The following is a 57,671-nucleotide window of genomic DNA, read 5'->3' as shown; positions in this document are numbered from 1 at the left end:
GATCGAGCTCTTGCCCGCGCCGTTGGCGCCCAGCAGCACCACCAGCTCGCCCTGCCGGGCATGCAGGCTCACGCCATTGAGCGCCTGGAAGCTGCCGTATTTGAGCGAGAGGTTGTCAAGCTGCAGCATGCTCGCTCCCCAGGTAGGCGTCGATGACGGCCGGGTTGGCGCGGATCTCGGCGGGGGTGCCCTCGGCGATCTTCTCGCCGTAGTTCAGCACCATGATCTTGTCGGCCAGGCTCATGATCATGTTCATCTTGTGTTCGATCAGGCACACGGTGAGGCCATGGGCCACCATCTTGCGGATGAGCTGGGCCAGGCCTTCGGTCTCGTCGGGGTTCACGCCGCCGGCGGGCTCGTCCAGCAGCACCAGGCGCGGCCCGGTGGACAGCGCCAGCGCGAAGGCCACGCGCTTGCGCTCCTCCTGCGAGATGTCGCCCGCCATGCGGTTTTCCAGGTGCGCGAGGCCCACGAAATCGAGCGCCTCGCGCGCCTTCTCGCGGCAGATGCGCTCTTCCTCGCGCAGGCGGCTGGAATTGCACAGCACGTCGAGCAGGCCCGAGCGCGTGCGCAGGCGGTGGCCCACGATGAGGTTGTCCAGCACCGAGGCCATGTCAAAGAGCGCCGTGGTCTGGAAGGTGCGCGCCACGCCCAGGCGCGCCACCTCGTCGGTGCGCAGCGAGGTCACGTCGCGCCCCTCCAGCGTGATGGTGCCCGAGCTGGGCCGGTGCATTCCGCTGATGAGGTTGAAGAACGTCGTCTTGCCGGCACCGTTGGGGCCGATGATCGCGTTGATCCTGCCGGCCTCGATGGTGGTGCTGACGTTGTTGACGGCGGCCAGGCCGCCGAAGCGCTTGGTGAGGTGTTCGATCTTAAGCACGGTCGCCTCCTGCGGGCGGTGTGGCGGACGGCCGGGTGGCGCGGCGTGCCTTCCAGCCCAGGTAGGTGCCCACGATGCCGTGCGGCACGAAGATCACCAGCAGCACGAGGATGGGACCGAAGACAAGGAAGCGGTACTCCTGCAGGAACTGCAGGTACTGCGTGAGCCAGGGCATGGCGAGCGCGCCCAGCAACGGGCCCAGCAGCGTCCCCAGCCCCCCGATGAGCATGTACATGGTCATGTCGAAGGTGTGCTCCACCCCCGCCACGCCGGGCCCGATGAAGCGCACATAGCCCGCATACAGCCCCCCCGCGATACCCGCGTAGAACACCGACAGCATGAACGCCAGCACCTTGTTGCGCATGAGGCTGATGCCCAGCGACTCGGCCAGCTCGTCGCTGTTGCGGATGGCCATGAAGGTGCGCCCGAGCAGCGAATTGACGATACGGCGCATGGCCCACATGCCCACCACCAGCCAGAAGAAGGCCAGGTAGTACAGCGCCAGCGGCGTGTCGAACCGCAGCCCCCCGATGGGCGACGGGGCGGGGATGCCGATGATGCCCACCGTGCCATGGGTGAGCCCTTCCCATTTCTCGATCACGAGGAACATGATGTAGCCCACGCACAGCGTGAAGATCGAGAAGTAGTGCCCCTTGAGCCGCAGCGACAGGACGCCGATGAAGAAGCCCAGCACGGTGGTGACCACGCCCGAGAGCGCGAACGCCACCCAGAACGGCACCTGGTGGTCCACCGTGAGGATGCCCACCGTGTAGGCGCCCACCGCCATGAAGCCGCTGTGCGCCAAGTTGAACTGCCCCGTGTAGCCCGTGATGAGGTTCAGGCCGATGGTGGCGATCGCAAAGATGTAGGCGGTGCCCATCACCGTGAGGTGGTAGTCATTGCCCACGAACAGGGGAAACGCCAGCCCGGCGGCCAGCAGCAGGGCCCAGCCCCATTTGCCTTCCAGGAATGCCATGTCAGCGCACCCCCTTGGTGAACAGGCCCTGCGGACGCACCGACAGGATGGCCACGAGCAGCACGAAGGCGATGATGTCCTTGTAGTCGGTGGAGATGTAGAACGCCCCGAAGCTCTCGGCAAAACCGATGATGAGCCCCCCGATGATGGCGCCGGGCACGCTGCCCATGCCCCCCAGGATGATGATCACGAAGGCCTTGGTGATCACGAGGTGCCCCATGGCCGGGTACACAAGGTTGATGGGCGCATACAGCGTGGCGGCCACCGCGGCCAGCGCGCCCGAGATGGCGAAGGTGAGCATGGCCACGCGGTTCGCGTCGATGCCCACCAGCGACGCGCCATCGCGGTTCTGCGCCATGGCGATGATGGTCGAGCCCGTCACCGTCTTCTTGAGGAACAGGTGCAGCACCACCATGAGCACGAAGGCCGCCGCGATGATCAGCAGGCGCTGCACCGGCGCCGTGACTCCGCCCAGGTCGATGATGCCGGTGTACGGCGTCTGCATGCGGTGGAAGTCCGCGCCCCACAGGGCCTGCGCGCCGGCCTCCAGGAACAGCAGCACCCCGATGGCCGCGATCATCGGATGCAGGCCCGAGGCATTGCGCAGCGGGTGGAACACCAGCCGCTCCGACACCACGCCGATCAGCGCCACGGCAAGGGCCGAGCCCGCCATCGCCACCCAGTAGTTGAAGCCCCAGGCCGCCATGAGGTGCCACGACACGAACGCCCCGGCCATGTAGAACGCGCCATGGGCGAAATTGGGCACGTGCAGGATGCCGTACACCAGCGTGAGGCCCAGGGCCACCAGGCTGTAGATGCCGCCCAGCGTGAGGCCGTTGAGCACTTGCTGCAGGAACAGGTCCATCAACCGCCCCTCCCTGCGAGCGGTGCGCGGCCGTGCTGCGCGGGCGGCATGGTCTCGGGGCGTGGGCTCGGGGCGTCCCCGCGGGGGCGTGTCTCCATCGTCGTGCTCCTGGTAGGTTTGCAGACAGGCTGCGGCCATCGGCCCAGCCGCCCCGCATGCCGCACGCGATGCGCCGAAGCGGCGCGATCCCCTTGCGGTCGAGGCCGGGCCAGCTTAATAACGAAGCCCCGGATGCCCAACCTCGTATTCCGCTGTGCAGAACATTTCAGGGTAATCACCCAGCGATTGGCGGGTGCGCCAGTCATCTGCGCGACTTGCCGCCGCGGGATGCCGCAACAGACTGAAACAATCCGTCCACCACCGGCGACGTTCCGACACGCGGAACGTGCGCGGGCCCCATTGCCACCACCGTCTCGAGGAACCCATGCACCCAGCCCCCCTGGCACGCCTGTGCCACGTACTTCAAGCCCATGTGGACCAGGGCGTGCTGCCCGGCGCGGTGGCGCTGGTGCACCACCAGGGCCGCACCGTGCTGCACCAGGCGGTGGGCGCACAGCGCCCCGGGGCGGGCGCCCCCGCCATGGCGCACGACACGCTTTTTCGCATCTACTCCATGACCAAGCCGATTGCCTCGCTGGTGGCACTGATGCTCATGGAGGAAGGCCGCCTGCTGCTGGCACACCCCGTGTCGCACTACCTGCCCGCGTTTGCCGGGCAGCAGGTGTACGACCCTGCCACCGGCCAGCGGGCACCCGCGCCGCGCGAGGCCACCGTGCACGACCTGCTGCGCCACACCGCCGGCCTCAGCTACGCGTGGGAGGCGGGCCCGGTGCCCGACCTGTACCGCGCTGCCCGCATTGGTTCGCGCCGCCACACCAATGCCGGTCTCGCGGCCGCGCTGGGCCCCCTGCCGCTGGTGCATGCGCCCGGCAGCCGCTGGGAGTACAGCCGCGCCACGGATGTGCTGGGCGCCGTGCTCGAGGTGGTGGAAGGCGCGCCCCTGGGCACCATCCTGCAGCGCCGCGTGTTCGGGCCCCTGGGCATGCACGACACGGGCTTTAGCGTCCCTCCCCGGAACCTGCACCGGCTGGCCGAGCCCTTCGCGCGCGACCCCCAGACGGGTACCGAGGTCGCGCTGATCGACGTGGCCGCCCCGCCCGCGTTTGAATCCGCCGGGGGCGGGCTGGTGTCCACCGCCGCGGACTACGCGCGTTTCCTGCAGCTCCTGCTGGGCCGGGGCACCCTGGAAGGCACGGACGGCCCCGTGCGGCTGGCCAGCCGCGCCACGGTGGATTTCATGACGGCGGACCACCTGGGCGGCATCCCCACGGCCGGCGACGTGCTGCCCCCCGGCTACGGATTCGGGCTGGGCGTGGCGGTGCGCACGGCCACCGGGCTGGCGACGCGCCCCGGCTCGGCGGGGCACTACAGCTGGAGCGGACTGGGCGGCACCTTCTTCCTCGTGGACCCGGCGCAGGACCTGTTCGCCATCCTGCTCACACAGGCCCCGGGACAACTGCGCTACCTGAGCGAGCTTTATCCGGCCCTGGTGTACGCCGCGCTCTGAGCGCCCGCCGCCTTACACTCTGCGTCCAGTTGGGCAGCCATAACAACAGGAAATTTATGCAGATTCGCTGTGCACTGGTCGGTATGCCCGGCTCGGGCAAATCCACCATCGGCCGGCAACTCGCCTACCGGGCGGGTGTTCCATTCGTCGACCTGGACCACCGGCTGGAGCAGACCCTCGGCACCACCATCCGCAGCTTTTTCGAAGCGGAAGGCGAAGCGCGCTTTCGCGATGTCGAGTCCCAGGTCCTGGCCGAGGTGGCGCAGGAGCCTGGCGGCATGGTGCTTTCCACCGGTGGCGGCGCCGTGCTGCGCCCGGCCAACCGGGAGGTGCTGCGCCGCTTCGGCAACGTGCTGTACCTGCGCGCCTCGCCCGAAGAGATCTACCGCCGCGTCAAGCACGACAAGACCCGGCCACTGCTGCAGGTGGGCAACCCCATGGACAAGCTGCGCGAGCTGTACGCGCACCGCGACGGCCTGTACCGCGAAACGGCCCACTTCGTGATCGAGACCGGCCGCCCCACGGTGCACACGCTGGTCAACATGATCATGATGCAGCTGGAGATGGCGGCGGGCGCGCAGGGGTAGGTTTCCTGGCGGTTGATGGCTGCGCGGCGGGCTTCAGCGGTTTGGGTTGCCCGGCCATCCTGAAGCTGAATGGGCCCCGGGCGCTTATCCATGAACCCTGAATGCTATATTTTCAATAGCTTTCATCGGCACGCCGCACCGCCACCGGTGCATGCAGCGCCATCAGCTCCACCACCCAGTCAATGAACACCCGGACCTTGGCGCTCACATGGCGGTTGGGCGGGTAGGCCACGTACAGGGGCATGGGGTCCATCGTCCAGCCTTCAAACAATGGCACCAGTTCGCCGCTGGCAGCGTGCGGCCGCGCCATGTAGCTGGGCAGCCACAGCACCCCCATGCCGGCCAGCCCTGCGGCCAGGTAGGCATTGCCGTCGTCCATCGCGCACACGTAGCGGCCCTGCACGTGGATGCTCTCGCCGCCGCGGCGCATGGCATAGGGAACCGGCTTGCCGGTGCGCGCCCACAGGAAACCCACGATGCGGTGGTGCGAGTCCTCCAGCTCCCCCGGATGCGCGGGCACGCCCGCGTGCCGCAGGTAGCTGGGAGCGGCAAACACGCGCAGTGCGAGCTCGCCCACCTGGCGGGCGATGAGGGACTGGTCGGTGAGGGTGCCGCCGCGCACCACGCAGTCCACGTTCTCGCCCAGCATGTCCACGCGGCGGTCGCTCACGCCCATGTCGAGCTGGATGTCGGGATACCGCGCGTGGAACGCGGGCAGCGCGGGGACGAGGACGAGCCGGGCCAGGGGGCTGGGCACATCCACCCGCAGGCGGCCCCGGGGCGCGGCGGCGGCGGTGGAGAGGCTGGTCTCGGCGTCGTCCAGGTCGGCCAGCAGGCGCACCACGCGCTCGTAGTAGGCGGCGCCATCGGCGGTGACATGGACCTTGCGCGTGGTGCGGTTGAACAGCCGGACCCGCAGGCGTGCCTCCAGTTGCTGCACCAGCTGGGTCACCGTGGTCTTGCTCATGTGCAGGGTTGCCGCCGCCTTGGTGAAGCTGCCGGTTTCCACCACCCGCGCGAAGGCCTGCATTGCGTCAAAACGGTCCATGGGGATGCTCCGGTACGGCCGCCTCAGGGGCCCGTGGGGGTGCACGGGTCGAGCCCGTGCCGCGCTGCAATGGGCCTGGTACGGCCCGCGATTGTTTGGATTCTAAGAACAGTGATGGACAGGCTTGCCTGTTTATCGGCCGGCCCCGCGCTTCTACAGTGCCTTCATCGTCAACACGGGGCGGCTTGCCGGCCCCACCGAAGGAGTTTTTTCATGGCCCAACGTGATGTGGTGTTTCCGGCCGGTCGCCAGGCGCTGTACGAGCGCAACCGCTATTCGCCGGCGGTGCGGTCCAACGGTTTTCTGTTCGTGTCGGGCCAGGTGGGCAGCCGCGAGGATGGCTCGCCCGAGCCCGACCTGAAGGCGCAGGTGCGGCGGGCGTTCACCAACCTGGACGCGGTGCTGCAGGCGGCGGGCTGCACCTTTGACGATGTGGTGGACGTGACGATGTTTGTCGTCAACCCCGAGGCGAACTTTGAAGCGGTGTGGAGCATCGTGCCCGAGTTCTGGGGCGAGGCGCCCCACCCCACGCTGACGGGCATTGGCGTGACCTGGCTGTATGGGTTTCAGTTCGAGATCAAGGTGATTGCCCGGCTGCCGCAAGGCCAGGGCGGCTGAATCTTGCAGGGAGCGGATGGCTGCAATCTTTGAATGAAATGGGGTCCCAGCGCTTATCTCGAAAGCGCTGGCAGCTATGATTTTCATATCAACCGCACATTACCCCGCGCCCCGGCGGCGCTGGCCTGCGGCCACGGCCAGCAGACCCAGGGCCAGCCACCAGATCAGCCCGTCGCCCAGCGGCACGGCCGTGGCGGCCAGCCCGAAGCCCGCGCCACCCGCGTCCACGATGGCGCCGTTGGCGGCCAGGTCATCATCCCCCAGGGCGCCGTCGGTGATGGAGAAGGTCGCCACCGCGCCCGCCACCCCGGCGGGCAGGGTGTACCAGCGTGGCGCCGCGTTGGGCGGGCTGGCCGGCGTGGGGCCGTACTTCCAGTACTGGGTGTGGGCCGGCAGCGCGCCGGGGTAGGTGATGGTGAACTGCAGCGTGCTGCCCGGCGTGCAGCCCGTGGTGGCGAAGTCAAACAGCCCGTGCGGAAACTGCACCCCCGCCGGGGCGCTGTGGGCGGGCGGGCTGGACGCGTGGCCCGACGGCGGGATGAACTGCGCGCTGGCGAACACGCACCCCGCACCGCCGCCGCCAAAGCTGGCCGTGATGGTGCCCGAGCCCGTGGGGGACGGGCCGCTGTAGGTCTGCGCCAGCGCCACCTGCAGCGTGTAGGCCTGGCTGCCTGTATAGGCCGCCCCGCTGGCGTCGGTGGCCGTGACGGTGAAATGGTAGGTGCCCGGTGCGCCCACGGTACCGGCCAGCACGCCAGCCGTGCTCAGCGCCAGGCCCGGGGGCAAGGCGCCGGTGCTCACGGCATAGCTGTGCGGGGCCAGCCCACCGGCCGCCGCGAGGGCCTGGCTGTAGGCGCTGTACGCGCCGGCAGCGGGCAGCGTGGCGGGCGCCAGGGTGACGGTGGGGGCTCCCACCGTGAGCGCCACGGCCAGCGCGCCGTTGAACGGGCCGGCGCCGGTGCTGCTGTCGGTGGCGGTGAGGTGGAGGTTGAACGCACCGGCCACCGAGGGCGTGCCCGACACCGTGGCGCTGTCGGCCGTGGTGGCCGTGACCGACAGGCCCGCGGGCAGGTTCTGCACCTGCAGGCCCGTGTAGGGCGCGGCGCCGCCGCTCCAGGTGAAGGTGCGGGTGTAGGCGCTGCCCACCATGGCGGTCTGCGCGCTGTTGGGGCTGACCACCAGGGTGGGCGGGCTCACGGTCAGCGTGACGGTGGCGGGCGACGATGTGCCGGAGGTGTTGGTGGCGGTATAGGCAAGACTGTCACTGCCCGCATAGCCCGGCGTGGGCGTGTACTGGAGGGTGGTGCCACTGACCATCGCCGTGCCGTGCGCGGCCGGCGTGGTGAGGGCCAGCGACGTGGCCGCCCCGCCGGAGAGGCTCAGCGGCACGGCGTTGCCGCTGGAGCCATAGGCCACCGTGTGCGCCGAGTGGCTGGCCACCGGCGCCGCATCGGCCACCACCAGCGTGTAGGCGCGCGTGGCGGTGTAGGGGCCGGTGCCGGTGCTGCTGTCGGTGGCGGTCACGCTGAAGTTGAAGGACCCCGTGGCCGTGGGCGTGCCCGACAGCACGCCACCCGCGCTGAGCAGCAGCCCGCCCGGCAACGCCCCGGCCGTGACGGCATGGGTGTACGGCGCCGTGCCGCCCGATGCCGCGAGCGGAGTGCTGTAGGCCACGGTGCGCGTGCCGCCCGGCACGGTGGCGGGGGCCAGCGACACCGTGGGGCTGGCAATGGCCAGGGTATAGGCCTGCGAGCCCGCATACGGCCCCGGAAAGGCGCTGCTGTCGGTGGCGGTGACCGTGAAATTGAACGCACCGCCCGCCGTGGGCATGCCGCCGAGCAGCCCGCCGGTGGACAAGGCCAGCCCCGTGGGCAGCGCGCCCGCCGTCACCGCGAAGGCATAAGGGCCTGCGCCACCGCTGCCCGCCAGGGTCTGGCTGTAGGCCGCCGCCACCGTGCCGCCCGGCAGGGTGCCGGGGCCGACGGCCACAGGCACATCGTCGTTGGTGATGGTGCCCAGGCCCTGGTTGTCGGCGATGGTGGCGTTGACGGCGCCGCTCAGGTGGACGAAGAAGGTCTCGTGGGCCTCGGGCGTGGTGTCGCCGACCACGGGCACCGTGACGGTGAGCAAGGTTTGCCCTGGCGTGAAAGTCAGCGTGCCGCTGGTGGCGGTGTAGTCGCCGGGCTGCGTGGCCGTGCCGTTGGCCGTGGCGTAGTTGACGCTGGTGGTGAAGCCACTCGGCGCGCTCAGGGACACGGTGAAGACGGCGCCGGTGGTACCGCCGTGGCCCTCCACCACGGTCGCATCGTTGATCGACAGGCTGGGGGCCGCGTCGTCGTTGACGATGGTGCCCTGGCCCTGCGCGTCGCCCGCCACGGCATTCACCAGATTGGTCACATTCACCCAAAACGTCCTGTCCGGCTGGAAGAGCGCATTGCCCGGCACCTGCACCACGAAGGGGTAGGTGCTGCTGCCTGCGGGTATGGCCTGGCCCGCGAGGCTGTGCGCCACGTAGTCGGCCCCCGCGGTGGCCGTGCCATTGGCCGTGGCGATGTCGAAGGTGACGCCGCCCGGCCCGGCGGGCGCGCTGAGACTGACCGTGAAACTGAAATGGGCCATGCCCGCATTGCCTTCGCTGGCCGCCACGTCGTTGATGGACAGCACGGGCTGCTGGCTGACCACCAGCGTGTAGTTCTCCAGCTCGAAATAGCTCCCAGGCCCCGTGCTGGCGTCCGTGACCCGCAAGGTCACCGGGTAGCTGCCCAGGGACGCCGCCGTGGTGCCGCTGACCACGCCCGCGCCGGAGATGCTGATGCCCGCCGGGAAGCTGCCCGTCTCCAGCAGATAGCTGTAGGGCGGCACACCGCCCGTGGTGGCCAGTGCTTGCGAGAAGGGCTGGCCCTGCACCGCCGTGCCCGTGGGGGTGGCCAGCGCCAGGCTCGGGTTGCCCACCGTGCCGGTGTAGCCCTTGTCCACGAACAGGCCGCCATGGTCGGTGGAGCGCACGCTGAAGGTGTAGCCCCCGCGCCGGGTGGGCGTGCCGGTGATTGCGCCCGAACCGGCCAGGCCGAGGCCCGGGGGCAGCGCGCCGCCTTGCAGCGTGTAGGTGTATGGCGCCGTGCCGCCGCTGGCGCTGAGGGCCTGCGAAAACGGCGTGCCCGCCGTCAGGGCGGGCAATGTTGCGGGTGCAACCGCAATGGGAGACGACGAGGGATGGATGGTGACCGTCACGCCCACGACGCTTTGCGCAGTGGCGTTGCCCGATGCGTCGGTGAACTCGAAGTAGTCGCTGGTGGCGCTGTTGCCATTGTGGCTGTAGTCCAGGACCCAGTTCGGTCCGGTGATGCGCAGGTTGGCACTGCCATGCAGCGGCAACGCCGGCCCGTCCACCGGACCGGTGCCCGCCCAGCCAATACCTGGCGTGCAGTCGGTCACGTCGATGGTGACCGTGCCGCCTTGCGTGACCCCACCACCCTTGGCCGGGCAGATGAGCGAGGTGTGCGCGGCGCTGGCCATGCCAGGCTGCAGCAAACCCGCCAGCAGCGCCGCGCAAGCCAGCAGGCGCAGGGCCGCATGACGGAGCCCCTCCGGAAATCCATGGAAACGCAGCATTGGCATCGCCCCTACACAGTTCTTTGTCTTGTGCTTGGGCGGGCCCTGCGCGGCCCACGGCGGGAGCCACTGTCCTGTGAAAAGTGCAGCGGCAGCGCCGCACCGAGCTTGTCCCAATCGTGGCTGATTACATGCTGCGCCCTGGCAAATAGCATCCCTCCTGAAGTAGGGTTCCCACTGCCAAAAACACGCGCCAGGCATGGTGCAGGCGCGCCGGTCTGGAGGCAGGCCCATGGCTTGCGAAGCGCTTTCCGGCAAGGCCGCCAACAGAAAGGCCCCGCGTGCGGGGCCTTTCTGTCCATTCGATCAAATCAGCACCTGGCGCTTATCCATCAAGCGCCAGAAGCTATAAAATCAATAGCATCACAGATTCGGCGCCAGCAACCGCTCCAGCACCTTCTCATCCATCCTGCGGCGCTGCGCCATGTCGTGCAACTGGTCTTCACCGATCTTGCCGACGTTGAAGTACACGGCATCCGGATGACCGATGTAGAAGCCGCTCACGCTGGCCGCCGGCATCATGGCCAGGCTTTCGGTGAGGGTCATGCCGATGTCTTCGCACTGCAGCACACGGAACAGCTCGCTCTTGGCGCTGTGGTCGGGGCAGGCGGGGTAGCCGGGCGCGGGGCGGATGCCGCGGTACTTCTCGGCGATCATGTCGTCGTTGCTCAGCGCCTCGCCGGCGGCATAGCCCCACAGGTCGGTGCGCACGCGGTGGTGCAGGGCTTCGGCAAAGGCTTCGGCCAGGCGGTCGGCCAGGCTCTTGAACAGGATGGCGGAGTAATCGTCCAGCGCGTCGATGAAGGCCTTTTCCTTCTTCTCGATCCCCAGGCCCGCCGTCACGGCGAACATGCCGGCGTAGTCGGCAATGCCGCTTTCCTTGGGCGCCACGAAGTCGGCCAGGCAGCGGCTGGGGCGGGTCACGCCGTCGATGGTGTGCTTTTCCGCTTGCTGGCGCAGGCCGTACCAGGTCATGGCGACCTCGGTGCGGGTGTCGTCGGTGTAGAACTCGATGTCGTCGTCGTTCACGCTGTTGGCGGGCAGCAGCGCCATCACGCCGCTGGCCGTGAGCCACCGGCCTTCGATGATCTTTTTCAGCATGGCCTGGCCATCGGCAAACACGCGCGTGGCCTCCACGCCCACCACCTCATCGGTGAGGATGGCGGGGTACGGGCCGGCCAGGTCCCAGGTCTGGAAGAACGGGCCCCAGTCGATGTACCTGGCCAGCTCGGCCAGGTCGAAGTTCTTGAACACGCGGCGGCCCAGCGCACGTGGCATGGCGGGCTGGTAGGCGGACCAGTCCACGGGTGTCTTGTTCGCGCGGATCTTGGCCAGGGGCCACAGGGGCGTGGCCTTCTTGTTGGCGTGCTGGATGCGCACCTTGTCGTAGTCGGCATTCAGCTCGTCCACGTAGTTCTGCACGCCGTCGCCCAGCAGGCTCTGCGCCACGCTGACGCTGCGCGAGGCATCGGGAACGTAGACCACGGGGCCTTCGTAGTGCGGCGCGATCTTCACGGCGGTGTGCACGCGGCTGGTGGTGGCGCCGCCGATGAGCAGCGGGATCTTCTTGATGCGGAAGTGCTCGTCCTTCTGCATCTCGCCCGCGACGTACTGCATTTCTTCCAGGCTGGGGGTGATCAGGCCCGACAGGCCCACGATGTCGGCGCCCTCGACCTTGGCGCGCGCCAGGATCTCGTGGCAGGGCACCATCACGCCCATGTTCACCACCTCGAAGTTGTTGCACTGGAGCACGACGGTGACGATGTTCTTGCCGATGTCGTGCACGTCGCCCTTGACGGTGGCGATGACGATCTTGCCCTTGCTGCGCACGTCGCGCCCTGCCAGTTCGTCCTGGCGCTTTTCTTCCTCGATGTACGGAATCAGGTGGGCCACGGCGGACTTCATCACGCGCGCGCTTTTCACCACCTGGGGCAGGAACATCTTGCCGGCGCCGAACAAATCGCCCACCACGTTCATGCCGTCCATGAGCGGGCCCTCAATCACGTGCAGCGGACGGCCGCCCCTGGCCAGGATCTCGCGGTAGGCCTCTTCGGTGTCCTCGGTGATGAAGTCGGTGATGCCGTGCACCAGCGCATGCGACAGGCGCTCGCCCACGGTCTTGGGGTGCTCGGGCGTGCCGCGCCATTCGAGTTTCTTGCTCTCGTCCTTGGCGCCGCTCTTGGCGGTTTCGGCGATCTCGACCAGGCGCTCGCCGGCGTCGGGGCGGCGGTTGAGCACCACGTCTTCCACGCGCTCGCGCAGCACGGGCTCCAGGTCGTCGTACACACCCACCATGCCGGCATTGACGATGCCCATGTCCATGCCCGCCTTGATGGCGTGGTACAGGAACACGGTGTGGATGGCCTCGCGCACGGGGTCGTTGCCCCGGAAGCTGAACGACACGTTCGACACGCCGCCCGAGACCTTGGCGCCCGGCAGGTTCTGCTTGATCCAGCGCACGGCCTCGATGAAATCGACGGCGTAGTTGTTGTGCTCTTCGATGCCGGTGGCCACGGCGAAGATGTTGGGGTCGAAGATGATGTCTTCGGGCGGGAAGCCCACTTCATCGACCAGGATGCGGTAGGCGCGTTCGCAGATTTCGATCTTGCGTTCGTAGGTGTCGGCCTGGCCTTTTTCGTCAAACGCCATGACCACCGCAGCGGCGCCGTAGCGGCGCACCAGGCGCGCCTCGTGCTTGAACTTGTCCACGCCCTCCTTCATGGAGATGGAGTTGACGATGCCCTTGCCCTGCACGCAACGCAGGCCGGCTTCGATCACCTCCCACTTGGAGCTGTCCACCATGATGGGCACGCGCGCGATGTCGGGCTCGGACGCGATGAGCTGCAGAAAGCGCACCATGGCGGCCTTGCTGTCGAGCATGGCCTCGTCCATGTTGATGTCGATGACCTGGGCGCCGTTCTCCACCTGCTGGCGCGCCACGGCCAGGGCCTCTTCGTACTGGCCGTTCAAAATCATGCGCGCGAAGGCCTTGGAGCCGGTGACGTTGGTGCGCTCGCCGATGTTGACGAACAGCGTGCCCTCGCCAATGGAGACAGGCTCCAGGCCGGACAACTTCATGGGGGGGACGGACAAATCTGACATAAGGCTCACCTGCGCGGCACAAGGGGGTTCAGGTGAGCGTCGTTGTCAATGTACTGAGGGATGCGCGGCCCAAGCCTGACGAGCCGCCATGCCCCACCAGGGCACGGCAAGCCGCTGCAACGCTCCTTGGACCAGGGGCCGATTGTAGTTGGCCCGCCCGCGGTCAGCGCATCTGGCGGCGCTGGCCCAGCGCGGCCAGCAGCACCAGGCCGGCGAGCAGCCACAGCGCCCATTCCGACAGGGATGGAATCGCGCTCGGGGCCGCCGCGATGGTGTCGGTGTCGGTGGCGCTGTTGTTGCCGGGGTTGGGGTCGGTCACGCCACCTGGGGCCGCGACGGTCGCGGTGTTGACCAGTGTCCCCGTCGCCGACGCGCCCACCGTGGCGCTGACGGTGTAGGTCACCGATCCGCCCGCGGGCAGGTTGACGGTGTCGTTGATGCTGCCACTGCCCGAGGCCGTGCAGGTGCCGCCGCCCGCGCCCACGCAGGTCCAGGTGCCGGTCAGCACCGCGGGCAGGGTGTCCGCCACCGTTGCCCCAGCGACGCCGGAGGGCCCGGCATTGCTCGCGGTGATGGTGTAGGTCACCGAGCCGCCCGGGGTGGCCGTGGTCACGCCGTCCGTCTTGGTGATGGCCAGATCCGCCTGCGGCGTGACGGTGTCGGTGTCGGTGGCGCTGTTGTTGGCCGGGTTGGGGTCGGTCACCCCGCCCGGCGCCGTCACCGTCGCCGTGTTGACCAGCGTTCCCGTGGCCGCCGCACTCACCGTGGCGCTGACGGTGTAGGTCACCGAGCCGCCCGCGGGCAGGTTGACGGTGTCGCTGATATTGCCGCTGCCCGCCGCCGTGCAGGTGCCTCCGCCCGCGCCGACGCAGGTCCAGGTGCCCGTGAGGGCGGCGGGGAAGGTGTCCACCACGCCCGCGCCTGCGGCGTTCGATGGGCCGGCGTTGCTGGCGGTGATGGTGTAGGTGACCGAGCCGCCCGGAACGGCCGTGGTCACACCATCCGTCTTGGTGATGGCCAGGTCGGCTTGCGACGCGAGGGTGTCGGTGTCGGTGGCGCTGTTGTTGGCGGGGTTGGGATCGGTCACCCCGCCCGGCGCTGTCACCGTCGCCGTGTTGACCAGCGTTCCGGTCGCCGAACCGCTGATCGTGGCGCTCACCGTGTAGGTGACCGATCCCCCCGCGGGCAGGTTGACGATGTCGTTGATGTTGCCGCTGCCCGCCGCCGTGCAGGTGCCTCCGCCCGCGCCGACGCAGGTCCAGGTGCCGGTGAGCGCGGCAGGGAAGGTATCGAGCACCGCGGCCCCCGACGCATTGGACGGCCCCGCGTTGCTGGCGGTGATGGTGTACGTCACCGATCCGCCCGGAACGGCCGTGGTCACGCCATCGGTCTTGGTGATGGACAGATCCGCCTGTGGCGTGAGCGTGTCGGAGTCGGTGGCGCTGTTGTTGGCTGGGTTGGGGTCGTTCACGGCAGACGTCACCGTCGCGGTGTTGGTCAGCGTGCCCGTCGCAGACGCATTGATCACGGCGCTCACCGTGTAAGTCACCGAGCCGCCCGCGGGCAGATTGACGCCATCGTTGATGTTGCCGCTGCCCGCCGCCGTGCAGGTGCCGCCGCCCGCGCCCACGCAGGTCCAGGTGCCGGTGAGCACGGCCGGAAAAGTGTCCGCCACCGTGGCACCGACGGCGGGGTCCGGCCCTGCATTGCTGGCGGTGATGGTGTAGGTCACCGATCCGCCCGGCGTGGCCGTGGTCACTCCATCGGTCTTTGTGATGGAAAGGTCCGCGTCTTGGGCATGCGCTGCGGTCGCGGCCACCATGGCCAACAAGAACGCAGTGAGCCACAGCAATGCACGTTGGCGCATGGTGAAGTCCCGATTTGGAGTGGAAGGGTGGCCAAAGTGTAACGCCACGTTTCCATCTGGAACGTTCATGCGCGTCGGCGCGCGCTGACGGCGCGTCCCGCGCTGGACGCGGTCGAATCGCCCTTAACGCACCGGCAGAAACTGCAGGAAAGTCCCGCCCACGATACCCTGCACGTAGCTGATGGCAGCGCGGCGGTACTTTTCGGTGGTCAGGGCGGCCAGCAGGTCGAGCCGCGCGATGACCTTGCCGAACTCGCGCTCGAAGCTCAGGTTGCGGCCCTGGGGCCCGATTTCGTCGGCCAGCAGCAGCGGCTGGCCCTGGGCATTGCGGCGCTGGGCCAGCAGCCACACGGCGCTTTCCACATTGCGCGCGGCGTTGTAGAGGTGCTGGGCATCCACACCGTCGAGCAAGAAGAACTCGGTCTTGCCGCCATGGGCCGTGATGATCATGTCGGCCGTCGCATGGATGAACGCCGCCACGCGGTCTCCCGCAAACTCCGGCGCCAGCGCAAAGCCCATCGCGGCGATGTCACGGCGCCCCTGCAGTGGCGCCCAGGGCTGGCGCTGCAGGATGGCCGTGCGCACCTGCTCGGCGGCGTGCTCGCGGCTGGTGGTGCTGGTCTTGCGCCATTCGGCGGGGTTGCGGCGGTAGAGCTTGTCCATGAGGCGGAACAAGCCCTCCAGGTTCTCCTGCATGGCCAGCGTGGCCAGGCGGTTCATGTCGGACTGGGCCAGCTCACCGGGCGCGGCGGATGCGCCCTTGACCTCGCCGCGCTGCGTGGGCGCGTTGCCCGCGCAGCCCGCGAGCACGGCGCACAGCAGCGCACAGGACGACATCCACAGGATAGAAAAGAACGGCCCACGCATGGGGGCCGATTATCGGGCGCAGTGCGGGCCTCGCACAGGCGGTTGACACTGTTTGAAGATCTCAGGCCGCTGCAGTGCATCGAACGGGCGAACCCGCGCCACACCCCCCTTTGGCGTCAGCTGCGGCCTGCGCTGTCAGGGTTGGGGATGCCCTTCATCGGGCATTCCTCGGTGCCCACCATGGGCCGGGTGATGGCTTCCACGGCCTTGCGGGTGCCTTCGGGGTCATTCACCCAGCGGGTGTAGAAGTCATACGGGCAGGCGGCCACGCCCTGGTCCCCGTCGCGGGAGTTGATCATGCCGGTGTAGCCCCGGTGCAGCAGCTTGAAGAGGTGGTTTTCGGACTGCCCGTTCCTGCGGAAGTCGCGGATCAGGCTTTTTGACAACGCTGCGTACTGCACCCCGTATTCCTCCTCGCCGCATTCACCGAGCGTTCGGCCATCAAAGCCAATCAGCGCGCTGTGGCCAAAGTAGCTGTACACGCCGTCGAACCCGGCGGCATTGGCCACGGCCACGTAGGTGTTGTTGGCAAAGGCCATGGCCTTGCTCATCAGAATCTGTTGCTCCTTGGCGGGGTACATGTAGCCCTGGCACCGCACGATGAGCTCAGCGCCCTTCATGGCGCAGTCGCGCCAGATCTCGGGGTAGTTGCCGTCGTCGCAGATGATGAGGCTGATCTTCAGGCCCTTGGGGCCTTCGCTCACGTACGTGGTGTCCCCCGGGTACCAGCCTTCGATGGGGGTCCAGGGCATGATCTTGCGGTACTTCTGCACGATCTCGCCCTGGTCGTTCATCAGGATCAAGGTGTTGTACGGCACCTTGTGCGGATGCTTCTCATGGCGCTCGCCGGTGAGCGAGAAAACGCCCCACACCTTGGCCTTGCGGCAGGCGGCGGCGAAGATCTCGGTCTCCTCGCCGGGGATGGTGGCCGCCGTGTCCATCATCTCCTGGGCGTCGTACATGATGCCGTGGGTGCTGTACTCCGGAAAGATCACCAGGTCCATGCCGGGCAGGCCGGTCTTCATGCCCACCAGCATGTCCGCGATCTTGCGCGCGTTGTCCAGCACCTCGGCCTTGCTGTGCAGGCGTGGCATCTTGTAGTTGACCACCGCCACGCCGACGGTGTCCTTGCTGCTGGAGATATCGCCGTGAATCATGGTGAAGCACCCCTATCAATGAGAAATCATCCAGGGCCGTTTGCTGGGAAACGCCTTGGCGCCGCTGGGCGCCGTCACCGTGGCCTTGCGGCTTTGCGATGACGAACAGCAACCACAGCCTGCAGGGTGCTTGAGGCGGGCGTAGTCGCCCGAGCGCTGCGGCTCGTGCCGCGCGCGCTCGTTGGTGGCGATGGCGCTGCGCGCCGACGCGCTCATGAGCGCCAGGCGCGGTGCGGTGGCAAACACGCGCGGCGATGCGGCGCCGCAGTCCGGGCAGGCGGCGGGTTCGTTGCGGTCGGCCAGCAGGCGGAAGGCATCAAAACCGCCACACTGGGCACAGGCGTAGTCGTAGGTGGGCATGGCGGGTTCTTTCTGGCGAAGGCGCCCCGTGGGTCAGGCCAGATCGGGCGACAGCGGCATGACCACCGAGCCATCCAGGTGCTGGACCGGCCCTGCGGCGCTGGGGTTGATGTCAAAGTCAAAGATCTGCGTGGGCAGCCACAGCGTGGCGCAGGCGTTGGGCACATCCACCACGCCGCTGATGTGGCCCTGCACCGGGGCTGTGCCCAGGATGGAATACGCCTGCGCGCCCGAGTAGCCGAACTTCTTGAGGTACTCGATGGCGTTCAGGCAGGCCTGGCGGTAGGCCACGTTCACATCCAGGTAGTACTGCTTGCCGCTTTCGTCCACGCTGATGCCCTCGAAGATCAGGTAGTCGTTGTAGGTGGGCGTGATGGGGCTGGGCTTGAAGATGGGGTTCTTGATGCCGTACTTGGCCATGCCGCCCTTGATGAGCGTGACCTTCATGTGCACCCAGCCCGCCATCTCGATGGCGCCGCAGAAGGTGATTTCGCCATCGCCCTGGCTGAAGTGCAGGTCGCCCACCGACAGCCCGGCACCGTCCACATACACCGGGAAGAACACCTTGGCGCCGCGCGACAAGTCCTTGATGTCGCAGTTGCCGCCATGCTCGCGCGGTGGCACCGTGCGGGCCCCTTCGGCAGCCGCCTTGGCCTTGGCATCGCCCGTGAGGCGACCCATGTGCGCGGTGCCCGCCGAGGGTGGGTTGGCCAGCCCGGCCGTGGGGTCCGAGTCGATCAGGGTCTGCTCACGGGCGTTCCACTGTTCCAGCATCTTGCGGTCGGGCAGGCATCCGATCAGGCCGGGGTGGATGAGGCCGGCGTACTTCACACCTGGCACATGGCGCGAACTGGTGAACATGCCATGAAAGTCCCAGATGGACTTTTGCGCCTGGGGAAAGTGCTCGGTCAGAAAGCCGCCGCCATTTTTCTTGCTGAAGAAACCGTTGAAGCCCCACAGGCTGTCCTGCTTGGCGCCAATGTCCAGCAGGTCCACCACCAGCAGGTCGCCCGGCTCGGCGCCCTTCACGCCCACGGGGCCGCTGAGGTAGTGCACCGTGGTCAGGTCGATGTCGCGCACGTCGTCGGCGCTGTCATTGTTCTTGATGAAACCGCCGGTCCAGTCGAACGTCTCCAGCACGAACTCATCGCCAGGGTTGACCCAGCAGGCCATGGGGATGTCGGGGTGCCAGCGGTTGTGGATGTTCTCGTTCTCGGTGGGCGACTTGCTCAGATCGACCTTGATCAGGGTTTCAGCCATGGCGTGCTCCTTGGAAGGGTGGGTGGACAGAGGAAAAAGTGGGGGAAGAGAGTCCAGGGCTTGCACGGCAAGCGCCCTGCGAAACTGTCACGGCGAAGGCCAGTGCCCCCGCGCAAGGGCCGCCCCGCCGCGCTGGGGGCGTTCCCCTCCTGCAGCGCGCAGCGATGCGAGAGAGGGGGAAGGCGCGAAGCGACACAGGGGGTGCCTCATACAGACAAATAAGCCTTGATGCGCTGCTGGTCGGTGTCAGCGCGTGCCGTCTCATGCACCAGGCGGCCGCCCTCGATGACGAACAGCCGGTCGGCCACGTCCATCGCGAATGACAGCACCTGCTCGCTCACCACGATGGTGATCTGGCGCAGCTTGCGGATCTCGTTGAGCGCCTTGGCGATGTCCTTGATGATCGAGGGCTGGATGCCCTCGGTGGGCTCGTCGAGCAGCAGCACCTTGGGGTCGGTGACCAGCGCTCGCGCAATGGCCAGCTGCTGCTGCTGCCCGCCCGACAGGTTGCCGCCCTTGCGGCGGCGCATGTCCCACAGCACGGGGAACAGCGCGTAGATGTCTTCGGGAATCTGCCGCGTCTTGGAGTTTTCCAGCCCGGTCTCGATGTTCTCTTGCACCGTGAGGGTCGGGAAGATCATGCGGCCTTGCGGCACATAGGCGATGCCCTTGGCCACGCGGCGAAAGCTCTCGTCTTTGGTCACGTCCTGGCCTGCCACGGTGATCTGGCCGCTCTTGACGGGCATCACGCCCATGAGGCTCTTGAACAGCGTGGTTTTGCCCATGCCATTGCGGCCCATGATGGCCACGGTCTCGTTGGCACGGCCGTCAAACGAGATGCCGTGCAGCGCCTCGCTCTGGCCGTAGGCCACAAACAGATCTTTGACTTCCAGCATGCTGCGCTCCTGTGGGGGTTCGGTGGGCGGGTGGCGAAGTCAATGACCGAGGTACACGTCGATGACCTTGGGGTCCGCCTGCACCTTCTCCATGGGGCCTTCGGCCAGGATCTTTCCCTGGTGCATCACGGTGACCTTGTGGGCAATGCGCTTGACGAACTCCATGTCGTGCTCAATGACGATCACCGCGCGGTTCTTGCAGATGCGCTGCAGCAGCTCGGCCGTCAGCTCACGCTCGCGGGCGCTCATGCCAGCGATGGGCTCGTCCAGCATCAGCAGCTCGGGCTCCTGCATCAGCAGCATGCCGATCTCCAGCCACTGCTTTTGCCCGTGGCTGAGCAGGCCCGCCTCGGTGTCGAGCTTGTCCCCCAGGCCGATGTCCTCGGCCACCACCTGCACACGCGCCTTGACTTCGTCGGTGCACTTGAACGCCAGCGCGCCCAGCACCGAGCGGCCCGCGGGGTAGGACACCTCCAGGTTCTGGAAGACCGACAGGTTCTCGTAGATGGAGGGTGTCTGGAACTTGCGCCCGATGCCCAGCCGCACGCGCTTGTGCTCGGCCATGCGGGTGAGTTCTTCGTTCTTGAACTTGATGCTGCCCCCTGTGGCGCGCGTCTTGCCGCAGATCAGGTCCAGCAGCGTGGTCTTGCCCGCTCCGTTGGGGCCGATGATCACGCGCAGCTCGTTCTTGTCGATGTACAGCGTGAGGTCGTCGATGGCCTTGAAGCCGTCGAACGACACGGTCAGGTCTTCAATGGCCAGCGCGAAGTCGGTGTTGCTCATGAGGGGTGCTCCGGTGGTTTCAGACGCCCTGGCGGCTCACGCCGTCAGGCAGCGCGGCAGACGGTACGGGCGACGATGCCGCCGCTGGCCCAGCATCGGCGGGTGGGCGGGCTGCGGGTGCCCGGCCTTGGGCGGACGCCTGGCGCAACGCTTCGCGGCGGCCCTTCCACCAGGGCACCACATGGCTCTCCCACAGGCCCGCCAGGCCCATGGGGAAGGCCATGGTCACGCCGATGAAAAGCCCGGCCATGAGGAACAGCCACAGCTCGGGAAAGCTCTCCGAGAAATACGTCTTGCCCGCGTTCACCAGCAAGGTGCCATACACGGCCCCCACCAGGCTCATGCGCCCGCCCACGGCGGCGTAGATCACCATCTCGATGGACGGCACGATGCCCACGAAGCTGGGCGACATGAAGCCCACCTGCAACGAGAACATCGCCCCACCGATGCCCGACAGCGCGGCGGCCAGGCAGAAGGTGAAGACCTTGAAATTGGCCACGTCGTACCCCGAAAAGCGCACGCGGTCTTCCTTGTCGCGCATGGCCAGCAGCAGCGTGCCCACCTTGCCGGTCTGTATCCAGCGGCACAGGACGATGGAGCCTATGAGCAGCGCCACGCACACGTAGTACAGGATGTACTTGGCGCTGTCGGTGCGCGTGTCCCAGCCCCACAGGGTCTTGAGGTCCGTCATGCCGTTCACGCCCCCGGTGTAGCCCTGCTGGCCGATGATGAGCACGGTCAGGATCAGCGCCACGGCCTGCGTGATGATGGCAAAGTACACGCCGCCCACGCGGCGCTTGAACATCGCGAAGCTGATGACCCAGGCCAGCACCGTGGGCACCAGGATGACCGCTGCCAGCGCAAACGGCAGGCTCTTGAAGGGAATCCAGAAGTTGGGCAGCTCGGTGATCTGGTTCCAGTCCATGAAGTCCGGGATGCCGGGCGTGGACTGGATCTTGGTGCTGATGGGGTCCGACGCTTCGAGCTTGAGGAACATGGCCATGGCATAGCCCCCCAGGCCAAAGAACACGCCCTGCCCCAGGCTGAGCACGCCGCCGTAGCCCCACACCATCACGAGGCCGATGGCGACGAACGCATAGGTGAGGTACTTGCCCACCAGGTTCAGCCGAAAGATGTCGAGTGCCAGCGGCAGCACCACGGCCAGCAGCACGGTGAGCAGTACCAGACTGGCGAGCTGGTAGCGCAGGATCCAGGCTTTGAGGGCGTTCATGCGGAGACTCCGGTGGGCTCGAAGGAAATGGACAGTTGAGCGAATTTCATCGGCGAACTTTGGAGGCGAACAAACCCTGCGGCCGCACCATCAGGATCAGCACGATCAGCGACAGCGTGATCATCTTGGCCATGGAGCCCGCCAGGAAAAACTCGGTGATGGACTGCGTCTGCGCAATACCAAAGGCCGACACCACGGTGCCCAGCAGGCTGGCGGCGCCGCCAAAGGTCACTACCAGGAAGGCGTCCACGATGTAGAGCGAGCCCGATGTAGGGCCGGTGGAGCCGATGGTGGTGAACGCCGCGCCCGCCACACCGGCAATGCCACAGCCGATGGCAAAGGTCAGGCGGTCGGTCTTCTGGGTGTCGATGCCGATGGCGTTGGCCATGACGCGGTTGCTCACCGTGGCGCGCACCCGCAGGCCCCAGCGGCTTCGGTGCAGGGCCAGCAGCACGCCGCCCGTGACCACCGCCGTCAGCGCCAGCACGAACAGGCCGTTGATCGGGATGTCCAGCCCCTCGGCGGGCGCCCACGAGCCCAGCAGCCAGTCGGGCAAGGTCGGGCTGACCTCCTTCGGGCCGATGAAGGTGCGAAACGACTGCTGCAGGGCCAGGCTGATACCCCAGGTGGCCAGCAGGGTGTCGAGCGGGCGCTTGTACAGGTGGCGGATCAGTCCCCACTCCACCAGCCAGCCCGCCACAAACGCAAACCCAAACGCCGCCACGATGGCCAGCGGAAAGTAATACGGAATCATCTGCGGCGCATGGTTGGCCGCGAGGGTGGAGCCCAGGTAGATGGTGTAGGCGCCAATGGTCATGAACTCGCCATGCGCCATGTTGATCACGCCCATCTGCCCAAAGATGATGGCCAGGCCCAGCCCCATGAGCAGCAGCACGGCAAACAGGCTCAACCCGGCAAAGCCCTGCATCAGGCCAATGTTCATCATTTCGGAAAAGGTCATGTTGCAGCTCCTGCGTGGGCAGCATTGGAAAACGAACAGCGATGCCATGGGGCGGCCTCTTGCGAGGGACACCGAGGAAGGGCCGCTCCGCACCGAGGGTGTCGTCCCCCTCCCGCGCAGCGAGAGAGGGGGAAGGCGCGAAGCGCCTCAGGGGGTGTTTATTGATAACCCTTGGGGAATGGATCCGGCTTGATCAGCGCGGGCGACTCGGACACCACCTTGAACGAGGCATCCGGCATGCCCATGGCGATGCGCGACTTGCTCCAGAGGTGGTGGTTGGCATCCACCTTCACATAGCCCTCGGGCGCGGTGGTCAGCTCAATGCCGGGCGATGCGGCCACCACCTTGTCCACGTCAAAGCTCTTGGCTTTTTCGACAGCAGCCTTCCACAACCAGGGGCCCAGGTAACCCGCCTGGGTCACGTCGCCAATCACGGCGTCCTTGCCGTACTTGGCCTTGAAGGCCGCCACAAACTTCTTGTTGTTCTCGTTGTCGAGCGACTGGAAGTACTTCATTGACGAATAGAACCCATTGAAGTTCTCGCCGCCCACGCCAGTCATTTCGTCCTCGGTGACGGACAACGTCACCAGCAGTTGCTTGTCGCCCGTGATGCCTGCCGCCTTGAGCGCCTTGTAGAACGCCACGTTGGAGCCCCCCACCACCGCCACAAACAGGCAATCGGGCTTTTGCACCTTGATCTTGTTCATCAGCGAACCGAAGTTGGTGCTGCCCAGCGGGTAGTACTCCTCGCCGACGACCTTGCCCTTCTGGAAGTTCTCGATGTGCTTGCGCGCAATCTTCATCGAGGTACGGGGCCAGATGTAGTCGGAGCCGATGAGAAAGAAGCTCTTGGCCTTCTTCTCGGTCTTGGCCCATTCCAGGCTGTACAGGATCTGCTGCGTGGCTTCCTGGCCGGTGTAGATCACATTCTTGGACTGCTCCAGGCCTTCGTAGAACGTGGGGTAATAGAGCAGGCCGTTTTCCTTTTCGAACACCGGCAGCACGGCCTTGCGCGAGGCGCTGGTCCAGCAGCCAAACACGGCGGCGCAGCGGTCGTTGATGAGCAGTTTTTTGGACTTCTCGGCAAACGTGGGCCAGTCGGAGGCGCCGTCTTCCTTGATGACCTTGATCTTTCGGCCCAGCACGCCGCCCATGGCGTTGATCTGGTCAATGGCCAGCTGCTCTGCCTGGATGGAGCCGGTTTCGGAAATCGCCATGGTGCCGGTGGCCGAGTGCAGCTGGCCCACGGTGACTTCTGTGTCGGTGATGGCCAGCTTGGTGGTGTTGACCTGGGCCGTGGGCTGGCCAAAAGACCAGGCGGGCAGGCCCGCTACCGACGCGGCGCCCAGCGCCTGCAGGATGCGACGGCGGCCGGGTTCGGCCTGGGCGGAGTCACTAAAGCGGGGGTCGGACGGGTGGCTCATGAAGACGCTCCTTGCAGGATCGGTGTGAATGAATGAAGGAAGGAAGGGACGGGACCAAAGCGGTTTGTTTGCGCTGTGGAATGAAGGTTAGGGACAACCCTTGCATGCGCCCATACGTCAATTAACGTAGGGCTGCCTACGCACCCCGGTGCGCACCCTGCGCATGGCCCCGCGCACCCGTGCAGCGCCCCAACGCGGTGCACGCCTAGAACGCTTCTTGCTTGAAGCCTGCGCATGGCCCCACCGCTCCCACCCAACGCCCAGAGCGCGCCGCAGACCATCTTCCGGTTCCGGCGCGAATACAACGCGTGGGTGGCCGACGAGACCATGGAGGACTACGCGCTGCGCTACACGCCCAAGAGCTTTCGGCGCTGGAGCGAATTTCGCGTGGCGAACACCGCATTTGGGTCGCTATCGTTCCTGGCGCTGGAGGCCATTGGTGGTGCGATTGCGCTGAACTACGGCTTCAGCAACGCCATGTGGGCGATCCTCACCGTGGGGTTGCTGATCTTTCTGACGGGCCTGCCCATTGCCTACTACGCCGCGCGCTACGGCCTGGACATGGACCTGCTCACGCGCGGCGCGGGCTTTGGCTACCTGGGCTCCACCATCACGTCGCTGATCTACGCGGTGTTCACCTTCATCTTCTTTGCGCTGGAGGCGGCCATCATGGCGCTGGCGCTGCAGATGGTGGTGGACTGGCCGCTGGAGTGGTGCTACATCGCGTCGTCGCTGGTGGTCCTGCCGCTGGCCATGCGCGGCATCACCCTCATATCGCGCCTGCAGGCGTGGACGCAGCCGCTGTGGCTGTTCCTGCTGCTGCTGCCCTTTGTGTGGATTGCATTGGCCCAGCCGCAGCTGTACCGCGACTTTGCGGGGCTTTCGGGCCTCAAGAGCGGCAGCAGCCAGTTCGACCCGCTCATGTTTGGTGCAGCGGCCGCGGTGATCTTTTCGCTGGTGGTGCAGATTGGCGAGCAGGTGGACTTTCTGCGCTTTCTGCCCGAGCGCACGTGCGCCAACCGCCTGCGCTGGTGGGGCGCCGTGCTGGTGGCCGGCCCTGGGTGGATCGTCATGGGCATGCTCAAGATGGCGGGCGGGGCCTTTCTGGCGTTTGCCGCGCTGCAGTTCGAGGTGGGCGCCCAGCGCGCCGCCGAGCCCACGCAGATGTTCCTCGCAGGCTTTCACCAGGTCATGCAGGCGCTGGGCCTGCCAGGGCTGGCCGTGGCGGTGACGGTGGTGTTCGTGGTGGTGTCGCAGATCAAGATCAACCTCACCAACGCGTACGCGGGCTCGCTGGCATGGTCCAACTTTTTCGCGCGCGTCACCCGCAGCCACCCGGGGCGTGTGGTATGGCTGGTGTTCAACGTGTTGATTGCCACGCTGCTGATGACGCTCGGGGTGTTTGGAGCGCTGGAGAAGGTGCTGGCCGTGTACAGCAACGTGGCCATCGCCTGGGTGGGCGCGCTGGTGGCCGACCTCGTCATCAACAAGCCGCTCGGGCTCTCCCCCAAGGGCATCGAGTTTCGGCGCGCGCACCTGTACGACTTCAACCCCGTGGGGCTGGGCGCCATGGTGCTGGCGGCCACGGTGGCCTGCGGCGCCTATGCGGGGCTGCTGGGCGAAGAGGCGGCCGCGTTTTCGCCTTTCATCGCGCTGGTGCTGTCGATGGCGCTGGCGCCGCTGCTGGCCTGGCTGACGCAGGGCCGCTACTACCTGGCGCGCGCGCCGGGCAACGAGTGGCGCCCCGGCGAGATCGTGCGCTGCGCCGTGTGCGAGAACCAGTTCGAGTCCGAAGACATGGCGCGCTGCCCGGCCTATGCCGCGCCCATTTGTTCGCTGTGCTGCTCGCTGGAGTCCCGCTGCCACGACCGTTGCAAGACCGGCTCGCGCGCGGCCGACCAGTTGCGCGGCGTGGTGATGGCCCTGCTGCCGCAGCGCTGGGCCATCAAGGTGAACTTTCGCCTCGGACAGTACCTCATGGTCGTGGTGTCGCTGTGCGCGGTGATGGCGTTTCTGGTGGGCGTGGTGTATGTGCAAGAGAGCCTGCAAACCCCTGCGCCCGAGCAGGTGCTGCGGATGCCGTTCCTCAAGGTGTTTGCGTTGCTGGCGCTGCTGGCGGCCGTGTGCGCGTGGTGGGTGGTGCTGAGCACTGACAGCCGGCGCATGGCGCAAGATGAATCAGAGCGGCAGACGCAGCTGCTGCTGCAGGAGATCGAGGCCCACAAGCGCACCGACGCCGAACTGCAGGCCGCCAAGGACCAGGCCGAGTCGGCCAACCAGGCCAAGACACGCTACGTGGCGGGCATGACGCACGAGCTGCGTTCCCCCCTCAACAGCATCCTGGGCTACACGCAGATCCTGCTCAAGAACCCGCACACCGAAGGCTGGATGCGCGAGACGCTGTCCACCATGCAGCACAGCGGCCAGCACATGCACGCGCTCATTGACGGGTCGCTGGAGCTGGCGCGCATCGAGGCCGGGCGCCTGCGGCTGGACATGGCCCCGCTGCCGCTGCCCGACCTGATCGAGAACATCGAAGCCATGCTGCGCCCGCAGGCCGAGGCCAAGGGCCTCCACTTTGTGGTGGAGACACTGGGCACCATGCCCGGCTGGATTCGGGCCGACGCCAAGCGCCTGCGGCAGATCCTCATCAACCTGCTGTCCAACGCGGTGCGGTTTACCGAGCGCGGCGAAGTGCGGCTGCGCATGGACTTTCGCCAGCATGTCTCGCGCATTGAAGTGATCGACACCGGCATCGGCATCGAGCCGCAAGACCTGGAGCGCATCTTTGTGCCGTTTGAACGCGGCAGCGCGGGGCGCCGGGCCAGCGAGGCGGGCACGGGCCTGGGGCTGACCATCACGCACCTGCTTGCCGAGCTGATGGGTGGCCAGCTCACACTGACCAGCACCCCGGGCCAGGGCAGCACCTTCACCGTGCGGCTGTACCTGCCCGGCATTGCGGTGGACCCGGCCTGGACCCCGCCCAGCCGCGCCACGCTGCGCCCGGTGATCGGCTACCTGGCACCCCGGCGCACGCTGCTGGTGGTGGACGACCAGCCCCTGCAGCGCCAGCTGCTGGCCGGCCTGCTGGTGCCCCTGGGCTTTGATGTGCGCGAGGCCGCCAGCGGCCGCGAATGCCTGGAGATCGTGCGCCAGACACCGCCCGACCTGGTGCTGCTCGATATCACCATGGACGACCTGGACGGCTGGCAGACCGCTGCCCTGCTGCGCGCGCTGCGCCCCGCGGCCGAGCTGCCCGTCGTGTTCGTATCGGCCAACCTGTTTGAACATGAAGCGACGCGCCTGGCCGCCCAGCAGTGCCAAGGCTTCGTGGGCAAGCCCGTGATCGAATCCGAACTGCTGCAGGCGCTGGAGCACGCGCTGCAGCTGGAATGGGTGCGCGACAACACCCCGCTGGCGCCCGGCCCGGATCCCGCCGCAGGCCCCGCCAACCCGGACGACACCCTGGCCACCCTGCCCGAAGAGCTGCGCGAAGACCTCACCCGCCTGGCACGCTCCGGCCAGGCCGCCGCGCTGCGCGAGCGGCTGCGGCGCGCACGCGGCGACCTGCCGGGCCACGCCGCCACGCTGGCGCTGCTGCAGGCCAGCGCCGACCGCTTTGACTTCGAAACCCTGGCACGCCACCTGCGCGAGCCCGAAGAGGGAACCCCATGAACGACCAACCCGACGCCGCCCCACAGATCAGCCAGCGCGTGATCCTGGTGGTGGACGACGCGCTCGACACCCTGCGCATGCTGTGCGATGCACTGGCCGCCGAAGGCTACGCCGTGCTGGCCGCGCGCGATGCCGAAGAAGCCCTGCAGCGCTTTGACCTCACCGTGCCCGACGGCGTGCTGCTGGACGCGGTGATGCCCGGCATGGACGGCTTTGCGCTGTGCCGCCAGCTCAAGGCCACCCCGCCCTGGTCGCATGTGCCCGTGGTGTTCATGACGGGCTTGTCGGACACCGAACAGATCCTGCAGGGCTTTGCCAGCGGCGGCGTGGACTACGTGGTCAAGCCCCTGCGTATCCCCGAGGTGCTGGCCCGGCTGGCCACGCATGTGCGCAACGCCCAGGCCACGCGGCTGGCGCGCGAGGCGGTGGACGTGGCCGGGCTCGGCGTGGTGGTGCTCGACGGCCAGGGCCGCGTGGCCTGGCGCTCACCGCAGGCCACGCGCTGGCTGGAGACAGCTTTCGCCCGTGAGGAGGCACCGGCCGAACGCGCGGCCGCCTGGCTGGTGCAGGCGCGCCGGGAGGGCGCGCAAACCCTGCCCCTGGCCGATGGCCGGCAGCTGCTGGCCCGGCACATGGGCACCAGCGGCCTGGCCGAATCCATGCTGCTGCTCAGCCACGCGCAGCCCGAGGCCGCCGCGCCACGCCACCTGCAGCAGGTGGCGCTGACCCCGCGCGAGACCGAGGTGCTGTCCTGGCTGAGCAAGGGCAAGACCAACCGCGACATCGCCGACATCCTGGGCATGAGCCCGCGCACGGTGAACAAGCACCTGGAGCACATTTTTGAAAAGCTGGGGGTGGAAACGCGCACCGCCGCCGCGGCCATTGCGGGGCAGTTGCTGCAGGTCTGAGTCCGGATTTTCCGGATGGGCCACGCCTGCCCCCATTCGTCCGGGCGGAGCCTGTCGACGCCAGGGCGCTCCTTGCGAGCGGCCCTTCGACGGGCCCGGGCGACCGGCTGATCCGAGGCAGGCACCCATCAGGTCAGTTGAGGTCAAATTGACCTTTGGCGCTTATCCATCAAGCACCAATAGCTATTAATTTGATAGCGAAATTCCTTGCAACCTCAGGCAGCCACGGGCTCCATGGCCGAGGCCGGCAGGCCGAACAGATGGTCGAACACCCAGTTGAAGACAAAGGTGTAGCACAGGAAGAACACGATCAGCCCCAGGTCCATCACGAACGCGTGCCACAGGCTGATGCCGAACCACCACGCGAACAGCGGCACCAGCGTGAAGACCAGTCCGCCCTCGAAACCGATGGCATGCGCCACGCGCCGCGCCACGCTGCGGCCGCGCACGGGCTGGCGTGCTTCCCAGCGCTCGAAGGCCCAGTTGAAGATGATGTTCCAGAGGATGGCAATCACCGAGGCCGCCACGGCCACCACGCTCGAATGGCCCGCGCCCTGACCCGTCAGCAGGGCCAGCCCCGCCGTCGCCGCCACGATGGCGATCAGTTCGTACAAGGTCACATAGATCAGGCGGCGCTTGAGGCCCTGAAGACCAAAAAGAGTAGGTTTCTTGTCCATGGGCCGGACTTTATATTCAACAATCTGACATATAAAGTCAGCTTGTTTCAGTTTTATTGATAGATCAGGAACCACCATGGCCTTCAGTTCCGACAGCGTGCAGGTCTTTCTGGCCGCGCTGGACCACGGCTCGTTCTCGGCGGCGGCACGCGCTCTCTCGCGGGTGCCCTCGGCGGTGAGCATGACGATGGCCCATCTGGAGGCCGAGCTGGACGTGCAGCTTTTCGACCGCAGCGGGCGCGAGCCCCGGCCCACCGCGGCGGCGCGTGCGCTGGAGCCCCAGGCCCGGCTGCTGGCGGGCCAGTTGCAGCAGCTCAACGCCCAGGCGCTCGCGCTGACCCAGGGGCTGGAGGAGCGGCTGACGCTGGCCATCGCCCCCGAGCTGCTCGCGGCGCGCTGGACCGGGCCCCTGGCCGCGCTGGCGCAGGAGTACCCGCTGCTCCAGGTCGAGGTGCTGGCCGCGCCGCAGGTGGATGCGCTGGAGCTGCTGCACGGCGGCCGCGCCCAGCTGGCGCTGGTGTTCGAGCGCCCCAGCATCGACGGGCGCGAGGGTTTCCAGGAGGTGGGCACCGAGACGCTGGTCGCCGTGATCGCCCCCGAGCATCCGGTGCTGGAGGGCGCACGGGCGTCGGCGAAGGCGCGGGGCGAAGACCCCGGGCGCGCCATGCTGCGCGAGGAGCACCTGACCACCACGCGCCAGATCGTCGTGGCCAGCCGCGACCTGGCGCAGACCGATCCCCGCTTTGTGTTTGCCCGGCACCACTGGCGCACCGACAACCACCTGGCCGCGCTGGGGCTGATCGAAGCGGGCCTGGGCTGGGGCTGGCAGCCCCGCGCGCTGGTGCAGCCACGCATCGAGGCCGGCCGCCTGGTGGAAATGCCCTTCGAGAACCTGAGCAACGGCACCGCGCTGTGGGTGGACGTGGTGTGGTCCAAGGAGCGCCCGCTGGGCCTGGGCGCGGCGCGCTTCGTGGCGCTGATGCGGGAGAGCACGGGGGTGCGCACGGCCCCCGGCGACTGCACCCTCAAGAAGGGCTCCAGCGCCTGACCATCATGCGCAATTAGCTATTATTTTAATAGCATCCGTGCCGCCAGCCGTGCGCCGGAGCCGCCGCGCCTCGCCGTCCTCGGGCACCCACAGGCGGTGCGCCCAGCCGCCCTGCTCGGCCAGCGCACGCACTGCCGCGCGGGTGGTGGGGCAGTGGTCCAGGGCCTGCAGGTGGTTGACCACCAGGGTGCCGGGCGTCAGCGCGGCGGCCTCGGCCATGTCGGCGGCGTCCATGAGGATTTCCGCGCCGATGTCGAAGCGCGCCCCCCCAGCGGGCAGCACCGCCACATCCGGCTTCAGTCGCGCCAGGCAGTCGCGCACGGCGGGGGTCAGCAGCGTGTCGCCCGCCAGGTACACGCGGGGCTCGCCCGGCAGCTCCAGCAGGTAGCCATGGCCGTGCTCCATGAACCGGCCGATCCAGCCCCGGCCGTGCACGCAGGCGATCGGCGTGACATGGCCGCCCAGCGCGAACGGCTGGCGTTGCGGGCCGGACAGCGGCCACACCGCCAGGCCCCGTTGCGCCAGGTAGCCCGCATCGCGCGGCATGCAGACCACCGGAATCTGCCGCTCGCGCAGAAAACGCTTGCCCGCGCGGTCCAGGTGGTCGAAGTGGCCGCGCTGGCAGTGCGTGATGAGGGCGTGCGTCACGCGCTCCAGCGCCGCGTCCGTGCCCGGCGGCAGGTCGACGATGGGATTGCGCTCGCGCCCCTGGCCCAGGTAGCGCAGCGCAGGCAGGGCGCCGCGCGGGGCGAGCATCGGGTCCACCAGCAGGCCCACGGGGCGGCCTTCCGATGAGAATTCCAGCAGGACGGTGGCATTGCGCAGATGGGTGATGTGCATGGGGGTCTCCAACAGGGCCGGGGGGTGGGTCGATGGCCGATTGTGGGATGCCGCGGCCTGCGCGAGAATGGCCTGATCGGACAACTTCTTGCCATTTCCGGCCAACCACTTCTTCCCCCATGGCAACACCCGTCGAGCCATCCCTCCCGCGTCGCTCCGTGCCGCCGCCCGCCGCCCCGCTGCGCCTGGGCCTGCTGCTGTACCCCGGCTGCATGCCGGCGGGCCTGTTCGCTGCCGCCGACATGGCCCGCGCGGCCGGCCTGCGGGTGCAGCGGCCCGTGGTGCAGACGCAGTGGGTGGGCGCCGACCTGCAGCCCGTGCCCACGTGGCAGGGGCCGGCGCTGGCGCCCACCGCCGCCCTGGCCGGGGCCGATGTGGATGCGGTGCTGGTCCCCGGCCTGTGGCTTTCGTCCACGAACGGCCTGGCCGCGCAACTGCAGCAGCTGGCCCCGGTGGTGCGGGCCCTGGCCGCCCTGCCCCGCCGCACGCAGGTGTGGAGCTACTGCGCCGGTGTGCTGCTGGCCGCCGCCAGCGGCCGCCTGCGCGGGCGTGGCGCCACGGCCACCTGGTGGCTGCGCGCCGCGCTGGAGCAGCAGTTCGGCGCCGTGCGCTGGCGCTTCGACGAACCCCTGGTGCAGGACGGCGCCGCCACCACGGCGGCCGGTGCCAACGGCCACCTGCCGCTGATGCTGCACGCCCTGGGCGCGCGGATCGCGCCCGAGGCCCTGGCGGACCTGCAGGCGCTGCTGATGCTGCCGCGCCCGCGCGCCACCCACCCGGCGTTCGCGGGGCACGACCTCATGGCCACGGCCGACGCCGACCTGCGCCGCGCCATGCTCTGGGTGCAGCGCAGCCCCGCCGCAGAGCTGCGGCTGCCCGCGCTGGCGGACGCGCTGGGCGTGTCGCCCCGCACGCTGGCGCGCCGGGTGCAGGCCCACACGGGGCTGCCGGCGGCGCACTGGATGCGCCGCATCAAGCTGCGCCAGGTGGGCGAGGCGCTGTGCGACACGCCACGGCCCTTGAAGCGCATCGCCGAAGACCTGGGTTTTGCCAGCGAAGCCGGCCTGCACCGGGCCTTTCGGCAGGCCACGGGGCAGACGCCGCTGGCCTACCGCATGGCGCACGGGCGCGGTTGAAGAAAGAACCCCGGCAGAAGGCTGGCGGGGTAGCCCCGCAGCCGCGCTTTTGCGATCATCCGCCCTCGCCCTGCAAGATCGCCACACGTTCCGAGGACCCGCCCATGCCCCAGACCTACACCGCCACCTGCCACTGCGGCGCCGTCCATGTGCAGGCGGGCCTGGACCTGAGCCAGCCCACCTTCCGCTGCAACTGCTCCATCTGCCGGCGCACGCGCTTCTGGGCAGCCGTGGCGCTGCCGGGCCAGTTCCACATCGTGCGCGGGCAGGACGAGCTCACGCGCTACCAGTTCAACACGCGCAAGAACCTGCACTACTTCTGCAGGCACTGCGGCGTGCGCGTGTTCGGCCACGGCACCGAGACGCCGATGGGCGAGATGTACGGCGTCAACGTGGGCTGCATCGACGGGCTGACGGACGAAGACCTCTCGCGGCTGGTCATCGTGCGCATCGACGGCCGGCACGACCAGTGGCAGCAGCCGCCGGCCCACGCAGGCCACTTGTGAGCTAACCTCTTTCACACCAACGCACCGCCCCTGGAACCCCATGCCGTCACCCCTGATTCCCAAGTCCCGCAACAAGGCCGCCGAGCTCTGGTCGCAATGGCAACCCGGCAAGCCCGCCGATGGCGAGGGCAAGGGCAGCAGCCGGGGCAAGCCGCCACGCGGCGTGTCGCTGCAGGACTACGACCCGGGCGCCAAGCCGTTTTCGCAGGGCGAGAAAGCCCGGGACAAGGCCGCCGTCGAGGCGCTGGCCGAGGAACTCGATGCGCTGCAGAACCTGTTCTATGCCGACAAACGCTACAAGCTGCTGGTGGTGCTCCAGGGCACCGACACCTCGGGCAAGGACGGGACGATCCGGGGCGTGTTCGGCCGCATGAGCGCCCTGGGCGTGCATGCCGTGGGCTGGAAGGCGCCGACCGAGGCCGAGCGCGCCCGCGACTACCTCTGGCGCATCCACCAGCAGGTGCCACAGGCCGGCGACATCACGGTGTTCAACCGCAGCCACTACGAGGACGTGCTGGTGCCCGTGGTCAACGGCTGGATCACGCCCGAACAGCACCAGCAGCGCCTGGCCCACATCAACGACTTCGAGCGCATGCTCGGCGAAACGGGCACCATCGTGCTCAAGTTCCTGCTGCACATCAGCCCCGAGGAGCAGCGACAGCGCCTGCAGGAGCGCCTGGACGATCCGGCCAAGCACTGGAAATTCAGCATGGGCGACATCGAGGTGCGCAAGCAATGGGCGGAGTACCAGCGCGCCTACGACGCCCTGCTGGCCGCCACCCACACGCCCTGGGCACCGTGGACCATCGTGCCCGCCAATTCCAAGACCCACCGCAACCTGATGATCGCCACCGTGCTGCGCGAGGTGCTGCAGAACCTGGACCTGCGCTACCCGACGGGCGACCCGGCGCTGACCCATTTCACGGTGAAATGACCGGCGTGGCGGGCGGCCGCCCGGTGCCCGCGCCCGGCGCGGCCCATGGTGCAGTGCCGCATGGGGCGGTCGTTTGCGTGGTTATGCAACAAATGCATAACACACAAACACTACGGCCTTAGACAGCGTGCGGCGGCAGGCATAAGCTTCGCGGCTTGAACTGATCCCACAAGGAATTCACCATGTCTTCATCCACGGGCGCCCCAGCCTCCAACCCCGCAGGCGCAGTCCACACCCTGCCCTCGTACCTGCAGGCCGACCACCTCGGCCCCTGGGGCAACTACCTGCAGCAGGTAGACCGCGTCACCCCCTACCTGGGCAGCCTGGCGCGCTGGGTGGAAACGCTCAAGCGCCCCAAGCGCATCCTGATCGTGGACGTGCCGATCGAGCTGGACAACGGCACCATCGCCCACTACGAGGGCTACCGCGTGCAGCACAACCTGAGCCGGGGCCCCGGCAAGGGCGGCGTGCGTTTCCACCAGGACGTGACGCTGTCGGAAGTGATGGCCCTGTCGGCCTGGATGTCGGTCAAGAACGCCGCCGTGAACGTGCCCTACGGCGGTGCCAAGGGCGGCATCCGCGTGGACCCCAAGAAGCTCTCGATGGGTGAATTGGAGCGCCTGACGCGCCGCTACACCAGCGAGATCGGCCTGCTGATCGGCCCCTCCAAGGACATCCCCGCCCCCGACGTGAACACCAACGGCCAGATCATGGCCTGGATGATGGACACGTATTCCATGAACGTGGGCGCCACCGCCACCGGCGTGGTGACCGGCAAGCCCGTGGACCTGGGCGGCTCGCTCGGCCGTGTGGAGGCCACCGGCCGCGGCGTGTTCACCGTGGGCGTGGAAGCCGCCAAGCTCACCGGCCTGGCGCTCGACGGCGCCCGCGTGGCCGTGCAGGGCTTTGGCAATGTGGGCGGCATCGCGGCCAAGCTGTTTGCCGAAGCCGGCGCCAAGGTGGTGGCCGTGCAGGACCACACCGGCACCATCTTCAACGGCAAGGGCCTGGACGTGCCCGCGCTGCTGGCGCACGTGAAGACCCGGGGTGGCGTGGGCGGCTTCGCCGGCGCCGATGTGATGCAGCCCGAGGAGTTCTGGGGCGTGGATTGCGAGATCCTGATCCCCGCCGCGCTCGAAGGCCAGATCACCAAGGACAACGCGGGCCAGATCAAGGCCAGGCTCGTGATCGAAGGCGCCAACGGCCCCACGACCACCGAGGCCGACGACATCCTGCACGACAAGGGCGTGCTGGTGCTGCCCGACGTGATCGCCAATGCCGGCGGCGTGACGGTGAGCTACTTCGAGTGGGTGCAGGATTTCTCCAGCTTCTTCTGGAGCGAGGACGAGATCAACGCCCGCCTGGTGCGCATCATGCAAGAGGCCTTCGCGGGCATCTGGCAAGTGGCGCAGGAGCACAAGGTGAGCCTGCGCACCGCCACCTTCATCGTGGCCTGCCAGCGCATCCTGCACGCCCGCGAAATGCGCGGCCTGTATCCGTAAGCGCCCGCAGCGGCTGCGCCGCTTCCCCGCGGGGACACGCCGGTGGCCTGGCGTGAAGGCGCCGCCTGATTGCGCAGGGGCACTTTCTAGTCCGCCATCCTGGCCACGCCCTTACCGGGGCGGGCCTTGCCAAACAACCGCCACGCCGTGATCCGGCCTGGCGGTTTTTTCTTTGTCTGCGCACGGTGCGCCGGCCTGCTTGTTGCGCCACGGCGACGGGCACGTGGCGCGCACCGCCGTTCACGGAGCCAAAGCGACCGCACAGCCGAAGCAGAAACAAGAAGATACGCGCACGTACAAATAGTCATCTTTTGCCACGGGTGCGCGTGAAAAACTTCCTTGACCTTGCTTTCACGCCCCTCCTGGGAGACTTCCGGTGGCCTTACCTTCCCTGCGCAGCCTGGTGGCGCGCTTTCTCCTGAACCGCTTGCGCACCGCCCGCGCCGTCGCCCGCCTGGCGTACCGCCTGCACCCCCACAAGCCCGCGCTCATCGACCGGCGCGGCACGCTCACCTATGCGCAGCTGCACGAGCGCGTGTTGCGCCTGCAGGCCTGGATGCAGGCGCAGGGCGTGAAGAAGGGCGACGTCGTGTTCACCTGGCTGCCCGAGACCGGCGAGCAGTACGAAACCCGCCTGGCCACGTTCGAGAACGGCACCATCTTCGCGAGCTTCCACAAGCACCTGCCGGCCGATGCGGCGCTCACCACCATGGGCCGCGTCAAGCCCACGGTGTTCATCCACGACCCGCTGCTGAGCGCTCCCATCCTGCAGGCCGTGCGCGAGCAGCTGCCCGGCCTGCGCCTGCTGGCGCTGGGGGATGAGTACGAACAGGCGCTGGCGCAGACCACCCCCGCCGCGGGCACCGCCGAGGTGCACGAGGACGACGTGTTCGCGCTGCACATGACCTCGGGCACCACGGGCCTGCCCAAGTCCATCGGCTACAGCAACCGCAAGTACCTGGACAGCGTGCGCCTGATCTCGCGCGCCATCGACTTCAGGCCACCCGCCCACGGCCCCGACGTGAACATGCTGGGCCTGCCGCTCACCGGGCCGGGCTCGGGCCTGGTGCTGCCCACGCTGCTGGCGGGCGCGGCGCTGGTGATGCCCGAGGACTTCCGCGCCACCACGCTGGCCGGGCTGATCCAGAAGCACCGCGTGTCGCGCGCTTTCCTTTCGCCCTCGGCCATCATCGACCTGCTGGACGAGCCCACGCTGGGCCAGTACGACCTGTCGTCGCTGACCCATGTGCCCTACGGCTCGGAGATGATGCCCGCGCCCAAGATCGCCGAGGCCATCCGCCGCTTCGGGCCCATCTTCCAGCAGGGCTACGGTTGCCTGGAGGCCCTGCCCCCCATCACCTGGTTGCTGCCGCACGAACACGTGGATGCCCAGGGCAACCCGCTCGGCCTGGAGGTGCTCTCCACCGTGGGCCGGGTCATGCCCGGCGTGCAGGTGGTCATCCGCGGCGACGACTTCACGCCGCTGCCGCAGGGCGAGATGGGCCTGATCACCGTGCTGACGCTCGTGCGCTTCGACGGCTACTGGCTCGACCCCGAAAAGACCGGCGAGACCCTGCGCGACGGCTGGGTGGTGATGGGCGACCTGGGCTATTTCGACACGGCAGGCTACCTGCACGTGCTGGGGCGCAGCGCCGACCGCGTCTCGCGCGATGGGCAGCTGCTGAACCCGCGCGAAGTGGAGGAGGTGGCCCACACCCACCCCTCGGTCAAGGAGGCCTGCCTGGTGCAGCATGGCGCGCAGGCCGTGCTGGTGCTGAGCCTGCGCCGGAGCTGGCGCAAGGGGCAGGACTGGGGCACGCTGGAGGGTGAGATCGCGCAGTACCTGGCGCAGCAGCTGCCCGCCACCCTGTGCCCCGACGATGTCCGCATCGTCGAGGAGATTCCGCGCAGCTTCCTGAACAAGATGCTGCGCCGCGAAGTGCGGCTGATGCTCGAAGCCGCGCCGCCGCGCGCCGCAGCCTCCAGTGCGCCCACGCCCGCCGCGGTGCCTTCGTCCGTCCCGGCGGTGGCACCGTGATGCACCACAGCCACGCGCCGGGCAGCACCACGCCATCGCCCCTGACCCTCGGCACCAAGCTCAGCTACGCGGTCGGCAACGTCGGCCTGCAGATGCTGATCGCGGCGATGAATTTCATGCTCATGATCTTCTACACCGACGTGGCCCTGGTCGCGCCGGCCGTGGCAGGCGCGGCGCTGCTGGTGGGCAAGGTGTGGGACACCGTCAACGACCCGCTGTTCGGCTGGGTGACCGACCGCACGCGCTCGCGCTGGGGCCGTCACCGCGTCTACCTCGTCTACGGAGCACTCCCGCTGGGCATTGCGGCAGCCGCGGTGTGGATGGTGCCGCCGGGCCTGTCGCCGGTGGCCGCGTTCCTGTGGATCGCCATCACGTACACCGTGTTCGACACGCTCATGACGCTGGTGCAGCTGCCCTACCAGGCGATGGCCGCGAACATGACCACCGACTACGACGAGCGCACCAGCCTCACGGCCCATGCCTCCATGGGTGCGCTGCTGGGCTTCTTCGCGGGCAGCGTGTTCATGTCGGTGCTGGTGCGGGCCGCGCCCGACGCCCGCACCGGCTATGCACTCGCGGGCTCGTGCTTCGGCCTGATCGCCGGCGCGGCCGTGGCCGTGGTGGCCTGGCGCGTGCGCGAGCCCCAGCGCGGCGCCGAGCCCGCCGCCGACGCCTGCGACCGCCAACCCATGTGGGACAGCGTGCGCGAGACCCTGCGCACCACGCTGCGCAACCGCCCTTTCCTGCTGCTGATGAGCGCTGCGACCCTGGTGCGCCTGGGCCTCACGCTGGTGCAGGCCTCGCTCGCGTACTTCGTGATCTACCAGCTGCAGGGCGACAAGGGCGACCTGCCGCGCTACATGGGCACGCTGCTCGGCGTGGTGGGCCTGTCGCTGTTCGTGTGGAAGGTCGTGGTCGACCGCTGGGAAAAGAACTGGGCGTACGTCCTGGGCCTGGTGCTGTGCGCGGGCGGCCTGGTGGCGCTGTACTGGGTGGGGCCGGGCGACCAGCGCCTGGTCATGGGCATCCTGGTCGTCATCGGCATCGGCATGGGCGCGCACTGGATCGTGCCCTTCGCCATGGTTCCCGACACCATCGACCACGGCCACATGCAGGTCGGCGAGCGCAAGACGGGCATGTACTACGGCCTGTACGGCCTGATGGACAAGCTGGCACGCACGCTGGCCACGGTGATGGTGGCCGGCATGCTGGACGTGACGGGCTACGTGCCCAACGTGGCGCAGTCGGCCAGCGCGCTGCAGGGCATCACCCTGATGACCGGCGTGCTGCCGGCGCTGTGCCTGGTGCTGGCCGTTCCGCTGCTGGTGGCCTACCCCATCACGCGGTCGCGCCACGCGGACATCCTGCACAAGACCCGCTGACCCGCGAGGCCGCGCCCCGCCAGCGCGATCCCCGAAAAGTCCGGGACGAACAGGGTCTAGGCGCCGGGCGCGGGGCCCACCGGCTCCGGTGGCCGCACCCCGCGCTGCGCCAGGCAGAAAGGCTGGGCGCACTCCGCGCGGGCCGCATAAGGGCAGCCCACGGTCTCGCACAAACCGGAGGCGCCGTTGCGGGCGCGGTCCTCCTCGCGCGGCACCTGGCCGCTGGCCTGCAGCACGGCCATCTGCGTCCACGGGTCCATGCGCAGCTGCGCCAGCAGGTCGCGGCCATACACGGCAGCGGGCATCTGCGGCTGGAAATCCATCACCAGCAAAGCGCTGGTGCGGGGTGCCGAGGCCTCCAGCCCTTGCAGCACCAGCGCGAACACCCCGGACTGCAGCGACTGCGCACTGCCCGTGAACGGCACCTGCAGCGGCGCCGCCGTGGAGGGCGTGGCCGCCGCCGCTGCGGATGCGGTAGCCGAAGGCGCCTGCGACGCCAGCCACGGCACCGGCACGCGCAGGGTCAGCGCAAAGCCGCGCGGGCCTTCGGGCGTCTGCACGCTGCCCTGGCGCACCAGCCAGGTCTGCAGCGGCGGCGCCTCTGCGTCCACCGCGCCGCTTTCCAGCGCCTGCGCCAGCCCGATGGGCCAGGGCTGGGCGGCCGTGACCCGCTGTGGCGCCACACTGCTCGCCGTGAGCTGCGCCACCAGCGCACCCACCATGCGCAGCAGCGGCGCACCCAGCCCCGTGGCGGGCCAGTCGGCGCCCGACACGGATGCCGTGGAGGAGGCTGGTACAGGCGCGCCCACGGGCAGCGGCGGCGGTGCCAGCGCCCCCGCAGCGCGGCGCCGGCCCTGGCGCCGGGGGCCGCAGCGGCGGCCGCGTTGCCCGCCACCCCGCGCCGTGGTTCAAAACCTGCGCCGAGCTGCTCGCGCGCCTGCGCCGAGATGCTGGCCTTGTCGGCCGCCGGGGCGGGCAGAGGTCCGGCGGGCGGGCTGGGAGAGGTCGGTGTGGGCGGAGGCGCGCTCGGGTCGGCCGTGGGCAGCGGCGCGGTCGCGGGGCCGGGCTTGTCCAGCCCCAGCAGCGCGGCCTGCCGCTGCAGGGCCGCTTCGGCCAGGAACTGGGCCACGGGCGGCAGCGCGCTGCGGGAGGGGTCGATGGGGAGGGCCATACCGGACAAGCGTGGGAGTTTCCGATTCTGAAGCGATTCCACGGGCGTGAACAGGGCACGCCGCCCGCAGCGTGCAAAACCATCAACAAGCTACCAAATGCATAGCTGAAAATGCTCTAAATTCGAGCGCCAGTGGCCTATCTGATTCAAAATTGCGTCGGTCCGCTGGCACCACCCGGCGCCGATGCCCCGTGGTTCCAAGCTCGCCATGCGCCAACGCCCTGCCCCACCATCCCACCACACGCCCGGCCCCACGCGGGCGCCCCACCCGGGGGTCGCACCCGCCCTGCTGGGCGCGGTGGCGGGGTTTCTGCTGTTCAGCGCGTGGATCTTTGCGCCGGGCTGGGAGCGCGCGTTCCGCTCCGACAACTCGCCCGCATCGTGGCTGTCGAGTGCGCTGCTGCTCACGCTGTGCATCACCGCGCTGCGCCTGACGGCCGAGCGCTGCCTGCCCGGGCGGCTGGGCGTGTGGCTGGTGCTGGCCTTCGGCGCGCTGGCGCTGGACGAGCAGTTCATGCTGCACGAACTGTGGAAGTTCCGCTGCCACGAATGGACCGATGCCTGCCGCTGGGGCGCCGTGCGCGAGGCGCCCATGCTGGCGGTGGCCGTGGTGGGCCTGGTCACGCTGGCCTGGCTGCACCGGGCACTGTCGCACCGCAGCACCCAGGCCCTGCTGTGGGCCGGGTTCGCCGTGGGGCTGGCGGCGATGGCCGTGGACCAGTGGCCCGAGGTGCAGCCGCACTGGCCCTGGTTGCCAGGGCTGCCGGAGTTGCTGGCTACGCTGGAAGAGGCGCTGGAGGTGATGGCGGAGGCGCTGGTGCTGGGGGCGTTGTTGCGGCAGCCGGGTTTGCGGTGAGTGTGGGTATCACTGCGGGCTGATTGTGAGCGGTCACTTTGGGCCCAACGCTGTCATATTCGCTTTTTGAAAGCAGACGCTAAGAGGACACGGATCGTCAATCACCAGACTTCAGGGACGCCGACAACCGCTTGACGACCTCCTCCTCTGCAAGGCCTTCGTCGGAACCTGCGTGAAAGACAGCACAAGTCGCCGTGTTAGAATCGTTGGCTCTGCGATAGACGGCCACCACGCTGCCCGGCCCAGCACCGGTGTGCCCACACAATGTCGGCCCCGTATGCAACACGCCTTGCATCAGCCCGAGGCCGTATGCCGGCGACTTCCATGGGCGCCCAGGAAGAGGTCCGCCAAGGGCGCGTGCAGCTTGCATCTCCTGCACCAGCAAATCAGGCAGAAGGTGTCCAGCCATCAGGCGGTCTAGAAAGAGGGCAGCGTCGGAGAGAGAGCCAACAAGCAAGCCGTGATAAACCCATCTCGGGTCATAAGTCGAAATGGCCCCCATGCACACGCCTTCCAAGTCAGCTGGCGTCTTTGCGCTACGAACTCTCAGCAGGCCCAAGGGCGCCAACGCTTGTTGCATAAGCGCTTCCTCAAGTGCGAGACCTGTCGCACGCTCGATAAGTCTCGCTACGTACAAGTAGCCGACGTTCGAATACTGCCACCCCACTCCAGGGGCATAACGCAACCTCGTGGCATCGAGGCGTTGCAACATTTCATCCGCCTGCCAGGGCGCATCGCCGCGAGCAACGGCAGCGTGGTACTCGACAAGTTCACCGTAGTCAGCCAGCCCGGCTTCATGTCTCAGCAGCTGACGCAACGTGAACGGACCTTCAAGGACTACGTCATCGAGTCGAACAATCCCATCACGCACCAGTGACAGAGACGCTGCCGCTAGAACTGTCTTCGTAAAGCTCCACCAAGGAACCATCACATCTTGTTCTCCGTGCCGCACTAATGAACCGTTTGATACGAGAGAAAAATATGTCAAGGGGCGCATTGGACTGAAAAATTGGGTTGACGCATTGAAGGTCCGATCCTGGCCGTTATGAGCCAAACTACCGAAAGATATGGTCGGCGAATTGGCGCGACCTACATTGGGTTGAAGCTATGCCTGAATATCAATGGTCTTGCTTATCCTGCGGGGCATCGAACAGCCCTGCAGCCTTGGAATGCATCGCATGCAGTTGCCCTGCAGCATGTAACTCTGATGAGCTACTGAAATATCGAGAGCAATATGTTCAGCAAGGCGGTATCGTTGGGCCCGCCGCTGCCCCCACCTTGGATGCAACGGACTATGCCGCACTAAAGGTACTTCTGTCCCTTCCACTTTTTTTGCTAGGTTGGTGGCCATTTGGTCAGCAAAAACGGAAGACAAAGTAGCGTTTCAGCGTCTAACCCACCACTCAAGCGAACCAACATTCTGCGGGCCGCTAGCTCAGTTCATTGAGCGTCCGCTTTCACGATTCACCACCGGCAGCTTCTGGCCGGAAGCTCCCCCTGAGCACTTCTGAGCTCCCCACCCCAAGCATCTGAAAACCCGGCACTTCCCCGCCCCGAACTGCCGCGCAAGGAGTCCACTCACGTGCACTCCTGATCCGCCCAGTACCCCGCCCGGAACCACTGGCCGTTGATGTTCAGGTACCAGCGCCAGTCAAAAACCGGCTCAAAGCTCATGCCACCCGGCGCAGGGGTGTCGATGCGCAGGATGTCGGCCACGCCGTCGCGGTCCACATCGATCTCGTGCACCATCACCGCCGTGTGCTTGCGCTGGGGCTTGTCGCGGATGGGCGGGTCGGCGGGTTGCATCCAGCTCGTGGCGTAGCGGCGGGTCTTCACCTTCACGGCATCGGGCGGCAGCTTGCCGGGCACGACCAGGCGGACCAGCACCTCGGCGGTGTCGGACAGTCTGGCGTAGCCACGCACGGGGACCGTATCGTCCTCGCGCGGGTCGTCAAAGCCCTTGCCTGGGTAGTGGCCGCCGCAGTAGTGGTCGGCGTTGCTGATGTCCCAGTAGCGCTGGCGCAGGGCCCGTGCGCCGACCAGCCCCTGGTGGGTGATGGCATACAGGGTGAGCGCGGGGGCAAAGGCCAGGTCGGCAGACCCCACGTCCCAGAAGCCGGTCACGAACTCGATCTCGGGCCCCATGTGGCGGTTGAAGCTGCCATGCGGCGCGCCGGTGGGGACCACGCTGATGCGGGTTCCCGCCACCGCCGCCAAGCCATCGGCATCCGTTTCGTGCAGCAGGGCCACGCTGGCGTGGGTGCGGAAGTACGAAGGGGCGATGGTGGGCAGAACGGGCCGCGTGGCGAGCGGGGCCACGGCGGGGATGTGGTCTACCGCGCGGGTGGCCAGCTTCAGGTCGGCGAGCGGGTCCACGGGCTCGCCCCGGTGGATCTCCTGGTCCGGCCGTAGCAGCACCCCCGCGCGCAGCAGCTTCTTGGCGGCTTCGAACTCGGGGCGTGCCGGGTACACCACGGGCGCCTCGGCTGGGTGGGTCTTGGTCAGGGCATTGAGCTGCAGAGCGGCGGGCCGGGGCAAAGCGTTGCCATAGGTACGCAGCCGGTTGGGCGATGGTGCCACCCAGAACGCACGGGCTGCGTCCTTGCCCGCCTGGGCCAGGGTCAGGGGCTGGTCAGACAGCAGATTGCAGGACACATGGGCTTGCAACGGTGCCGCCAATGCGGGGCCCAGGCGCGCATCGCCCCGGTAGAGCACGGCGCACCAGCCGTCGCGCTCGGCAAGCTGGTCCAGCGCAGTATTGGCGGGCACCTGGGCCAGCACGCTGGCTTGGGCCTGGGCCGACTCGCGCAGGTTGACCCACGAGCCTTGTACGTAGCGCACCTTGGCGGGCGCCAACTGCGGCGTGCCTGCAGCGGGGCCCTGCGCCAAGGTGCTGGTGCTGGCGAGCGCGGCCACAACCGACAGTGCCAAAACCGACGCGCCGCTGCGATGGTGCGTCCACATGGTGGTGCGCCCCGCTCAAGCCACGACGGCGGGTTCGGCCGCCGCGGCCGCAGCCGGTGCCTCCACCACGCGGGCCAGCAGCGCGCCGGTATAGCGCGCAGGCAGCGGAATCCACACGCGCACCGGGTTGCCTTGCGCCACCGCCACCGGTTGGCCTTCCGCATTGCGCATCTGGTCCAGCCGCACGGTGATGTTGCCGCTGGGGTGCACCACTTCGATCAGGTCGTCCACCGCAAAGTGGTTCTTGGTTTCGACCAACACCCAGTCGCCTTGCAGCCCCACTTCGGCCTGCCCCTCGGCGCCCAGCACCTCGCCCACGAACTGGCTGCGCTGCGTGGTGGAGTGGCCGTTGATGTAGTTCTGGTAGTCGTTGCTGGGGCGGCGCTCCAGCAGGCCGCCGGTGTAGCCGCGGTTGGACAGGCCTTCGAGCTCGATCAGCAGCTCGGGGTTGAACGGGCGCCCGGCCACGGCGTCGTCGATGGCGCGGCGGTAGACCTGGGCGGTGCGGGCCACGTAGTACAGGCTCTTGGTGCGGCCTTCGATCTTGAGCGAATCGACGCCGATCTGCGCCAGGCGCGCCACGTGCTCCACCGCGCGCAGGTCCTTGCTGTTCATGATGTAGGTGCCGTGCTCGTCTTCCATGATGGGCATCATCTGCCCGGGGCGGCCGGCCTCTTCGATGAGGTAGACCTTGTCGGCCTTGGGGTGGCGCTCGCCGTTGCCGGTGGTCGATGCGAAGGCCTGCTCAGCCTTTTGCTGCGCGGCCTCGAAGTTGAAGTCGCCTTCCATCTTCTGCGCAATGGCTTCGCCCGTGGTGGGGTCGATGTCGGCGTCGTGCGTGGCGTAGTTCCAGCGGCAGGCGTTGGTGCAGGTGCCCTGGTTGGGGTCGCGGTGGTTGAAGTAGCCGCTGAGCAGGCAGCGGCCCGAGTACGCGATGCACAGCGCGCCGTGCACGAAGACTTCGAGCTCCATGTCGGGACACTCCTGGCGGATCTTTTCGATCTCGTCCAGGCTGAGTTCGCGCGAGAGGATGACGCGCTCCACGCCCATCTTCTGCCAGAACTTCACCGCCGCCCAGTTGGTGGTGTTGGCCTGCACGGAGAGGTGCACCACCTGCTCGGGCCACTTCTCCTTGACCATCATGATCAGGCCCGCGTCGGCCATGATCAACGCGTCGGGCTTCAGGTCGATGACGGGCTCAATGTCGCGCAGGTAGGTGCGGATCTTGTCGTTGTGCGCAATGAGGTTGCTGGTCACAAAGAACTTCTTGCCGCGTGTGTGGGCCTCGCTGATGCCTTGGCGGATCTGCTCGAGCTTGAATTCGTTGTTGCGCGCGCGCAGGGAGTAGCGCGGCTGGCCGGCGTACACGGCGTCGGCGCCGAAGTCGTAGGCGGCGCGCATCTTGTCGAGCGAGCCGGCGGGCAGGAGCAGTTCGGGGGCTTTGAGCGTGGTCATGGGGTGGCCCAATCTAAAAATCGTCGGGGGTCGGGTTCAGCGGGGCATCAGGGGCAGGCCCGCGAGCATGCCCACGGCCTGCGCAGGCAGTTCTTCGGCGTCAAAGGCCTTGTCACCATCGGCGTCGGCCACGCCGTTGGGTACCAACCCCTTGAAGTCGAACTGGCGCGGGTCCATGAAGTGCGAAGGCACCAGGTTGCGCAGCGCCACGGCCATGTTCTCAATGCGGCCGGGGTACAGCTGCTGCCAGTCGCGCAGCATCTGGCCGATCTGCTTGCGCTGCAGGTTCTCCTGGCTGCCGCACAGGGTGCAGGGGATGATGGGGAAGTTGCGGATCTCGGCCCAGCGCGCGAGGTCATCCTCGGCCACATAGGCCAGCGGGCGGATGACGAGGTGGTCGCCCCGGTCGCTCTGCACCTTGGGCGGCATGCCCTTGAGCTTGCCGCCGAAGAACATGTTGAGGAAGAAGGTCTGCAGCATGTCGTCGCGGTGGTGGCCGAGTGCAATTTTGGTGCAGCCCAGCTCGTCGGCCACGCGGTACAAAATGCCCCGGCGCAGGCGGCTGCACAGGCTGCACATGGTCTTGCCCTCGGGGATGTGCTCCTTGACGACGCTGTAGGTGTCCTGCGTCTCGATGTGGAAGGGCACGCCCACCTTCGCCAGATACTCGGGCAGCACATGGGCCGGAAAGCCGGGCTGCTTCTGGTCGAGGTTGACGGCGATCAGCTCGAAGCGGTTGCCGTTGCGCTGCTGCAGCAAACGCAGCACGTCCAGCATGGCGTAGCTGTCCTTGCCGCCGGACACGCAGACCATGACCTTGTCGCCGCCTTCGATCAGGCCAAAGTCGCCAATGGCCTGGGCGACTTGCCGCACCAGGCGCTTTTCGAGCTTGAGCGCGGCGTGGGCGGCGGCTTTCTCGGCGGCCTCAGCAACAGGGGTTTCGGGCAGGGTGGCGGTAACGGACATGGGGAGCGGGCCGGGGTTCTGGCAAAGGGTGCGGGCGAAAGTTCAACCGAAGGCGCAAGGGTGCCGCAGAGTCATGCGCCCGGCAATGCGCCACCGCAGCGCAGCGACGATTTGAGTGCTGCGTTTTTTATAGCTACCAGCGCTTTCTGGATCAGCGCCAGAGGCCAGTTTGCCTCCAAATTCAGGCTTCAGCGGGGTAGAACATCTTGCGCGTGGGCACGTTTTCCACCGCCTTGGCGATGGCGCCGATGTGGTCCGGCGTGGTGCCGCAGCAGCCGCCCAGGATGTTGACCAGCCCCTCGGCCGCGAACTCGTGCACCAGGCGGCTGGTGATCTCGGGGGTTTCGTCAAACCCCGTGTCGCTCATGGGGTTGGGCAGGCCGGCGTTGGGGTAGCAGCTGATGAACGTGTCCTCTGCCACCCGGTTCAGCTCCTGGATGTAGGGGCGCATCAGCGTGGCGCCCAGGGCGCAATTGAGGCCGATGGCCAGCGGGCGCGAGTGGCGCACGCTGTGCCAGAAGGCGGTCACGGTCTGTCCGCTCAAGATGCGGCCCGAGGCGTCGGTGACGGTGCCGCTGATGATGAGGGGCAGGCGCTCGCCGCTTTTTTCAAAGAACTCATCGATGGCGAACAGCGCGGCCTTGGCGTTGAGGGTGTCGAAGATGGTCTCGACCAGCAGCACGTCGGAGCCGCCCTCGACCAGCGCCTCGGTCTGCTCGTAGTAGGCGGCGCGCAGCTGCTCGAAGTCCACATTGCGCGCGCCGGGGTCGTTCACGTCGGGGCTGATGCTGGCCGTCTTGGGCGTGGGGCCCAGGGCGCCGGCGACGAAGCGCGGCTTGTCGGGCGTGGAGTATTTGTCGCAGGCGGCGCGGGCCAGCCGGGCGGACTTGAGATTCATCTCGCGCGCCAGGTCGGCCATCTTGTAGTCCTCCTGCGCGATGGTCGTCGCGCCGAAGGTGTTGGTCTCGATGAGGTCGGCGCCCGCGGCCAGGTAGCGCTCGTGGATGTCGCGGATCACGTCGGGGCGGGTGAGGCTGAGCAACTCGTTGTTGCCCTTCACGTCGCGCGGGAAGTCCTTGAACCGGTCGCCCACACCGTCGGGGCCCGTGTAGCCCTCGCCCCGGTACTGCGCCTCGCCCAGCTTGAAGCGCTGGATCATGGTGCCCATGGCGCCGTCGAGGATGACGATGCGTTGGGCGAGGATGTCGGGCAGCTGCGCGGCGCGGGTGTAGTGAAGGGCTTGCATAGCCCCCTATTGTAGAAAGCGCGGCCTTGCCACGGTGCAGCGCACAATATGGGCCTTCGGTGTGTGCGCCGGTCGCCCCACAAGCACCCTTCGCCAGACACCAAAATAGCCGTCAAATCAGCTTGTAGCGCTTACCCAACAAGCGTTATAAGCTATCAAATTCAGAGTATTCGTTTGTCTTCTCGCCTGTCCTCCGCTGTGTCCCCTGCCCACACCGTCCTGCACGACGTTTTTGGCTACGAGCAGTTTCGCGGCCCCCAGCAGGACATCGTCGAGCATGTGATCGGCGGCAGCGACGCGCTGGTGCTCATGCCCACGGGTGGCGGCAAGTCGCTGTGCTACCAGGTGCCCGCCATCGTGCGCCAGCAGCAGGGGCGCGGGGTGACCATCGTGATCTCGCCGCTGATCGCACTGATGCACGACCAAGTGGGCGCGCTGCACGAGGCGGGGGTGGATGCCGCCTTTTTGAACTCCACGCTGAGTTTTGACGAGGCGCAGGATGTGGAGCTGCGCCTGCAGACCGGCGACATCACACTGCTGTATGCGGCACCCGAGCGGCTGAATACGCCGCGCTTCCTGGGCCTGCTCGACAGCCTGTACCAGGGCGGGCACCTCTCGCTGTTTGCCATCGACGAAGCGCACTGCGTGAGCCAGTGGGGCCACGACTTCCGCCCGGAGTACCGCGCGCTCACGGTGCTGCACGAGCGCTATGCAGGCGTGCCGCGCATCGCGCTCACCGCCACGGCCGACGACCTCACGCGCGCCGACATCATCGAGCGGCTGCAGCTGGAAGACGCGCGGCTGTTCATCAGCAGCTTCGACCGGCCCAACATCCGCTACCGCATCGAGGAAAAGAAGGACGTCACCACACAGCTGCTGCGCTTCATCGAGCGCGAGCACGCGGGCGAGGCGGGCGTGGTGTATTGCCAGTCACGCAAGCGCGTGGAAGAACTGGCCGCCACGCTGTGCGACGCGGGTCTGACCGCCCTGCCCTACCACGCGGGGCTGGACACCAAAGTGCGCCAGAAGAACCAGGACCGCTTCCTGCGCGAGGAAGGCATCGTGATGGTGGCCACCATCGCCTTCGGCATGGGCATCGACAAGCCCGACGTGCGCTTCGTGGCGCACGTGGACATGCCCAAGAACATCGAGGGCTACTACCAGGAGACCGGCCGTGCGGGCCGCGACGGCCTCAACGCCGATGCCTGGATGGCCTATGGCCTGAACGACGTGGTCAACCAGCGCCGCATGATCGACGAGAGCCCGGCGGGCGAGGAGTTCAAGCAGGCACTGCGCGGCAAGCTCGACGCGCTGCTGGCCCTGGCCGAGGCCACCGACTGCCGCCGCGTGCGGCTGCTGGCCTACTTCGGCGAAGCCTCCACGCCCTGCGGCAACTGCGACAACTGCCTGACACCACCCGCGATCTGGGACGCCACCGACGCGGCGCGCAAGCTGCTGTCCACCATCTACCGCGTGAACCAGGCCAGCGGCATCAGCTTTGGCACGGGGCACATCATGGACATCCTGCGCGGCAAGAAGACCGAGAAGGTCGCGCAGTTCGGGCACGAGAAGATTTCCACCTTCGGCATTGGCGCGGACCTCTCGGAACCGCAACTGCGCGGCGTGCTGCGCCAGCTGATCGCCACGGGCGCTTTAGGCCTTCAGAAGGTGATGCTGGACAGCGGCCACAGCTTCGACACGCTGTGCCTCACCGAGGGCTCGCGCGCCGTGCTCAAGGGCGAGGTGCCGGTGCAGCTGCGCGAATCGGTGTCGTCCGCACCGGCCAAGCGCACGCGCAAGGGCAGCGCCCCGCCCGCCGCCGCCGCCAACCTGGGGCCCGACGCGCAGGTGCGCTTCATCAACCTCAAGGCCTGGCGCGCCGAGGTGGCGCGCGAGCACAACCTGCCCGCGTATGTGATTTTCCACGACGCCACGCTCGCGGCGATTGCCGAACGCAACCCCGGCACGCTGGACGACCTGCAGGGCATCAGCGGCATGGGGGCGAAGAAGCTCGAAGCCTACGGCGCCGACGTGCTGCGGGTGGTGGGCGGCTGAGCCGCCCGGCCACCGGCATCGCCCCACCCCCTGCCAGGCTGGCGCGCGCGTGCGTGTGGCGGGGAGGGCTACCTTCCCGCGCGCAGCGCGCGAATGCCCTCTGAAAAACGCCGCAGCGTGGGCGTGCTGTCGCCCGGCGGCACCATCAGCTCGATGAGCTGGAAGCGCCCCCGTTCGGCAAACGCGGCATCGAGCGCCGCCTTGAACTGGGCGCGCGTGTGCACCCGGTGGCCGCGCCCGCCCAGGGCGTCGGCGGCATCGGCCAGATGCCAGTCGCCGAGCGCGGCGCAGCGCGACGTGGTCTGGAACGCGCGGATCATTTCCCAGGTCTGGTTGTTGAGCACGATGGCGACGGGGTCCAGCCCCAGGCGCGGGCAGTTGCCCAGCTCCCAGCCCGTCATCTGGAAGGCGCCGTCGCCCACCAGGATGAGGCTGCGCTGGCCCGTGGCCACCTGGGCGCCGATGCCGGCCGGCACCCCGAACCCCATGGACGCGTAGTAGCCCGGTGCCACCAGCGGCGTGGGCAGCAGCTCCATGGCGGCGAACAGGCAGTCGCCGATGTCCGAGACGATGTTCATGGGGCCGTGCGCGCGGATGCGGTCGTTGAGCGCGCGGGAGAGGTCGGCCGCGCACACGGGCGCATCGTCGGCCACCAGGCCTTCGGGACAGATGGGCGGGGGTGGCAGGACGCGCGCCGCCGTGCCGCCTGCCACGGGCGCGCGCGCCAGCAGCGCCTCCACCAGCGCGGCCAGCGGGATGTCCGGGTACAGGTGGTGGCCCACGCGCGCCTCGCGGTGCGCGGCGATGAGCGCGCGGCGGAAGTCCATGCGCTGGGCGCTCACGCCGAAGTTGCTGTCCGACAGGATGGCGCCCAGCATCACGGGCAGGTCGGAGTCGTCAAGCAGCGCGCTGGTCTCCGGTGCGCCCGCCACGCCCAGGTAGGTGCCGTGGAAGGGCACGCCGGCATGCCCCGCGTCCTCGGCCAGCAGGCCCCGGCCCATGAAGGTGGTGAGCACGGGCAGCTGCAGGCGGCGCGCGAGTTCGGCCACGCGGGCTTCCAGGCCAAAGCGGCGCACCTCCACGTCCACCACCAGCACGGGGCGCCGGGCAGCCTGAATGCGGGCCATCCATTCATCGGCGCATTCGGCCACGGCGGCTGCGTTGAACGGGCTGGGGGGCAGCACCGGCACCTCGGCCATGGGGTGCAGCGTCATGTCGCGCGGCACCTCGATGAGCACGGGCTGCGAGTATTCGCGGCAGCTGCGCAGCACGCGGGCGAGGTCGGCGGGCGCGGTGGCGGGGTCGGACAGGCGCACCTGGTCGCAGGTGATCTCGCGGAAGATCCGCCACTGCGAATCGACATGGCGCACCTGGTGGTGCAGCACCAGGCCGGAGTGCGCCTCGACCTCGCCGGGGCAGCCGGCCAGCACCACCAGCGGCGAGCGCTCGGCATAGGCCCCCGCCACCGCATTGACCACGTTGAGCGCACCCGCGCCGTAAGTGACGGCCACCACGCCCAGCCCGCAGTGCATGCGCGCGGCGGCATCGGCGGCAAAACCTAGCGAGGGTTCGTGGCTGAGCGTGACCAGCGGCAGGATGCCGCTTTCCTCGATCTGCGCGAACAAGGGCAGGATGAAATCACCGGGGATGCCGAAGATCTCGCGCGCGCCGTGGTGCTTGAGCGCGTGCAGCAGCTGGAGGCCGAGGGGGTTCATGGAGGATTTCCTGACAAGGTGGTGCCGTTGTGCGGCGGTGGCGCGAATGATCCGCGCGGGCCGCGCAAAGCACTTCTGACGCGCATCAAGGCGTGTGCAACAGCGGCCGTATTTGCATGCCTATTTCATGCAGGCCCTTGCAACGCAGGAAATCTGCGCCCGGCACTCACACCCGGCGCAAGGTGAATCCGGAAAACAGCGCGGCCAGTTGCTGCTGGTGCGCGGGCGCCAGCGCCCAGGCCGGAGCGCCGAGCACGCGGCATTCCTGCAGCGCCCAATGCCGCACCCCGCGCGCGGCCAGGGCCTGGGCCAGTTCCAGCAGTTCGTCCACACCAAACAGGCCCGCGTGCCAGGTGGTGCGGCATTCGTGGTCGATGCCATGGGCCAGCATGGCATCGAGCGCGGCCCAGGCGCGCGCGCCGCTGCCGGGGGTGGCGGTGATGGCGTCGTAGCGCTGCGGCAGGGCCTTGATGTCCAGCCCCACCCAGTGGAGGCGCGACAGCAGCGCCGCCAGCCGCCCGGGGTACATGCCGCCGGTGTGCAACGCAGCCTGCAGGCCCAGTGCGCGCACGGCATCCACCGCAGCGGGCAGCGCGGCTTGCAGCGTCGGCTCACCGCCCGAAAACACCACGCCGTCAAGCAGGCCCCGGCGGCTGTGCAGGAACTGCAGCGCCTCGTCCCACGGCAACGCCGGGGGCGCGGCGGCGTCGAGCAGCCCGGGGTTGTGGCAGTAGCCGCAGCGCCAGGGGCAACCCTGGCAATAGAAAACGGCCGCGAGGCGGCCGGGGAAGTCGATGGTGGTGAGCGGCGTCATGCCGCCCAGCCGCAGCGCGGACGCTGGCGGCGCCTCAGCAGGCGTTGCTTCCACCACGCGCCTGCTCTGAAAAGAAACGGCGCTCGGCGTGCTCGCCCTGCTTGCCCGTGTTGAAGCTGGCCACGGGGCGGTGGTAGCCCATGACGCGGGTCCAGACCTCGCAGGGCTGGCGCTCGCCGTCGGTGAGCTGCACGGCGGCCAGGGCGGCCTGTTCGGGGGTAGAGAAATGGCTCATGTGATCTCCTTCATGGTTAAAAAATGCTTCTTTATTGATAGCTGCCAGCTCTTTATTGATAAGCGCTACAGGTCAATTTGGTTTGAAATTCGAGGTCAGGCCGCAAGCCGCCGCCGCTTGGCGTCCAGCCGCTCTTCGTCGCAGCGCGGGCAGAACGGGTGCTCGCCCGCCAGGTAGCCGTGCGTGGGACAGATCGAGAACGTGGGCGTGACGGTGATGTAGGGCAGGCGAAAGCGCGTGAGCGCGCGCCGCACCAGATCGCGGCAGGCCGCGCCGCTGGACAAGCGCTCGCCCATGTACAGGTGCAGCACGGTGCCGCCGGTGTATTTGGACTGCAGCGCCTCCTGCCGCATCAGCGCCTCGAACGGGTCGTCGGTGAAGCCCACGGGCAGCTGCGAGGAGTTGGTGTAGTAAGGCTGCTCGGACGTGCCCGCCTGCAGGATGGCGGGCCAGCGCTTTTTGTCTTCCTTGGCGAAGCGGTAGGTGGTGCCTTCGGCGGGCGTGGCCTCCAGGTTGTAGAGGTGGCCGGTTTCTTCCTGGAAGGCGGTCATGCGCTCGCGCACGTGGTCGAGCAGGCGCACGGCAAACGCGTGGCCCCACTCGGTGGTGATGTCGTGCCGGTCCGCCGTGAAGTTGCGCACCATCTCGTTGATGCCGTTCACGCCCAGCGTGGAAAAGTGGTTGCGCAAGGTGCCCAGGTAGCGCTTGGTGTAGGGGAACAGGCCCTGGTCCATCAGGCGCTGGATGAGCTTGCGTTTGGTCTCCAGGCTTTGTTTGCCCAGTTCCAGCAGGCGGTCGAGCGCGGCGAACAGGCCCGCCTCATCGCCCGCATGCTGGTAGCCCAGGCGCGCGCAATTGATGGTGACCACGCCCAGGCTGCCCGTCTGCTCGGCGCTGCCGAACAGGCCGTTGCCGCGCTTGAGCAGTTCACGCAAATCGAGTTGCAGGCGGCAGCACATGGAGCGCACCATGTTGGGCTCCAGCTCGGAGTTGATGAAGTTCTGGAAGTACGGCAGACCGTACTTGGCCGTCATCTCGAACAGCAGCTGCGCGTTCTCGCTCTCCCACGGAAAATCCTTGGTGATGTTGTACGTGGGGATTGGGAAGGTGAACACCCGGCCCTTGGCATCGCCCGTGGTCATCACGTCGATGTAGGCGCGGTTGATGAGGTCCATCTCGGCCTGCAGGTCGCCATAGCAAAACGGCATCTCCTGGCCAGCGATCACGGGCACCTGCTCGCGCAGGTCCTCGGGACAGGTCCAGTCGAAGGTGAGGTTGGTGAACGGCGTCTGCGTGCCCCAGCGCGAGGGCACGTTGAGGTTGTAGACCAGCTCCTGGATGCACTGGCGCACGGCGGCGTAGTCCATGGCATCAATGCGCACAAAGGGCGCCATGTAGGTGTCGAACGACGAGAACGCCTGCGCGCCCGCCCACTCGTTTTGCAGCGTGCCCAGGAAGTTCACGATCTGCCCCACGGCCGAACTCATGTGTTTGGGCGGCCCCGCCTCCACCTTGCCCGGCACGCCGTTGAGCCCCTCGTGCAGCAGCGTGCGCAGCGACCAGCCCGCGCAGTAGCCGCTGAGCATGTCAAGGTCATGGATGTGGAGGTCGCCATTGCGGTGCGCCTCGCCGATCTCGGGCGTGTAGACGTGCGACAGCCAGTAGTTGGCCGTGACCTTGCCCGCCACGTTCAGGATCAGCCCGCCCAGCGAGTAACCCTGGTTGGCGTTGGCGTTCACGCGCCAGTCGGCGCGCGTGAGGTATTCGTTGATGGAGCTTTCCACATCGACCAGCGTCTGCCGGTCGGCGCGGAGCTGGGCGTGCTGCTCGCGGTAGACGATGTAGGCGCGCGCGGTCGCCAGGTGGTTGGCGGCGATCAGCGTCTGCTCGGCCACGTCCTGGATCTGCTCGATGGTGGGTGCCTCGCCATGGAAGCGGTGGATCAGCACCTTGGTGACCTGGGCGGTGAGCAACGCCGCTTCGTCGGCGCCATATTCACCCGAGGCCTGCCCGGCGCTGGCCAGCGCGGCGCGGATGCGTTCGGCGTCAAAAGGAACGCGCTGGCCGCTGCGCAAAACGACTTCGCGGGGCAAGGTGGAAAGGGTGGACGCCATGGGTTCGACCAATCTGTGGAACGGGTTAAAAACACTACCTATGGTGTCCACGATACCCACCAACCACTATAGGTAGTTTGACCCAACACAATCGAGGCGGTAAGCAGGGGTAAAAAAAATGCCGGCACAAAGGCCGGCGAAAGGAAGGTGCCGTCAGGCCCTACCGATGGATGGGGGTGCGTGTGATGGCACGCTGGAGCACAAGAGGTGTGCGTGGAAAAGGTGGGTGTTTTTGTTGGGGGGCTAGGGGCTAGGGGCTGCAGGGGCTCCACCGCTGCGGCCGGGCTGCGTTCGCGTGGGCGCTCAATGGCAGGCGGCGGTTTCTTCCTCCTCGATGCGCGGATAAAAGTCATGGTCTTCGCGCTGCATGCGCTCGAACACCCGGCGCAGCACCACGTTGGCCTCGTCCCGAAAGCCCTGCGCATCGCGGCGCACGGCCTCGGCCGTGTTCCAGCGGCGCGCAAAGGCGTCGTAGGCGCTGGCAATCGAGGTCATCTCGCTCTGGTACTGGCGGCCCAGGCGCGCCAGTTCGGGGTTGCCACCGCGCTGCAGTGCGGGGTAGAGCACCTGGTCTTCCACGGCCAGATGCAGCTTGATGGTGCCGCTCATCGCCACGATGCCCTGCGCGATGGCCGTGGCGTTGGCCTGCACGCCCGCGTGGGCCAGGGCGCGCAAGGTGGCGATGCTGCGCAGGATGTCGGTGTGCTGGTGCTTGAATTTGTCGAGGTTCATGGTCAGTCCTTGTGGGCAAACGGTGTGTGAGCGCGGTGGCCGCTTGTGGCTGCCGCCGCGCACGGTGCATTTCAGCGACGGGCCTGCGCCAGGTAGGCCCCCGTGGAAGCGGCCGGGGCCCGCGAACCGAACACACCGCTCACCACCTGCCAGGCCATGGCCAGCGCGCCGACGATGAAGACCACGTCGCCGAAGGTGCGCACCCAGCGCAGCGTCTGGATGAAGGGCTGCTGCATGAAGGCCTCGCCCCGGGCGTACCACAGGCCTTCGCTCACGCTCGCGTGGAACTGGAACAGGGCGATGGGGAACAGACTGGTGGCGATCATCAGCACCAGGCCGGCGTTGAGCCACCAGAAGCCCGTCTTCATGAGCCGCTCGCTGAACACCAGCTGCGGCCGGATGTAGCGCAGCACCAGCAACGTGAAGCCCAGCGCCAGGAAGCCATACACCCCGAACAGCGCGGCGTGGGCATGCACCGGCGTGGTGTTCAGGCCCTGCACGTAGTACAGCGAGATGGGCGGGTTGATCATGAAGCCGAAGACACCCGCGCCCAGCATGTTCCAGAAGGCCACGGCCACGAAGCACATCAGCGGCCAGCGCAGGCGGGCCATCCAGGGCGTGCGGTGCTGCAGGCGCCAGTGTTCCCAGGCCTCGTGGCCCAGCACGACCAGCGGCACCACTTCGAGCGCGCTGAAGGCTGCGCCCACGGCCATCACCGGGGTGGTCGTGCCCGCGAAGTACAGGTGGTGGAAGGTGCCGGGCACGCCGCCCAGCATGAACAGCGAGGCCGAGGCCAGGCTGGCCGTGGTGGCCATGCGCACCGACACCAGCCCCAGCGTCGAGAAGATGAAGGCGAGCGCCGTGGTGGCGAAGACTTCGAAGAAGCCCTCCACCCACAGGTGCACCACCCACCAGCGCCAGTACTCCATCACCGACAGGTGGGTGCGTTCGCCGTAGAAGAAGCCCGCGCCGTAGAACAGGCCGATGGCCACCACCGACGCCGTCAGCAGCGCCAGCAGGTTCTTGTCGCCACCGGGGGTGCGCAGCGCCGGCACGATGCCGCGCAGCATGAGCACCAGCCAGAAGGCGATGCCGGTGAACTTGCCGATCTGCCACAGGCGGCCCAGGTCCACGTATTCATAGCCCTGGTGGCCCAGCCAGAAGTTCCACTCGGGCGGCATGATCTGCGCGATGGCCAGGTAGTTGCCCGTGAACGAGCCGACCACCACCACGACCAGCGCCCAGAACAGGATGTCCACGCCCAGCTTCTGGTAAGCCGGGTCCTTGCCGCCATTGATGAGCGGCGCGAGGAACAGACCGGCTGCCAGGAAGCCCGTGGCGATCCAGAACAGCGCGCTCTGGATGTGCCAGGTGCGCACCAGCGAATAGGGGAACCACTGCGACACGTTGATGCCGTAGAACTGCTGGCCTTCCACCGTGTAGTGGGCCGTGAAGCCGCCCAGCAGCACCTGGAAGCTGAACAGCGCAACGATGAGGAACAAATACTTGCCCAGCCCGCGCTGCGACGGCGTGAGCGGCACGCGCGAGAGCGGGTCATGCTGGGGTGGCGTGGGCTCCACCTCGTCGTGCTTGCGCAGGAAGGACCAGCCCCACACGAGGAAGCCCACGCCCGCCATCATCACGACCACGCTCATCACCGACCAGACCATGTTCTCGGCCGTGGGCTTGTTGCCGATCAGCGGCTCGTGGGGCCAGTTGTTGGTGTACGTTGCCGTGGTGCCGGGGCGCTCGGTGGCGGCGGCCCAGGCCGTCCAGAAGAAGAAACCCGTCATCTGCGCGCGCCGCTCGGCGCTGGGCAGGGTGTTCTCCTTCATGGCGAAGTGCTCGCGGGTCTTGTGCAGCGCGGGCACGTCGCTGAAAAGCTGGTCGTAGTACAGCGCGGTCATCGCAATGGCATCCGCACGCACCGAAGACACCGTGGCCACGCCCGTCTCGGGGTGGTAGGTGTTGGTGCGGTACTCGGTCTTCATGCGGTCGCGCAGCACCGCCTGGGCGGCGGCGTCGAGCTCGGCAAAGGGCTTGCCGTGCGCACGCTCGGCGGCGACGTCAAGCCAGTTGAGCAGCTCGCGGTGCAACCAGTCGGCCGTCCAGTCGGGCGCCTGGTAGGCGCCGTGGCCCCAGATGGAGCCCAGCTGCATGCCGCCCACCGATTGCCAGGCGGTCTGGCCGTCGAGGATGCTGTCGTGGGTGAAAAGCACTTCACCCCCTGCCGTGGCGAATTTCGCGGGGATGGGCGGCGCGGTGCGGTAGACCTCGGCGCCGTAGTAGCCCAGCAGGCTGAAGGTGACGATGAGCACGCCGATCAGCGTGAACCAGAGCTTGCGGTAGTTACCCATGGCGGGCCTCCTGCTTCAACAGAACAACAACGGGGCGGCGCCAGCGTGCGCTGGCGGCGTGGGGTCGGGGTCTTGTGGTCATGGCTTTTTGGAACAAGTGAATCGGTGTCACTGCCCACATCGCAAGCGCCGGGCCAGGGCTGCAGGCCTATAAAATCAACCACTTACACCGGTCATGGTTTTTTTGACCCTTCTCAAATGGGGTTTAATTCACCCATTGAAGGTAAGTATCACCATGGACCATAGCCCCCTGCTGGCCGACCTGGCCACCGACCTGCCCCAGG

The 57,671-nt window shown here is 67.8% G+C and carries 46 protein-coding genes and 1 riboswitch (2 of these 47 cut by a window edge); of the genes, 15 read left to right on the top strand and 31 right to left on the bottom strand.

Features of this window, described 5'->3' with window-relative positions:
* The 4 genes in view from AC3RCE_RS01285 to AC3RCE_RS01270 are tightly spaced (at most 1 nt apart) and all read right to left on the bottom strand, a layout consistent with a single transcriptional unit that may run on beyond the window.
* Positions 1 to 129 carry the 5' end (the start) of an ABC transporter ATP-binding protein gene (locus AC3RCE_RS01285; protein ID WP_218296569.1) on the bottom strand. 579 nt of this gene lie to the left of the window's left edge, so only the first 129 of its 708 coding nucleotides appear in the window; its start codon is at positions 127 to 129; the stop codon falls past the left edge of the window.
* Positions 116 to 880: an ABC transporter ATP-binding protein gene (locus tag AC3RCE_RS01280; RefSeq protein WP_218296568.1), complete on the bottom strand. Its 765-nt coding sequence runs from the start codon at positions 878 to 880 to the stop codon at positions 116 to 118. Before AC3RCE_RS01280 ends, AC3RCE_RS01285 begins: the two co-directional genes overlap by 14 nt.
* Complete coding sequence (locus AC3RCE_RS01275) at positions 873 to 1,856, bottom strand: branched-chain amino acid ABC transporter permease (RefSeq protein WP_218296567.1); 984 nt, start codon at positions 1,854 to 1,856, stop codon at positions 873 to 875. The genes AC3RCE_RS01280 and AC3RCE_RS01275 overlap by 8 nt, the downstream gene beginning before the upstream one ends.
* Before the next feature lies 1 nt (position 1,857).
* A complete protein-coding gene (locus AC3RCE_RS01270) occupies positions 1,858 to 2,721 on the bottom strand; it encodes a branched-chain amino acid ABC transporter permease (protein WP_218296566.1) in 864 nt (287 codons plus the stop codon).
* A 424-nt stretch (positions 2,722 to 3,145) separates the two neighbouring features.
* On the opposite strand from AC3RCE_RS01270, the gene AC3RCE_RS01265 reads away from it, so the two are divergent.
* Together AC3RCE_RS01265 and AC3RCE_RS01260 are read left to right on the top strand one after the other, a co-directional pair.
* Positions 3,146 to 4,288, top strand: a complete 1,143-nt coding sequence (locus AC3RCE_RS01265) for a serine hydrolase domain-containing protein (RefSeq protein WP_492254348.1) — start codon at positions 3,146 to 3,148, stop codon at positions 4,286 to 4,288.
* 56 nt (positions 4,289 to 4,344) lie between these two features.
* A complete protein-coding gene (locus AC3RCE_RS01260; RefSeq protein ID WP_492254347.1) occupies positions 4,345 to 4,875 on the top strand; it encodes a shikimate kinase in 531 nt (176 codons plus the stop codon).
* Positions 4,876 to 4,987: 112 nt separating this feature from the next.
* Here AC3RCE_RS01260 and AC3RCE_RS01255 read toward each other — a convergent pair whose 3' ends face one another.
* Entirely contained in the window at positions 4,988 to 5,923 is a 936-nt protein-coding gene (locus tag AC3RCE_RS01255) for a LysR family transcriptional regulator (RefSeq protein WP_492244771.1), read from the bottom strand.
* Between the two features lie 213 nt (positions 5,924 to 6,136).
* Here AC3RCE_RS01255 and AC3RCE_RS01250 point away from each other — a divergent pair, with 213 nt between their 5' ends.
* Positions 6,137 to 6,541, top strand: a complete 405-nt coding sequence (locus AC3RCE_RS01250; protein ID WP_218296562.1) for a RidA family protein — start codon at positions 6,137 to 6,139, stop codon at positions 6,539 to 6,541.
* 99 nt (positions 6,542 to 6,640) lie between these two features.
* Here the strand turns inward: AC3RCE_RS01250 and AC3RCE_RS01245 are convergent, their stop codons facing one another.
* From AC3RCE_RS01245 to urtA, 12 genes are all read right to left on the bottom strand, one after another.
* Positions 6,641 to 10,153: a putative Ig domain-containing protein gene (locus tag AC3RCE_RS01245; RefSeq protein WP_492254346.1), complete on the bottom strand. Its 3,513-nt coding sequence runs from the start codon at positions 10,151 to 10,153 to the stop codon at positions 6,641 to 6,643.
* Positions 10,154 to 10,516: 363 nt separating this feature from the next.
* On the bottom strand, positions 10,517 to 13,231 hold the full coding sequence (gene metH / locus AC3RCE_RS01240) for a methionine synthase (RefSeq protein ID WP_492254345.1): 2,715 nt from the start codon (positions 13,229 to 13,231) through the stop codon (positions 10,517 to 10,519).
* 51 nt (positions 13,232 to 13,282) lie between these two features.
* Positions 13,283 to 13,389: riboswitch (S-adenosyl-L-homocysteine riboswitch) on the bottom strand.
* 29 nt (positions 13,390 to 13,418) lie between these two features.
* Entirely contained in the window at positions 13,419 to 15,122 is a 1,704-nt protein-coding gene (locus AC3RCE_RS01235) for an IPTL-CTERM sorting domain-containing protein (protein ID WP_218296559.1), read from the bottom strand.
* 123 nt (positions 15,123 to 15,245) lie between these two features.
* Positions 15,246 to 15,959, bottom strand: coding sequence for a hypothetical protein (locus tag AC3RCE_RS01230; protein ID WP_370627742.1), 714 nt, complete (start codon positions 15,957 to 15,959; stop codon positions 15,246 to 15,248).
* A gap of 146 nt (positions 15,960 to 16,105) precedes the next feature.
* Complete coding sequence (locus tag AC3RCE_RS01225; RefSeq protein WP_218296557.1) at positions 16,106 to 17,146, bottom strand: aliphatic amidase; 1,041 nt, start codon at positions 17,144 to 17,146, stop codon at positions 16,106 to 16,108.
* A 15-nt stretch (positions 17,147 to 17,161) separates the two neighbouring features.
* Positions 17,162 to 17,506 (bottom strand): FmdB family zinc ribbon protein, encoded by a 345-nt coding sequence (locus tag AC3RCE_RS01220; protein WP_057228095.1) that lies wholly within the window; start codon positions 17,504 to 17,506, stop codon positions 17,162 to 17,164.
* 33 nt (positions 17,507 to 17,539) lie between these two features.
* A complete protein-coding gene (gene fmdA, locus AC3RCE_RS01215) occupies positions 17,540 to 18,766 on the bottom strand; it encodes a formamidase (RefSeq protein WP_218296556.1) in 1,227 nt (408 codons plus the stop codon).
* Between the two features lie 206 nt (positions 18,767 to 18,972).
* Positions 18,973 to 19,662 carry an urea ABC transporter ATP-binding subunit UrtE gene (urtE, locus tag AC3RCE_RS01210; protein WP_218296555.1) on the bottom strand — a complete coding sequence of 230 codons (690 nt, stop codon included), beginning with the start codon at positions 19,660 to 19,662 and terminating at the stop codon, positions 18,973 to 18,975.
* A 39-nt stretch (positions 19,663 to 19,701) separates the two neighbouring features.
* Positions 19,702 to 20,445, bottom strand: a complete 744-nt coding sequence (urtD, locus tag AC3RCE_RS01205; RefSeq protein WP_121507918.1) for an urea ABC transporter ATP-binding protein UrtD — start codon at positions 20,443 to 20,445, stop codon at positions 19,702 to 19,704.
* A gap of 19 nt (positions 20,446 to 20,464) precedes the next feature.
* Positions 20,465 to 21,676 carry an urea ABC transporter permease subunit UrtC gene (gene urtC, locus AC3RCE_RS01200; RefSeq protein WP_492254344.1) on the bottom strand — a complete coding sequence of 404 codons (1,212 nt, stop codon included), beginning with the start codon at positions 21,674 to 21,676 and terminating at the stop codon, positions 20,465 to 20,467.
* Positions 21,677 to 21,722: 46 nt separating this feature from the next.
* Positions 21,723 to 22,637 (bottom strand): urea ABC transporter permease subunit UrtB, encoded by a 915-nt coding sequence (gene urtB, locus AC3RCE_RS01195; protein WP_492254343.1) that lies wholly within the window; start codon positions 22,635 to 22,637, stop codon positions 21,723 to 21,725.
* A 158-nt stretch (positions 22,638 to 22,795) separates the two neighbouring features.
* Complete coding sequence (urtA, locus tag AC3RCE_RS01190) at positions 22,796 to 24,061, bottom strand: urea ABC transporter substrate-binding protein (RefSeq protein WP_487255829.1); 1,266 nt, start codon at positions 24,059 to 24,061, stop codon at positions 22,796 to 22,798.
* Between the two features lie 234 nt (positions 24,062 to 24,295).
* Between urtA and AC3RCE_RS01185 the strand changes: the two genes are divergently transcribed.
* Positions 24,296 to 27,736 carry a hybrid sensor histidine kinase/response regulator gene (locus tag AC3RCE_RS01185; RefSeq protein ID WP_492254342.1) on the top strand — a complete coding sequence of 1,147 codons (3,441 nt, stop codon included), beginning with the start codon at positions 24,296 to 24,298 and terminating at the stop codon, positions 27,734 to 27,736.
* Positions 27,733 to 28,644, top strand: a complete 912-nt coding sequence (locus tag AC3RCE_RS01180) for a response regulator (RefSeq protein ID WP_492254341.1) — start codon at positions 27,733 to 27,735, stop codon at positions 28,642 to 28,644. The genes AC3RCE_RS01185 and AC3RCE_RS01180 overlap by 4 nt, the downstream gene beginning before the upstream one ends.
* Positions 28,645 to 28,859: 215 nt before the next feature.
* On the opposite strand, the gene AC3RCE_RS01175 is transcribed toward AC3RCE_RS01180, so the two are convergent.
* Entirely contained in the window at positions 28,860 to 29,321 is a 462-nt protein-coding gene (locus AC3RCE_RS01175) for a PACE efflux transporter (protein WP_218296549.1), read from the bottom strand.
* 76 nt (positions 29,322 to 29,397) lie between these two features.
* Between AC3RCE_RS01175 and AC3RCE_RS01170 the strand changes: the two genes are divergently transcribed.
* Positions 29,398 to 30,369 carry a LysR family transcriptional regulator gene (locus AC3RCE_RS01170; protein WP_218296548.1) on the top strand — a complete coding sequence of 324 codons (972 nt, stop codon included), beginning with the start codon at positions 29,398 to 29,400 and terminating at the stop codon, positions 30,367 to 30,369.
* Positions 30,370 to 30,372: 3 nt separating this feature from the next.
* Here AC3RCE_RS01170 and AC3RCE_RS01165 read toward each other — a convergent pair whose 3' ends face one another.
* Complete coding sequence (locus AC3RCE_RS01165; protein WP_492254340.1) at positions 30,373 to 31,209, bottom strand: MBL fold metallo-hydrolase; 837 nt, start codon at positions 31,207 to 31,209, stop codon at positions 30,373 to 30,375.
* A 119-nt stretch (positions 31,210 to 31,328) separates the two neighbouring features.
* Between AC3RCE_RS01165 and AC3RCE_RS01160 the strand changes: the two genes are divergently transcribed.
* The 6 genes from AC3RCE_RS01160 to AC3RCE_RS01135 all read left to right on the top strand — a co-directional run bounded on the left by AC3RCE_RS01160 (position 31,329) and on the right by AC3RCE_RS01135 (position 38,707).
* Positions 31,329 to 32,345: a helix-turn-helix domain-containing protein gene (locus AC3RCE_RS01160; RefSeq protein ID WP_492254339.1), complete on the top strand. Its 1,017-nt coding sequence runs from the start codon at positions 31,329 to 31,331 to the stop codon at positions 32,343 to 32,345.
* Positions 32,346 to 32,449: 104 nt separating this feature from the next.
* The gene (locus AC3RCE_RS01155) at positions 32,450 to 32,851 is read left to right on the top strand and encodes a GFA family protein (protein ID WP_492254338.1); all 402 of its coding nucleotides are present in this window, start codon (positions 32,450 to 32,452) and stop codon (positions 32,849 to 32,851) included.
* 40 nt (positions 32,852 to 32,891) lie between these two features.
* Complete coding sequence (locus tag AC3RCE_RS01150; protein ID WP_492254337.1) at positions 32,892 to 33,785, top strand: PPK2 family polyphosphate kinase; 894 nt, start codon at positions 32,892 to 32,894, stop codon at positions 33,783 to 33,785.
* 182 nt (positions 33,786 to 33,967) lie between these two features.
* Positions 33,968 to 35,287: a Glu/Leu/Phe/Val family dehydrogenase gene (locus AC3RCE_RS01145; RefSeq protein ID WP_218296543.1), complete on the top strand. Its 1,320-nt coding sequence runs from the start codon at positions 33,968 to 33,970 to the stop codon at positions 35,285 to 35,287.
* A gap of 376 nt (positions 35,288 to 35,663) precedes the next feature.
* Entirely contained in the window at positions 35,664 to 37,325 is a 1,662-nt protein-coding gene (locus tag AC3RCE_RS01140) for a class I adenylate-forming enzyme family protein (protein ID WP_492254336.1), read from the top strand.
* Entirely contained in the window at positions 37,325 to 38,707 is a 1,383-nt protein-coding gene (locus AC3RCE_RS01135; RefSeq protein WP_492254335.1) for an MFS transporter, read from the top strand. Before AC3RCE_RS01140 ends, AC3RCE_RS01135 begins: the two co-directional genes overlap by 1 nt.
* Positions 38,708 to 38,763: 56 nt before the next feature.
* Here the strand turns inward: AC3RCE_RS01135 and AC3RCE_RS01130 are convergent, their stop codons facing one another.
* Positions 38,764 to 39,516 (bottom strand): hypothetical protein, encoded by a 753-nt coding sequence (locus tag AC3RCE_RS01130; protein WP_492254334.1) that lies wholly within the window; start codon positions 39,514 to 39,516, stop codon positions 38,764 to 38,766.
* Positions 39,517 to 40,086: 570 nt separating this feature from the next.
* Between AC3RCE_RS01130 and AC3RCE_RS01125 the strand changes: the two genes are divergently transcribed.
* Positions 40,087 to 40,734 carry a DUF8692 domain-containing protein gene (locus tag AC3RCE_RS01125; RefSeq protein ID WP_492254333.1) on the top strand — a complete coding sequence of 216 codons (648 nt, stop codon included), beginning with the start codon at positions 40,087 to 40,089 and terminating at the stop codon, positions 40,732 to 40,734.
* Between the two features lie 97 nt (positions 40,735 to 40,831).
* On the opposite strand, the gene AC3RCE_RS01120 is transcribed toward AC3RCE_RS01125, so the two are convergent.
* The 5 genes from AC3RCE_RS01120 to AC3RCE_RS01100 all read right to left on the bottom strand — a co-directional run bounded on the left by AC3RCE_RS01120 (position 40,832) and on the right by AC3RCE_RS01100 (position 47,365).
* Positions 40,832 to 41,662, bottom strand: coding sequence for a serine hydrolase domain-containing protein (locus AC3RCE_RS01120; protein WP_492255450.1), 831 nt, complete (start codon positions 41,660 to 41,662; stop codon positions 40,832 to 40,834).
* Between the two features lie 650 nt (positions 41,663 to 42,312).
* On the bottom strand, positions 42,313 to 43,698 hold the full coding sequence (locus tag AC3RCE_RS01115; RefSeq protein ID WP_492254332.1) for an SH3 domain-containing protein: 1,386 nt from the start codon (positions 43,696 to 43,698) through the stop codon (positions 42,313 to 42,315).
* Between the two features lie 15 nt (positions 43,699 to 43,713).
* On the bottom strand, positions 43,714 to 45,153 hold the full coding sequence (trhP, locus tag AC3RCE_RS01110) for a prephenate-dependent tRNA uridine(34) hydroxylase TrhP (protein WP_492254331.1): 1,440 nt from the start codon (positions 45,151 to 45,153) through the stop codon (positions 43,714 to 43,716).
* 36 nt (positions 45,154 to 45,189) lie between these two features.
* Positions 45,190 to 46,119, bottom strand: coding sequence for a tRNA 2-thiocytidine(32) synthetase TtcA (gene ttcA, locus AC3RCE_RS01105; protein WP_492254330.1), 930 nt, complete (start codon positions 46,117 to 46,119; stop codon positions 45,190 to 45,192).
* A gap of 181 nt (positions 46,120 to 46,300) precedes the next feature.
* Entirely contained in the window at positions 46,301 to 47,365 is a 1,065-nt protein-coding gene (locus AC3RCE_RS01100; RefSeq protein ID WP_218296535.1) for a homocysteine S-methyltransferase family protein, read from the bottom strand.
* A gap of 198 nt (positions 47,366 to 47,563) precedes the next feature.
* On the opposite strand from AC3RCE_RS01100, the gene recQ reads away from it, so the two are divergent.
* A complete protein-coding gene (gene recQ, locus AC3RCE_RS01095; RefSeq protein ID WP_492254329.1) occupies positions 47,564 to 49,420 on the top strand; it encodes a DNA helicase RecQ in 1,857 nt (618 codons plus the stop codon).
* A gap of 68 nt (positions 49,421 to 49,488) precedes the next feature.
* Here the strand turns inward: recQ and ipdC are convergent, their stop codons facing one another.
* From ipdC to AC3RCE_RS01065, 6 genes are all read right to left on the bottom strand, one after another.
* A complete protein-coding gene (gene ipdC / locus AC3RCE_RS01090) occupies positions 49,489 to 51,135 on the bottom strand; it encodes an indolepyruvate/phenylpyruvate decarboxylase (RefSeq protein ID WP_492254328.1) in 1,647 nt (548 codons plus the stop codon).
* A 166-nt stretch (positions 51,136 to 51,301) separates the two neighbouring features.
* On the bottom strand, positions 51,302 to 51,949 hold the full coding sequence (locus AC3RCE_RS01085; protein WP_492255449.1) for an anaerobic ribonucleoside-triphosphate reductase activating protein: 648 nt from the start codon (positions 51,947 to 51,949) through the stop codon (positions 51,302 to 51,304).
* Positions 51,950 to 51,983: 34 nt separating this feature from the next.
* A complete protein-coding gene (nrdD, locus tag AC3RCE_RS01080; RefSeq protein ID WP_369641049.1) occupies positions 51,984 to 52,184 on the bottom strand; it encodes an anaerobic ribonucleoside-triphosphate reductase in 201 nt (66 codons plus the stop codon).
* A gap of 95 nt (positions 52,185 to 52,279) precedes the next feature.
* Positions 52,280 to 54,298, bottom strand: coding sequence for a ribonucleoside triphosphate reductase (locus AC3RCE_RS01075; protein ID WP_492254327.1), 2,019 nt, complete (start codon positions 54,296 to 54,298; stop codon positions 52,280 to 52,282).
* A 303-nt stretch (positions 54,299 to 54,601) separates the two neighbouring features.
* Positions 54,602 to 55,030, bottom strand: coding sequence for a hemerythrin domain-containing protein (locus AC3RCE_RS01070; RefSeq protein WP_492254326.1), 429 nt, complete (start codon positions 55,028 to 55,030; stop codon positions 54,602 to 54,604).
* A gap of 71 nt (positions 55,031 to 55,101) precedes the next feature.
* Entirely contained in the window at positions 55,102 to 57,387 is a 2,286-nt protein-coding gene (locus AC3RCE_RS01065; protein ID WP_492254325.1) for a nitric-oxide reductase large subunit, read from the bottom strand.
* A 235-nt stretch (positions 57,388 to 57,622) separates the two neighbouring features.
* On the opposite strand from AC3RCE_RS01065, the gene norR reads away from it, so the two are divergent.
* Positions 57,623 to 57,671, top strand: the beginning of a protein-coding gene (gene norR / locus AC3RCE_RS01060; protein WP_492254324.1) for a nitric oxide reductase transcriptional regulator NorR. 1,517 nt of this gene lie beyond the right edge of the window; the window shows 49 of its 1,566 coding nt (coding positions 1-49); the start codon lies at positions 57,623 to 57,625; the stop codon falls past the right edge of the window.

This window comes from Acidovorax sp. GW823-FHT05D11 (assembly GCF_058795695.1).
This window is presented reverse-complemented; position numbering and strand designations above follow the sequence as displayed.

Coding starts and splice junctions, on each gene's coding strand:
- AC3RCE_RS01275 (WP_218296567.1), bottom strand. CDS start 1,856: ATGGCATTCCTGGAAGGCAAATGGGGCTGGGCCCTGCTGCTGGCCGCC.
- AC3RCE_RS01270 (WP_218296566.1), bottom strand. CDS start 2,721: ATGGACCTGTTCCTGCAGCAAGTGCTCAACGGCCTCACGCTGGGCGGC.
- AC3RCE_RS01265 (WP_492254348.1), top strand. CDS start 3,146: ATGCACCCAGCCCCCCTGGCACGCCTGTGCCACGTACTTCAAGCCCAT.
- AC3RCE_RS01260 (WP_492254347.1), top strand. CDS start 4,345: ATGCAGATTCGCTGTGCACTGGTCGGTATGCCCGGCTCGGGCAAATCC.
- AC3RCE_RS01255 (WP_492244771.1), bottom strand. CDS start 5,923: ATGGACCGTTTTGACGCAATGCAGGCCTTCGCGCGGGTGGTGGAAACC.
- AC3RCE_RS01250 (WP_218296562.1), top strand. CDS start 6,137: ATGGCCCAACGTGATGTGGTGTTTCCGGCCGGTCGCCAGGCGCTGTAC.
- AC3RCE_RS01245 (WP_492254346.1), bottom strand. CDS start 10,153: ATGCTGCGTTTCCATGGATTTCCGGAGGGGCTCCGTCATGCGGCCCTG.
- metH (WP_492254345.1), bottom strand. CDS start 13,231: ATGAAGTTGTCCGGCCTGGAGCCTGTCTCCATTGGCGAGGGCACGCTG.
- AC3RCE_RS01235 (WP_218296559.1), bottom strand. CDS start 15,122: ATGCGCCAACGTGCATTGCTGTGGCTCACTGCGTTCTTGTTGGCCATG.
- AC3RCE_RS01230 (WP_370627742.1), bottom strand. CDS start 15,959: ATGTCGTCCTGTGCGCTGCTGTGCGCCGTGCTCGCGGGCTGCGCGGGC.
- AC3RCE_RS01225 (WP_218296557.1), bottom strand. CDS start 17,146: ATGATTCACGGCGATATCTCCAGCAGCAAGGACACCGTCGGCGTGGCG.
- AC3RCE_RS01220 (WP_057228095.1), bottom strand. CDS start 17,506: ATGCCCACCTACGACTACGCCTGTGCCCAGTGTGGCGGTTTTGATGCC.
- fmdA (WP_218296556.1), bottom strand. CDS start 18,766: ATGGCTGAAACCCTGATCAAGGTCGATCTGAGCAAGTCGCCCACCGAG.
- urtE (WP_218296555.1), bottom strand. CDS start 19,662: ATGCTGGAAGTCAAAGATCTGTTTGTGGCCTACGGCCAGAGCGAGGCG.
- urtD (WP_121507918.1), bottom strand. CDS start 20,445: ATGAGCAACACCGACTTCGCGCTGGCCATTGAAGACCTGACCGTGTCG.
- urtC (WP_492254344.1), bottom strand. CDS start 21,676: ATGAACGCCCTCAAAGCCTGGATCCTGCGCTACCAGCTCGCCAGTCTG.
- urtB (WP_492254343.1), bottom strand. CDS start 22,637: ATGACCTTTTCCGAAATGATGAACATTGGCCTGATGCAGGGCTTTGCC.
- urtA (WP_487255829.1), bottom strand. CDS start 24,061: ATGAGCCACCCGTCCGACCCCCGCTTTAGTGACTCCGCCCAGGCCGAA.
- AC3RCE_RS01185 (WP_492254342.1), top strand. CDS start 24,296: ATGGCCCCACCGCTCCCACCCAACGCCCAGAGCGCGCCGCAGACCATC.
- AC3RCE_RS01180 (WP_492254341.1), top strand. CDS start 27,733: ATGAACGACCAACCCGACGCCGCCCCACAGATCAGCCAGCGCGTGATC.
- AC3RCE_RS01175 (WP_218296549.1), bottom strand. CDS start 29,321: ATGGACAAGAAACCTACTCTTTTTGGTCTTCAGGGCCTCAAGCGCCGC.
- AC3RCE_RS01170 (WP_218296548.1), top strand. CDS start 29,398: ATGGCCTTCAGTTCCGACAGCGTGCAGGTCTTTCTGGCCGCGCTGGAC.
- AC3RCE_RS01165 (WP_492254340.1), bottom strand. CDS start 31,209: ATGCACATCACCCATCTGCGCAATGCCACCGTCCTGCTGGAATTCTCA.
- AC3RCE_RS01160 (WP_492254339.1), top strand. CDS start 31,329: ATGGCAACACCCGTCGAGCCATCCCTCCCGCGTCGCTCCGTGCCGCCG.
- AC3RCE_RS01155 (WP_492254338.1), top strand. CDS start 32,450: ATGCCCCAGACCTACACCGCCACCTGCCACTGCGGCGCCGTCCATGTG.
- AC3RCE_RS01150 (WP_492254337.1), top strand. CDS start 32,892: ATGCCGTCACCCCTGATTCCCAAGTCCCGCAACAAGGCCGCCGAGCTC.
- AC3RCE_RS01145 (WP_218296543.1), top strand. CDS start 33,968: ATGTCTTCATCCACGGGCGCCCCAGCCTCCAACCCCGCAGGCGCAGTC.
- AC3RCE_RS01135 (WP_492254335.1), top strand. CDS start 37,325: ATGCACCACAGCCACGCGCCGGGCAGCACCACGCCATCGCCCCTGACC.
- AC3RCE_RS01125 (WP_492254333.1), top strand. CDS start 40,087: ATGCGCCAACGCCCTGCCCCACCATCCCACCACACGCCCGGCCCCACG.
- AC3RCE_RS01120 (WP_492255450.1), bottom strand. CDS start 41,662: ATGGTTCCTTGGTGGAGCTTTACGAAGACAGTTCTAGCGGCAGCGTCT.
- AC3RCE_RS01115 (WP_492254332.1), bottom strand. CDS start 43,698: ATGTGGACGCACCATCGCAGCGGCGCGTCGGTTTTGGCACTGTCGGTT.
- trhP (WP_492254331.1), bottom strand. CDS start 45,153: ATGACCACGCTCAAAGCCCCCGAACTGCTCCTGCCCGCCGGCTCGCTC.
- ttcA (WP_492254330.1), bottom strand. CDS start 46,119: ATGTCCGTTACCGCCACCCTGCCCGAAACCCCTGTTGCTGAGGCCGCC.
- AC3RCE_RS01100 (WP_218296535.1), bottom strand. CDS start 47,365: ATGCAAGCCCTTCACTACACCCGCGCCGCGCAGCTGCCCGACATCCTC.
- ipdC (WP_492254328.1), bottom strand. CDS start 51,135: ATGAACCCCCTCGGCCTCCAGCTGCTGCACGCGCTCAAGCACCACGGC.
- AC3RCE_RS01085 (WP_492255449.1), bottom strand. CDS start 51,949: ATGACGCCGCTCACCACCATCGACTTCCCCGGCCGCCTCGCGGCCGTT.
- nrdD (WP_369641049.1), bottom strand. CDS start 52,184: ATGAGCCATTTCTCTACCCCCGAACAGGCCGCCCTGGCCGCCGTGCAG.
- AC3RCE_RS01075 (WP_492254327.1), bottom strand. CDS start 54,298: ATGGCGTCCACCCTTTCCACCTTGCCCCGCGAAGTCGTTTTGCGCAGC.
- AC3RCE_RS01070 (WP_492254326.1), bottom strand. CDS start 55,030: ATGAACCTCGACAAATTCAAGCACCAGCACACCGACATCCTGCGCAGC.
- AC3RCE_RS01065 (WP_492254325.1), bottom strand. CDS start 57,387: ATGGGTAACTACCGCAAGCTCTGGTTCACGCTGATCGGCGTGCTCATC.